Source organism: Gordonia hongkongensis, from assembly GCF_023078355.1.
GTDB lineage: Bacteria > Actinomycetota > Actinomycetes > Mycobacteriales > Mycobacteriaceae > Gordonia > Gordonia hongkongensis.
In genome coordinates this window covers 56,623-110,496 of sequence record NZ_CP095553.1, presented here as the reverse complement: position 1 = coordinate 110,496, position 53,874 = coordinate 56,623, and the positions used below count along the sequence as shown (strand labels likewise).

At 64.9% G+C, this 53,874-nt stretch carries 69 protein-coding genes and 1 pseudogene (2 of these 70 cut by a window edge); 28 read left to right on the top strand and 42 right to left on the bottom strand.

The genetic code is table 11. The features are described 5' to 3' along the window. On the bottom strand, positions 1-251 hold the 5' portion of the coding sequence (locus tag MVF96_RS24460) for a S8 family peptidase (RefSeq protein WP_247452284.1). 2,365 nt of this gene lie to the left of the window's left edge; the window shows 251 of its 2,616 coding nt (coding positions 1-251); its start codon is at positions 249-251; the stop codon falls past the left edge of the window. Further along, positions 248-1,204, bottom strand: a complete 957-nt coding sequence (locus MVF96_RS24455) for an AAA family ATPase (RefSeq protein WP_247452287.1) — start codon at positions 1,202-1,204, stop codon at positions 248-250. Before MVF96_RS24455 ends, MVF96_RS24460 begins: the two co-directional genes overlap by 4 nt. Positions 1,205-1,712: 508 nt before the next feature. Between MVF96_RS24455 and MVF96_RS24450 the strand changes: the two genes are divergently transcribed. The 4 genes from MVF96_RS24450 (at position 1,713) to MVF96_RS24435 (ending at position 4,989) form a co-directional block, all read left to right on the top strand. Continuing rightward, a complete protein-coding gene (locus MVF96_RS24450) occupies positions 1,713-2,177 on the top strand; it encodes a prevent-host-death protein (protein WP_247452283.1) in 465 nt (154 codons plus the stop codon). Between the two features lie 3 nt (positions 2,178-2,180). Beyond that, on the top strand, positions 2,181-2,528 hold the full coding sequence (locus tag MVF96_RS24445) for a hypothetical protein (protein ID WP_247452282.1): 348 nt from the start codon (positions 2,181-2,183) through the stop codon (positions 2,526-2,528). A 97-nt stretch (positions 2,529-2,625) separates the two neighbouring features. Beyond that, positions 2,626-3,087 (top strand): GNAT family N-acetyltransferase, encoded by a 462-nt coding sequence (locus MVF96_RS24440; RefSeq protein WP_247452281.1) that lies wholly within the window; start codon positions 2,626-2,628, stop codon positions 3,085-3,087. Between the two features lie 909 nt (positions 3,088-3,996). Continuing rightward, the gene (locus MVF96_RS24435; RefSeq protein ID WP_155225357.1) at positions 3,997-4,989 is read left to right on the top strand and encodes an IS481 family transposase; all 993 of its coding nucleotides are present in this window, start codon (positions 3,997-3,999) and stop codon (positions 4,987-4,989) included. 285 nt (positions 4,990-5,274) lie between these two features. Here MVF96_RS24435 and MVF96_RS24430 read toward each other — a convergent pair whose 3' ends face one another. The 3 genes from MVF96_RS24430 to MVF96_RS24420 form a co-directional block, all read right to left on the bottom strand. Continuing rightward, the gene (locus MVF96_RS24430; RefSeq protein ID WP_247452280.1) at positions 5,275-6,213 is read right to left on the bottom strand and encodes an AbiTii domain-containing protein; all 939 of its coding nucleotides are present in this window, start codon (positions 6,211-6,213) and stop codon (positions 5,275-5,277) included. Between the two features lie 355 nt (positions 6,214-6,568). Then, positions 6,569-6,934: a helix-turn-helix domain-containing protein gene (locus tag MVF96_RS24425; protein WP_247452279.1), complete on the bottom strand. Its 366-nt coding sequence runs from the start codon at positions 6,932-6,934 to the stop codon at positions 6,569-6,571. After that, a complete protein-coding gene (locus MVF96_RS24420; RefSeq protein WP_247452278.1) occupies positions 6,934-7,335 on the bottom strand; it encodes a hypothetical protein in 402 nt (133 codons plus the stop codon). Before MVF96_RS24420 ends, MVF96_RS24425 begins: the two co-directional genes overlap by 1 nt. Before the next feature lie 129 nt (positions 7,336-7,464). On the opposite strand from MVF96_RS24420, the gene MVF96_RS24415 reads away from it, so the two are divergent. Continuing rightward, positions 7,465-7,839: a hypothetical protein gene (locus tag MVF96_RS24415; protein ID WP_247452277.1), complete on the top strand. Its 375-nt coding sequence runs from the start codon at positions 7,465-7,467 to the stop codon at positions 7,837-7,839. Positions 7,840-8,463: 624 nt separating this feature from the next. Here MVF96_RS24415 and MVF96_RS24410 read toward each other — a convergent pair. The 3 genes from MVF96_RS24410 to MVF96_RS24400 form a co-directional block, all read right to left on the bottom strand. Further along, positions 8,464-9,927, bottom strand: coding sequence for a hypothetical protein (locus MVF96_RS24410; protein ID WP_247452276.1), 1,464 nt, complete (start codon positions 9,925-9,927; stop codon positions 8,464-8,466). 20 nt (positions 9,928-9,947) lie between these two features. After that, positions 9,948-10,343, bottom strand: coding sequence for a PLD nuclease N-terminal domain-containing protein (locus MVF96_RS24405; protein ID WP_247452275.1), 396 nt, complete (start codon positions 10,341-10,343; stop codon positions 9,948-9,950). 139 nt (positions 10,344-10,482) lie between these two features. Further along, positions 10,483-10,740, bottom strand: a complete 258-nt coding sequence (locus MVF96_RS24400; RefSeq protein WP_247452274.1) for a hypothetical protein — start codon at positions 10,738-10,740, stop codon at positions 10,483-10,485. Between the two features lie 101 nt (positions 10,741-10,841). Here MVF96_RS24400 and MVF96_RS24395 point away from each other — a divergent pair, with 101 nt between their 5' ends. Together MVF96_RS24395 and MVF96_RS24390 are read left to right on the top strand one after the other, a co-directional pair. Further along, positions 10,842-11,351 (top strand): hypothetical protein, encoded by a 510-nt coding sequence (locus tag MVF96_RS24395; RefSeq protein ID WP_247452273.1) that lies wholly within the window; start codon positions 10,842-10,844, stop codon positions 11,349-11,351. 308 nt (positions 11,352-11,659) lie between these two features. Then, complete coding sequence (locus tag MVF96_RS24390; protein WP_418930457.1) at positions 11,660-12,748, top strand: GmrSD restriction endonuclease domain-containing protein; 1,089 nt, start codon at positions 11,660-11,662, stop codon at positions 12,746-12,748. Between the two features lie 42 nt (positions 12,749-12,790). Here MVF96_RS24390 and MVF96_RS24800 read toward each other — a convergent pair whose 3' ends face one another. Beyond that, a complete protein-coding gene (locus tag MVF96_RS24800; RefSeq protein ID WP_472924657.1) occupies positions 12,791-13,003 on the bottom strand; it encodes a glycine zipper domain-containing protein in 213 nt (70 codons plus the stop codon). Positions 13,004-14,351: 1,348 nt separating this feature from the next. Between MVF96_RS24800 and MVF96_RS24385 the strand changes: the two genes are divergently transcribed. Next, positions 14,352-14,867, top strand: a complete 516-nt coding sequence (locus MVF96_RS24385) for a hypothetical protein (protein ID WP_247452272.1) — start codon at positions 14,352-14,354, stop codon at positions 14,865-14,867. A gap of 598 nt (positions 14,868-15,465) precedes the next feature. Here the strand turns inward: MVF96_RS24385 and MVF96_RS24380 are convergent. Further along, the gene (locus MVF96_RS24380) at positions 15,466-16,941 is read right to left on the bottom strand and encodes an LGFP repeat-containing protein (RefSeq protein WP_247452271.1); all 1,476 of its coding nucleotides are present in this window, start codon (positions 16,939-16,941) and stop codon (positions 15,466-15,468) included. A 395-nt stretch (positions 16,942-17,336) separates the two neighbouring features. Here MVF96_RS24380 and MVF96_RS24375 point away from each other — a divergent pair, with 395 nt between their 5' ends. The 4 genes from MVF96_RS24375 (at position 17,337) to MVF96_RS24360 (ending at position 19,933) form a co-directional block, all read left to right on the top strand. Further along, on the top strand, positions 17,337-18,008 hold the full coding sequence (locus tag MVF96_RS24375) for a hypothetical protein (RefSeq protein WP_247452270.1): 672 nt from the start codon (positions 17,337-17,339) through the stop codon (positions 18,006-18,008). 184 nt (positions 18,009-18,192) lie between these two features. Next, positions 18,193-18,609, top strand: coding sequence for a transposase (locus tag MVF96_RS24370; protein WP_247452269.1), 417 nt, complete (start codon positions 18,193-18,195; stop codon positions 18,607-18,609). Between the two features lie 218 nt (positions 18,610-18,827). After that, positions 18,828-19,766: a hypothetical protein gene (locus tag MVF96_RS24365; protein WP_247452268.1), complete on the top strand. Its 939-nt coding sequence runs from the start codon at positions 18,828-18,830 to the stop codon at positions 19,764-19,766. Positions 19,767-19,768: 2 nt separating this feature from the next. Further along, complete coding sequence (locus MVF96_RS24360; RefSeq protein WP_247452267.1) at positions 19,769-19,933, top strand: hypothetical protein; 165 nt, start codon at positions 19,769-19,771, stop codon at positions 19,931-19,933. A 281-nt stretch (positions 19,934-20,214) separates the two neighbouring features. On the opposite strand, the gene MVF96_RS24355 is transcribed toward MVF96_RS24360, so the two are convergent. Both MVF96_RS24355 and MVF96_RS24350 read right to left on the bottom strand, forming a co-directional pair. Further along, entirely contained in the window at positions 20,215-20,946 is a 732-nt protein-coding gene (locus tag MVF96_RS24355; RefSeq protein ID WP_247452266.1) for an NYN domain-containing protein, read from the bottom strand. Positions 20,947-21,051: 105 nt separating this feature from the next. Beyond that, a complete protein-coding gene (locus MVF96_RS24350; RefSeq protein ID WP_247452265.1) occupies positions 21,052-21,252 on the bottom strand; it encodes a hypothetical protein in 201 nt (66 codons plus the stop codon). A 294-nt stretch (positions 21,253-21,546) separates the two neighbouring features. On the opposite strand from MVF96_RS24350, the gene MVF96_RS24345 reads away from it, so the two are divergent. Further along, positions 21,547-22,461, top strand: a complete 915-nt coding sequence (locus MVF96_RS24345) for an RNA polymerase sigma factor (RefSeq protein WP_247452264.1) — start codon at positions 21,547-21,549, stop codon at positions 22,459-22,461. Beyond that, the gene (locus tag MVF96_RS24340; RefSeq protein WP_247452263.1) at positions 22,458-22,781 is read left to right on the top strand and encodes a hypothetical protein; all 324 of its coding nucleotides are present in this window, start codon (positions 22,458-22,460) and stop codon (positions 22,779-22,781) included. The genes MVF96_RS24345 and MVF96_RS24340 overlap by 4 nt, the downstream gene beginning before the upstream one ends. Positions 22,782-22,895: 114 nt before the next feature. Here MVF96_RS24340 and MVF96_RS24335 read toward each other — a convergent pair whose 3' ends face one another. Next, positions 22,896-23,108 carry a hypothetical protein gene (locus MVF96_RS24335; RefSeq protein WP_247452262.1) on the bottom strand — a complete coding sequence of 71 codons (213 nt, stop codon included), beginning with the start codon at positions 23,106-23,108 and terminating at the stop codon, positions 22,896-22,898. A 3-nt stretch (positions 23,109-23,111) separates the two neighbouring features. Then, on the bottom strand, positions 23,112-23,366 hold the full coding sequence (locus MVF96_RS24330; RefSeq protein ID WP_247452261.1) for a hypothetical protein: 255 nt from the start codon (positions 23,364-23,366) through the stop codon (positions 23,112-23,114). A 561-nt stretch (positions 23,367-23,927) separates the two neighbouring features. Here MVF96_RS24330 and MVF96_RS24325 point away from each other — a divergent pair. Further along, positions 23,928-25,181 (top strand): IS256 family transposase, encoded by a 1,254-nt coding sequence (locus MVF96_RS24325; protein ID WP_006360337.1) that lies wholly within the window; start codon positions 23,928-23,930, stop codon positions 25,179-25,181. A 254-nt stretch (positions 25,182-25,435) separates the two neighbouring features. On the opposite strand, the gene merB is transcribed toward MVF96_RS24325, so the two are convergent. After that, positions 25,436-26,080 carry an organomercurial lyase gene (gene merB / locus MVF96_RS24320; RefSeq protein ID WP_247452260.1) on the bottom strand — a complete coding sequence of 215 codons (645 nt, stop codon included), beginning with the start codon at positions 26,078-26,080 and terminating at the stop codon, positions 25,436-25,438. A 90-nt stretch (positions 26,081-26,170) separates the two neighbouring features. Here merB and MVF96_RS24315 point away from each other — a divergent pair, with 90 nt between their 5' ends. The 4 genes from MVF96_RS24315 to MVF96_RS24300 all read left to right on the top strand — a co-directional run bounded on the left by MVF96_RS24315 (position 26,171) and on the right by MVF96_RS24300 (position 28,827). Beyond that, positions 26,171-26,683: a TetR/AcrR family transcriptional regulator gene (locus MVF96_RS24315; RefSeq protein WP_247452259.1), complete on the top strand. Its 513-nt coding sequence runs from the start codon at positions 26,171-26,173 to the stop codon at positions 26,681-26,683. Next, positions 26,680-27,024, top strand: coding sequence for a DMT family transporter (locus MVF96_RS24310; protein ID WP_247452258.1), 345 nt, complete (start codon positions 26,680-26,682; stop codon positions 27,022-27,024). The genes MVF96_RS24315 and MVF96_RS24310 overlap by 4 nt, the downstream gene beginning before the upstream one ends. Then, the gene (locus MVF96_RS24305; protein ID WP_247452257.1) at positions 27,021-27,350 is read left to right on the top strand and encodes a DMT family transporter; all 330 of its coding nucleotides are present in this window, start codon (positions 27,021-27,023) and stop codon (positions 27,348-27,350) included. The genes MVF96_RS24310 and MVF96_RS24305 overlap by 4 nt, the downstream gene beginning before the upstream one ends. A 199-nt stretch (positions 27,351-27,549) precedes the next feature. Beyond that, positions 27,550-28,827, top strand: a complete 1,278-nt coding sequence (locus MVF96_RS24300) for an integrase core domain-containing protein (protein ID WP_472924656.1) — start codon at positions 27,550-27,552, stop codon at positions 28,825-28,827. Between the two features lie 208 nt (positions 28,828-29,035). On the opposite strand, the gene MVF96_RS24295 is transcribed toward MVF96_RS24300, so the two are convergent. Then, positions 29,036-29,773 (bottom strand): NBR1-Ig-like domain-containing protein, encoded by a 738-nt coding sequence (locus MVF96_RS24295; protein WP_247452256.1) that lies wholly within the window; start codon positions 29,771-29,773, stop codon positions 29,036-29,038. A gap of 165 nt (positions 29,774-29,938) precedes the next feature. Here MVF96_RS24295 and MVF96_RS24290 point away from each other — a divergent pair, with 165 nt between their 5' ends. The 3 genes and pseudogenes from MVF96_RS24290 to MVF96_RS24285 all read left to right on the top strand — a co-directional run bounded on the left by MVF96_RS24290 (position 29,939) and on the right by MVF96_RS24285 (position 31,541). Continuing rightward, entirely contained in the window at positions 29,939-30,358 is a 420-nt protein-coding gene (locus MVF96_RS24290) for a DUF2690 domain-containing protein (protein WP_247452255.1), read from the top strand. Between the two features lie 239 nt (positions 30,359-30,597). Next, positions 30,598-31,017: pseudogene (locus MVF96_RS24755) on the top strand (ATP-dependent DNA ligase); the annotation flags it as partial. 53 nt (positions 31,018-31,070) lie between these two features. After that, a complete protein-coding gene (locus tag MVF96_RS24285; protein ID WP_247452254.1) occupies positions 31,071-31,541 on the top strand; it encodes an ATP dependent DNA ligase in 471 nt (156 codons plus the stop codon). Positions 31,542-31,570: 29 nt separating this feature from the next. Here the strand turns inward: MVF96_RS24285 and MVF96_RS24280 are convergent, their stop codons facing one another. From MVF96_RS24280 to MVF96_RS24215, 16 genes are all read right to left on the bottom strand, one after another. Then, a complete protein-coding gene (locus MVF96_RS24280; RefSeq protein WP_247452253.1) occupies positions 31,571-31,780 on the bottom strand; it encodes a hypothetical protein in 210 nt (69 codons plus the stop codon). Between the two features lie 66 nt (positions 31,781-31,846). Then, positions 31,847-32,248 (bottom strand): WhiB family transcriptional regulator, encoded by a 402-nt coding sequence (locus MVF96_RS24275; protein WP_247452252.1) that lies wholly within the window; start codon positions 32,246-32,248, stop codon positions 31,847-31,849. Positions 32,249-32,258: 10 nt separating this feature from the next. Beyond that, on the bottom strand, positions 32,259-34,226 hold the full coding sequence (locus MVF96_RS24270; RefSeq protein ID WP_247452251.1) for a ribonuclease catalytic domain-containing protein: 1,968 nt from the start codon (positions 34,224-34,226) through the stop codon (positions 32,259-32,261). Positions 34,227-34,242: 16 nt separating this feature from the next. Then, complete coding sequence (locus MVF96_RS24265; RefSeq protein ID WP_247452250.1) at positions 34,243-34,704, bottom strand: hypothetical protein; 462 nt, start codon at positions 34,702-34,704, stop codon at positions 34,243-34,245. A gap of 36 nt (positions 34,705-34,740) precedes the next feature. Next, positions 34,741-35,307, bottom strand: coding sequence for a MerR family transcriptional regulator (locus MVF96_RS24260; protein ID WP_247452249.1), 567 nt, complete (start codon positions 35,305-35,307; stop codon positions 34,741-34,743). Between the two features lie 81 nt (positions 35,308-35,388). Further along, entirely contained in the window at positions 35,389-35,733 is a 345-nt protein-coding gene (locus tag MVF96_RS24255) for a hypothetical protein (RefSeq protein ID WP_247452248.1), read from the bottom strand. Between the two features lies 1 nt (position 35,734). After that, positions 35,735-36,511, bottom strand: a complete 777-nt coding sequence (locus MVF96_RS24250; protein WP_247452247.1) for a hypothetical protein — start codon at positions 36,509-36,511, stop codon at positions 35,735-35,737. Further along, the gene (locus MVF96_RS24245) at positions 36,511-38,169 is read right to left on the bottom strand and encodes a hypothetical protein (RefSeq protein ID WP_247452246.1); all 1,659 of its coding nucleotides are present in this window, start codon (positions 38,167-38,169) and stop codon (positions 36,511-36,513) included. The genes MVF96_RS24250 and MVF96_RS24245 overlap by 1 nt, the downstream gene beginning before the upstream one ends. A 100-nt stretch (positions 38,170-38,269) precedes the next feature. After that, on the bottom strand, positions 38,270-38,704 hold the full coding sequence (locus tag MVF96_RS24750; protein ID WP_396266578.1) for a ParB family protein: 435 nt from the start codon (positions 38,702-38,704) through the stop codon (positions 38,270-38,272). Beyond that, on the bottom strand, positions 38,701-39,462 hold the full coding sequence (locus tag MVF96_RS24240; RefSeq protein ID WP_272499370.1) for a ParA family protein: 762 nt from the start codon (positions 39,460-39,462) through the stop codon (positions 38,701-38,703). Before MVF96_RS24240 ends, MVF96_RS24750 begins: the two co-directional genes overlap by 4 nt. Next, the gene (locus tag MVF96_RS24515; RefSeq protein WP_272499356.1) at positions 39,405-39,617 is read right to left on the bottom strand and encodes a ParA family protein; all 213 of its coding nucleotides are present in this window, start codon (positions 39,615-39,617) and stop codon (positions 39,405-39,407) included. Before MVF96_RS24515 ends, MVF96_RS24240 begins: the two co-directional genes overlap by 58 nt. A 601-nt stretch (positions 39,618-40,218) precedes the next feature. Continuing rightward, complete coding sequence (locus MVF96_RS24235) at positions 40,219-40,470, bottom strand: redoxin NrdH (RefSeq protein ID WP_247452245.1); 252 nt, start codon at positions 40,468-40,470, stop codon at positions 40,219-40,221. A gap of 16 nt (positions 40,471-40,486) precedes the next feature. Further along, positions 40,487-43,099, bottom strand: coding sequence for a hypothetical protein (locus tag MVF96_RS24230; protein WP_247452244.1), 2,613 nt, complete (start codon positions 43,097-43,099; stop codon positions 40,487-40,489). Further along, complete coding sequence (locus MVF96_RS24225; RefSeq protein WP_247452243.1) at positions 43,096-43,284, bottom strand: hypothetical protein; 189 nt, start codon at positions 43,282-43,284, stop codon at positions 43,096-43,098. Before MVF96_RS24225 ends, MVF96_RS24230 begins: the two co-directional genes overlap by 4 nt. A 999-nt stretch (positions 43,285-44,283) precedes the next feature. Further along, positions 44,284-44,583 carry a WhiB family transcriptional regulator gene (locus MVF96_RS24220; protein ID WP_075863452.1) on the bottom strand — a complete coding sequence of 100 codons (300 nt, stop codon included), beginning with the start codon at positions 44,581-44,583 and terminating at the stop codon, positions 44,284-44,286. Further along, positions 44,580-44,969 carry a hypothetical protein gene (locus MVF96_RS24215; RefSeq protein WP_247452242.1) on the bottom strand — a complete coding sequence of 130 codons (390 nt, stop codon included), beginning with the start codon at positions 44,967-44,969 and terminating at the stop codon, positions 44,580-44,582. The genes MVF96_RS24220 and MVF96_RS24215 overlap by 4 nt, the downstream gene beginning before the upstream one ends. 528 nt (positions 44,970-45,497) lie before the next feature. On the opposite strand from MVF96_RS24215, the gene MVF96_RS24210 reads away from it, so the two are divergent. Genes MVF96_RS24210 through MVF96_RS24195 form a run of 4 tightly spaced genes read left to right on the top strand, consistent with a single transcriptional unit; the run spans position 45,498 to position 48,053 of the window. After that, positions 45,498-46,127, top strand: a complete 630-nt coding sequence (locus MVF96_RS24210; protein WP_247452241.1) for a hypothetical protein — start codon at positions 45,498-45,500, stop codon at positions 46,125-46,127. 26 nt (positions 46,128-46,153) lie between these two features. Next, positions 46,154-46,555 carry a hypothetical protein gene (locus MVF96_RS24205; RefSeq protein ID WP_247452240.1) on the top strand — a complete coding sequence of 134 codons (402 nt, stop codon included), beginning with the start codon at positions 46,154-46,156 and terminating at the stop codon, positions 46,553-46,555. Next, a complete protein-coding gene (locus MVF96_RS24200) occupies positions 46,539-47,093 on the top strand; it encodes an ImmA/IrrE family metallo-endopeptidase (protein WP_075863456.1) in 555 nt (184 codons plus the stop codon). The genes MVF96_RS24205 and MVF96_RS24200 overlap by 17 nt, the downstream gene beginning before the upstream one ends. Before the next feature lie 3 nt (positions 47,094-47,096). Beyond that, positions 47,097-48,053, top strand: a complete 957-nt coding sequence (locus MVF96_RS24195) for a hypothetical protein (protein WP_247452239.1) — start codon at positions 47,097-47,099, stop codon at positions 48,051-48,053. Positions 48,054-48,060: 7 nt separating this feature from the next. Here MVF96_RS24195 and MVF96_RS24190 read toward each other — a convergent pair whose 3' ends face one another. From MVF96_RS24190 to MVF96_RS24155, 8 genes are all read right to left on the bottom strand, one after another. Beyond that, positions 48,061-48,927 (bottom strand): SAM-dependent methyltransferase, encoded by an 867-nt coding sequence (locus tag MVF96_RS24190; RefSeq protein WP_075863458.1) that lies wholly within the window; start codon positions 48,925-48,927, stop codon positions 48,061-48,063. Continuing rightward, the gene (locus MVF96_RS24185) at positions 48,921-49,616 is read right to left on the bottom strand and encodes an MBL fold metallo-hydrolase (protein ID WP_247452238.1); all 696 of its coding nucleotides are present in this window, start codon (positions 49,614-49,616) and stop codon (positions 48,921-48,923) included. The genes MVF96_RS24190 and MVF96_RS24185 overlap by 7 nt, the downstream gene beginning before the upstream one ends. A 67-nt stretch (positions 49,617-49,683) precedes the next feature. After that, complete coding sequence (locus MVF96_RS24180) at positions 49,684-50,130, bottom strand: helix-turn-helix domain-containing protein (protein WP_075863460.1); 447 nt, start codon at positions 50,128-50,130, stop codon at positions 49,684-49,686. A gap of 133 nt (positions 50,131-50,263) precedes the next feature. Beyond that, positions 50,264-51,007 carry a hypothetical protein gene (locus MVF96_RS24175; protein ID WP_075863461.1) on the bottom strand — a complete coding sequence of 248 codons (744 nt, stop codon included), beginning with the start codon at positions 51,005-51,007 and terminating at the stop codon, positions 50,264-50,266. After that, on the bottom strand, positions 51,004-51,240 hold the full coding sequence (locus tag MVF96_RS24170; RefSeq protein WP_075863462.1) for a hypothetical protein: 237 nt from the start codon (positions 51,238-51,240) through the stop codon (positions 51,004-51,006). The genes MVF96_RS24175 and MVF96_RS24170 overlap by 4 nt, the downstream gene beginning before the upstream one ends. 1 nt (position 51,241) lies before the next feature. Further along, a complete protein-coding gene (locus MVF96_RS24165; protein WP_075863463.1) occupies positions 51,242-51,640 on the bottom strand; it encodes a hypothetical protein in 399 nt (132 codons plus the stop codon). A gap of 219 nt (positions 51,641-51,859) precedes the next feature. After that, positions 51,860-52,486, bottom strand: a complete 627-nt coding sequence (locus tag MVF96_RS24160) for a hypothetical protein (protein WP_247452237.1) — start codon at positions 52,484-52,486, stop codon at positions 51,860-51,862. A 22-nt stretch (positions 52,487-52,508) separates the two neighbouring features. Further along, positions 52,509-52,712: a hypothetical protein gene (locus MVF96_RS24155; RefSeq protein ID WP_075864031.1), complete on the bottom strand. Its 204-nt coding sequence runs from the start codon at positions 52,710-52,712 to the stop codon at positions 52,509-52,511. Positions 52,713-52,748: 36 nt separating this feature from the next. Here MVF96_RS24155 and MVF96_RS24510 point away from each other — a divergent pair, with 36 nt between their 5' ends. Then, positions 52,749-52,874 (top strand): hypothetical protein, encoded by a 126-nt coding sequence (locus MVF96_RS24510; protein WP_272499346.1) that lies wholly within the window; start codon positions 52,749-52,751, stop codon positions 52,872-52,874. 94 nt (positions 52,875-52,968) lie between these two features. After that, on the top strand, positions 52,969-53,172 hold the full coding sequence (locus tag MVF96_RS24150; RefSeq protein WP_247452236.1) for a helix-turn-helix transcriptional regulator: 204 nt from the start codon (positions 52,969-52,971) through the stop codon (positions 53,170-53,172). Positions 53,173-53,245: 73 nt separating this feature from the next. On the opposite strand, the gene MVF96_RS24145 is transcribed toward MVF96_RS24150, so the two are convergent. Together MVF96_RS24145 and MVF96_RS24140 are read right to left on the bottom strand one after the other, a co-directional pair. After that, positions 53,246-53,737, bottom strand: coding sequence for a hypothetical protein (locus MVF96_RS24145; RefSeq protein ID WP_247452235.1), 492 nt, complete (start codon positions 53,735-53,737; stop codon positions 53,246-53,248). A 34-nt stretch (positions 53,738-53,771) separates the two neighbouring features. Beyond that, positions 53,772-53,874, bottom strand: partial view of a hypothetical protein gene (locus MVF96_RS24140; RefSeq protein WP_247452234.1) — the 3' portion only. The gene runs 77 nt beyond the window's last position; the window shows 103 of its 180 coding nt (coding positions 78-180); its start codon lies beyond the right edge, outside the window; it ends in the stop codon at positions 53,772-53,774.

Sequence of the window (53,874 nt, the reverse complement as noted above, 5' to 3'; positions counted from 1 at the left end):
TCCTTGATGCTGCCGGCGAGGTCGAAGACGACCACCAGCGCTGGGTCGACCTCGTCGGGTGTGTCAGCGGAAAGACGTGCCCGCTCAGCGTTAAACGCTGCAGTCAGCGCACCGAACTGCGGCGTCAGCCGCTCCCCCTGCCGACCGGCGTTGGGTTTGGACACGCGCGGCATATTCGGTGTCCCTTGTTTAGGCCGGTCTAGCACCGTTGGCGACCCGAACGCCAGGAGCGGCCGGCGCTCCGCGGTCACCCCGCCGCCTGATCTCGCCTGTGCTCAAGACGTTCCTGAACGATCCGTCGTAGGTTGCTGTCGGGAAGTTCGAGCACGGCTCTACGGCGCACGTCCAACGCGAACTCCTCCAGTTCGGAGAAGCTTGCTCCCGCGAGCTTGTCCGCTAAGGTCCGGGGGGCGAATCCGAGGTCGCCGCCCAACCGAGCGGCGAGGCGTTCCAGGAAGCGGGTGGCCTGTGCACGACTCGGCGGTTCAAGTTCAGCGCGAATCTGGAAGCGTCGCCATGCCGCCCGGTCGAGAAGTTCGCTGTGGTTGGTCGCTCCCACCAACAACACATGCGGGGGAAGCTGGTCGATCTGGAGCAGCAGGGTCGAGACAACCCGTTTGATCTCCCCAGTCTCGTGCTCGTCGGATCGTTCCTTGGCGATGGTGTCGAGTTCGTCGAAGAACAGCACGCAGCGGCGGGTGCGGGCGAACTCGAAGGCGTTGTCGAGCCGTGCGGCGGTCTCGCCCAGGAAACTTGATACGACCCCTTCGTAACGGATGACGTAGAAGGGCAGCATCAGCTCCGAGGCAATGGCCTCGGCGACACTGGTCTTGCCGTTGCCCGGCGGGCCGGACAGCAGCAGTCGATTGCGGGGCTCAATCCCGTAGCTGCGCAGCAGCTCGGCGCGCTTCTGCTCCTCGATCAGCTCGGTGACGACCCTGTGCGGGACCGGAGCAAGTTCCAACTCGTCCAGGCGCCGATGAGGAACGATCTCCTGCACCAAGTCACGAATCGCTGCGGCGCGGTCATCACGCGGAACGGCCTGCCCGGTGGTGGTGATCAGCTCGGAAAGGCGGTCGGCGACGAGATGATGCTGGTTGGCTCGCTCCTCAGCGATCACCGCCTCGACGAGCACGCGGAAACGGTCGCGATCACCACGGCGCTCAGCCTCGACGAGATCGAGAAGCAGGTCCGCACGCGCCATCATCGGCCTCCCTCAATCATCGCCAACCCATGCTGTTGCTCGGCACCTTACCTGTGGTGATCTCTCAGCTATTGGACCGCGCCGAACTGGCTGCCCAGTGGAAAGGCTGGTCTGCTCACCGAGGGGTTATCTGGGCCAGTGACGACTCTCAGATACGTCTTCTGCGGCGCCGCGGCCTCGAGTGAATCCATCAGCGCCGCCTGCTCTTCACCGAGATCGGCCAGTCGCCTCCACAACGCGTCCACGCTTCGACCGAGCCGCTGTAGCCACGTCGGTGCACGGCCTGCCAAGGCCGCCGCCTCAAGCAAGGCTCACTGAGACCCATCCAGGTCCGCGGCACGCCACAACTGGTCGCGGATGCTCTTCTCGGTCACGAGAACAATGATCGCAGGAGCGATCGGCACAGACCTCCGAGCTCTCGCTGTCGCTACGATTGCGTACCCCACGTCGCCCCTAAGTTCGAACATCGCAGTAGACTTCCGAACACGTTCCGAATACGATGGCGGGCATGACACAGACCGCCGTGCGCACCTCCAAGCGTCACTCCTCTGACCTGAGTAAGCGCCCCGCTGAGGTGTTCGCCGAGGCCGAGGATCACCCCGTGACGGTGACCCGCCGCGACGGCGAGAACCTCGTGCTCATGTCGCAGCGCGAAGCCGATGGCCGCACCCGCCTGCTTGAGTTCGCCGCCCAGCTCATCGGCGTGGCCGTCGACGACGACGGTCCACTCGCCCAGCGGATGACCCGAGTGTTTCCCTGGATGCTCGCCCTGTCCCCCCGCGACCGCGACACCTGCGCCCACAACCTCGTCGACGCCGCACGGGCATCGTTTTCCACCGGCCAACCCCACCTAGCCCTGGCCGAGCTGACCTCGTGGCGCGAAACCGCAACCGCCATCGCCGCCGGCCTCGGCCACACCGACCTCGACTGGCTCGACGCAGCCGACACCACCACCCTGGTCGAGCGTCCCTAACCGATGGCCGGCAAGAAGGGCGAACTCGTACCCCGACCGACGAAGAAGACCGAGTACGAGATCCGCTTCGCCACCACCCATGCGCGCAAAGGATGGCGGGATCTCTCCGCGACCATCCGCAACGCACTCGCTGACACGTGGGACTTCCTCACCCACACACCCCTGACTACAACGCCCACGAACTACCCGCTGCGCGGCGATCTCGCCACCATCACCCGCGACACCACGACCCATGAACGCTGGCAGCACAAACCGACGGTCAAAGGTACAGCCCGGATCTGGTTTTACGTCGACGACCGCACCGTGTACCTCGAGCAGGTCCACACCAGCCACCCCAACGAAACGAAATGAGCCCAGATGAGCGAGGACCGACCGGCGAACATCGCCGGTCACCGAGAGTTCGACCGGTACTACTCCCAAGTGCCGTTCGAGATCCAGGACTGACCCCATGACACTCAACCTCGTTGAGCTACGTCGAGGCCCGGCCAACCGCAACATCTGGTTGCCTCCCTTTGACTTCCAAGTTACCTATGAGAACGACCGATGGTGGGATGAGCCGCGATATCGAGACGACGACCCCTGGTTCGTACAAGTACTCGAGGACGGCGCCGAAGTTGCGCGCGTGGAATTCGACGACCCCGGTGGCATCAACCTCCAGTACGAGAACGTGCCACCACTCGGACCCGAGCGATTAGAGATCCAGTTCTTCGAAGTAGCCACGCCCGCCCGCCACCGCGGTATCGGAGCCCGAGTGGTGCAGGCGCTATATGAGCTGCACACCGATCGACGGTTGTTCGCATACTCCGAAGAGGCCCACGGATTTTGGGCATCGCTTGGCTGGGACCGGTTTAGTCACCCTGAAGGCGACCGGTACTACCGACCGCTATTCATCCAGCCGCCAACTATCTAGCCCCGCCCGATACTCAACTCATGTCCACTCCCCTTAATCGTCGCTCTCGCCGGGATGCCATCACAGCCGCAGGTGAAGCCGTCCTCGTCGAGGACGAGGACGGCACAGAGACACCGGTCACCGCCCTCACTGTGGAGCGCTGGCCAGCCGACCTACGGGCTAGCAGCACTTTCGTGTGCGCGGGCTGCAAAGTCCGAGTTCGTCCGTGGAATATCCACTCCACCCGACGCACGCCGACATTCACGGCCTCACCTGATCCCCATGCCCCGGATTGCCGCCGCGGCGCAGACACCCACAACGACGATGGCTCCGCGCGCGACGCGCGATCTGAGGTCCAGGGCCGCGACATAGCAGTTCCCGTATCCCTAGTCATACCTCGAGACTCCGTCCGCGCCGGCTCCACCGACGACGCAAACCCAGACCAGCCAGCGCCCAGCACGCGGTCACGAAGCCGTGCAGGGTCACCCACGCGGACGCTCGCCCCAGGCGGGCGAAGCGATCACGCTCGCGCCCTCGGACGCGTCGTTGATGCGTGGATGCACTTGGCAAACCGAGAGACACGGCGCCGACACCCACTCGAGCTGCCCGGCGTTGACACCGACAACTACTCCTACGGCTTCAAACGACTCGACGCCTGGAACGGCCCCATCGCCTCGTCCCCACCGCGGGTCTTCTACGCCCAGCTCCGCTTCGCCGCGGCCCCCCTCGAAAGCGGCAACCTGCTTACCGTCACCCTGCAACCCACCCAACCCATCCACCAACTCAAGACCTCACCCCGTCTAGCTGTACTGCCCAGGCAGGTTGGTTGAGGGATTGCGACGACACGCGGTAGTGGGTCGTTGAACAGCGAAGGTCTCCCGTCGTGAAGTGGAGCTGCTACGACACACACTTCACAACCGGGAGACCTTCGTGGTTCACGCTAACGCACCTTTGACCCCCAAGGGCCGACTACTGCTGGCCCGTCGCATCGTCGATGACGGCTGGCCCATCGTCAGGGCAGCCGAACACTTCAACGTTTCGTGGCCGACCGCCAAACGCTGGGCCACTCGCTATGTCGAGATGGGCCCAGAGGGCATGTACGACCGCTCGAGTCGTCCTCATCGCAGTCCGAACCGCACCCCCGAGCCGATCAAACGCAAGATCGTGGCCCTGCGGTGGCGTCAGCGCCTCTCACCCCAGGCGATCGGCTCCCGACTGTCGATGCCGGCCTCGACCGTGCACGCGGTGCTGGTCCGATGCCGGCTCAACCGGCTCTCCCACATCGACATCCGCACTGGGGAAGTGATCCGCCGCTACGAGCACCCTCATCCGGGCTCGATGATCCACGTCGACGTCAAGAAACTCGGCAACATCCCCGTCGGTGGCGGCTGGCGGTTCGTCGGACGCGCCAAAGGACGCAAGAATCGGCAGGCCACGCCGGGAACCCGCCGGAGCAAGCACCACAACGAACTACTCGGACATGCCTTCGTGCACACCGTCATCGACGATCACTCTCGCGTCGCCTATGCCGAGATCCATGACGACGAAACCGCTGTCACCGCAGCCGGAGTCCTTCAGCGAGCCGTGGGCTGGTTCGCGGCCCGCGGCGTCACTGTCGAACGAGTCTTGTCCGACAACGGTGGCTGCTACCGCTCAGCGTTGTGGAAGCGCACCTGCACCGAGCTCGGAGTCACGGCGAAGTACACACGCCCCTACCGGCCGCAAACCAACGGCAAGATCGAACGGTTCCACCGGACCATGGCCGCCGAATGGGCTTTCGCCCGGCACTACCGGTCCGAACAAGCCCGACGCGCAGCGTTGCCAGGATGGTTGCACACCTACAATCACCACCGGCAACACTCCGCCATCGGCCGGAACGTTCCCTTCAGCCGCTTGACCAACGTCCCTGGGCAGTACATCTAGCCCACCTGATCATCGACCGCACCAACTGGTCACGCGGCCGCCGATCCGCCCTGCGTCGAGAACTTGATTGGGCCTACCCCGCCAGCCGCCAGCTATGGACAGAGCGCCGACACGGCGTCACCGTCTTCTTCCTCGGCCACCAAAATGACACTGACACATCCCAATACACCACAGCCGACCAGCGGCTGATCTACATGACCGACGACACGATCACCTACTGAAACGCGAAATACCTCGCGCGTCTGAGACTGATGCCGCAGGCCGCGAATCAATCGATGTGAGTGGCTAGGTCAGCCCGGCTGCTAGCGCCGCCTTTACTAGCTCGGCAACGCTGGTTGTCACTGCCGCGGTACCGAGACTTTCAGCAAGACGCGCCAACAGTCTGCCGCGTCGGCGCGCATTGTCCGGGTTCACCTCTTCGCCGGAAAGGGACTCTTCGAAATCGTCGACGGCCTGCTCGATCGTGGCACGATCATCAACGTCATCAATCTCGCTGAGAACCTCGCGCAGTTGCCCGAACTGCTTAGCCAGCTCAGCAGGCATGGCAGTCACATTCTGTGTCTGCTGTGATTGATGACCAGCACCAATGACTCCCGAGTTGGACCCATTCACGTGAATCTCATTGTGATCACCGCCGTACATGTGGAACTTCACCGAACTGTCGACCTTTCGTCTCTCAGGTACGTTGTCGAACTCAAGATCAGATGTAAGATCTGCTACCAGCTCGACGAGCAAGTTGCGTACCCGCCCAACGATCCCCGCGATCTGGGCGTTGGCAACTACGAAGTAGATCCGTTCCACCATCGGCCCTTGACGGGAACTCCACAACACCGCAAGTGCTGTCAAGGCTTCATGGGTGAAGGACAAACCCGAGGCACCGGTCGCCATCGCCTCCAATTCGTCGACCGGCTGGCGCAAGTCCAGGGACGACGGCAACATCTCCCGAAGATCCTCGGGTATGACCCATCTGCTGATCATCTGGTTGCGAGCAATCTGAAACCCACCAACCGAGTCGGCGAACAACGGCGGATCGCTGATCGACCGGTAGGCAGGCAACCGGTCCTGTGGACCGTATCCGTGGAGTTCTCGGTGCGCCCACGCCCGCAACTCATGCGAACCGCTTCGCTGCCCCAGCATCAAGCACAACCGCAGCAACGCAGGCACCGTCTGCTCCTCTTCAAGAACCCGGTCCCGCAACGCGCGCAGCAACTCCTCATTTTCCACACTCGAACCGTATATCGCAGCCGGTCGGGCTGGAGGTCGGTGTGCACGCCACAAGTAAGGATCGGTGGCTCGGATGTATCAGCAGGTTGAGGTGACCGGCCGTTGGGGCGCAGCACGTTGAGGTGGTGCCTAACGGACCCGCATTACCGTGATGCTGGCGGTCCAACCGAGCCCGCGGCTGGCGTACGTGCTGCAACAGCCACCTCGACGTCCGAGTGGTCCGGGAGCGGGGCCACTCGTGATGCTCCGTAAGAGCTTCTGGTCCACCACCCGCTTTCGCTGAGGCGTCGTCTTCCACAGAAATCGAGCGACCTCATCAGCTACCGACCCACCACTCCTCGACCGGCCACGGCCCTCATGCCCCATCCGCGAGTTGCGCAGGCAGCGCGACCTCGACGGTGCGGTCACCGAGTCGGGCGGTGATGGTGACGTCGGTGGCGCCGGCGGCGGCCAGGTAGTTGGCCAGTGTCGACAGCAACAGGTCATCGCGCGCCTCCAGCCCCGACACGGCGGCCTGTTTGATGCCCATGCGCTGGGCCAGTTCGGTCTGGGTCAGCTGCGCAGCGCGGCGGATCGCCGCCAACCCCATCGCATGCGCCCGGTCGGCCTGGGCCATCTCGCCGCGGATCGTCTCCACCCGCGCCGCGGTATCGGGGTCGGCCAACAGCTCCGCGATCCGCTCATTGCCGCGCCGGAACGTGGCCCGCTTATCCTCGCTCATCAACCCTCACCTCTCTCAGTCTCGGTTTGCCGTTTCCACGCCTCGATCGCCGCATCCGCGCGCGGTCCGACGCTGTCGTAGAACACATCACCCATGCGCGCCTTGTCCCCCGAAAACAAGGCCACCACCACGTGCTCGTCGTCGGGGAACCACACGATCAGCCGCACCGCCACGCCCTCGCGGTACGGGTGCGACACCCGCCACACCACATACCGCTTCGACTGCCGCACCCGCTTGAGCGTCGCCGATTCCACCACCGGCGGCTCCTCAAGATCGGCGAGCACCTGCAACTCCGCCAGCAACAGATCCAACCGCAACCGATCCACGGCATTGCCCGCCGCAGCCGACTCCTCAAGCCGGGACAGGAAGTCGTCGAACTCGCTCGACCAATCGATCAACACACCGCAGATATTACTCGAAAGCAATATCGCTCGCAAGCGATACTCTATGGGGAGTGTGACCACGCGCGCCTGGGGCCGCGAGCGACGTGCTTTCAGTAGCGACCACATCGTGGCCGCTACCGTGGACGAGTGGCAGCACGCTGGCACCTCGTTCTCGCCGCAACGGCGGTGTTCGTGCTCTCTGGCTGCGGCGACTTCGTGAGCAACGACCTGGGCCCGCGTGATATCGACGAGGACCGGGCGCGATCTGCGTTGTCGGAGTCGCGAATCGCCGTGCCGGAAGGGTCAACGTTTGTCGCGGGCGTCGAGTCTCCGCCGGGCTTTGTGGGTAGTAGCTCGTGGTACCTCCGTTTCGACGCACCCACCGCCACACCGGCGGCCGTCGCCGAGCTGAATGCGGCCAACGGCTTCGGAAGCATCCACCGGATCGCGTGCGGGAGTCCGTTGCTCACCAGCGACTCCCTACAGAAGATCGGCCTACAGTGCGCTCGAAGCGGTCAGTGAACAGGATCGCGAGCTCGGTGGTACATCTGCGACCTCGGTTGCGGCGGATCAGGTTTGGGTGGCGTTGAGGTAGATCGTTCGGGGGTCTCGTACTGGATCCCAGGTGGCAGTGAGGTAGTTAGTGGACTGCCATCGCGTGGACCTGACCAGTGTCGAGCTCGGCGCCGGCCCGTGGCGGTCCTGGGTTTTGATATCGAAGTAGTCCCGGGTGATCGGAGTGGGTGGGGGAAATCCTGACCGGTCGAGTAACTGGACCAGCCTGTCAGCAGACGGTGTAACGATGACCAGATATGCACTCGAGTCGGGGAACGAGCTGAACACCTCGCCGTAGACGACATCGTCCACCGTCGAGGAGGACCAGTCCGATTTCCTCGGCCAAACTTGTTGCGTCCTTAGCTGACTCGTAGGTATGCGGGGTCATCCCCCGGTCGATCCACTCGAACAGCACCCATCTCAGACCAGCGAGGCCCGCCATGGCGCCGACGACAACAATCAGTTCTGCGGCCACGCCTTTCCACCAGCGGAAACGACGGGCGGCCTGGCCGTGACGAGACTGCCGAACAGCTGGCTTGACGAGTGTGTTTCCGCGTGTGAATACGGTCCGTTGGTCCGTTTGTCGGCGCTTCATGGGGCGTACCGGGTAATTGAGCGGGATATGAAGTCTGCGGTGTAGTCTATGAGAAGCAGATACGGTCCGGTGACTTGCCATTGGGCGGTGTCGGTGGGTGCTGGTATCCGCCACGTTTGGTTCCCTGTTTCGGCGTCGTATGCGCTAAGGATCGGGATGTTCGGCCGGTGGTTGGCCGTCGGTTCGCCGTCGAATAGCAGTCGTGTGCCGTCGAATCCGAGATAGCGCTGCCCATAGCCGATAGTCGGCTGGCCTCGCTGTTCGCCGGTTTGTGCGTCGAACACCGTCCACGTCCCTGTGAATCCTTGGGCGTAGTCGTCGGACTCGATCGCCACGTACCGGTCATCGAGCAGTTCCAGCGAGTGCTTCGACATGCCGGTGTCCCAGCGCATCACGCGATCTCGGATTGACGCGACCCCAACGGCGGACCCCGATGACACCGCGATCTCGTCGCCGTCAACCGCCGTGACTCGCTCGAAGCCCACGGGGACCACCCGCCAGCCTGCGAGTCCACCAGTTCTCACACCGTCGGCGTCGAAGAACTCGAGCCGGTAGTCCCCCGGCTCTGAGCGGCTCGTCACGAACCCGGAGGGGTGCAGGACCGCCGCGTCGGGTGGTGTGCCGCTCTCACTGTCGGTGCGAGAGAAGACCCGCGTGCCGGTGTCCAGTCGGTAGATGGTGAAACCGCCGCGCGTCGAGTCGGTCACGGCGAACAGGTTGCCGGCATCGGAGACGACCGCGCGGTCCTGATTGACCGGCGGTTGGATCGACCAGTCCTGGTGCCCCTGCGAGTCGAACTTGGTGATCGTCATCTGCCGATCGGGCGGATCGTCTACGACCTCGAGGCGATACTCGACTTTCGGTGGGTCGCCGTGGGATAGCTCTTCGGGGATCACGACGTTGTCTACGTCGTTCGTCTCGATGAGGAAGCCGTCCACGACACCCGTGAGGGTCGTCACGGAACCGGCGGTTCGGATGAGCGCGGCGGCTTCTTCCGCGCCGGTTCGTGGATCAATGAACGACACCCGGGTAGCGACGGCGCCGTCTACGCGGACGCGTCGGGTGCAGGCCAGCTGACCGTCGCCGCTCACTGCACACCAGTCGTCCCAGCCGATCCGAGGTGTGCCCCACAGCGGTCGCCCGGTGTCGGGGTCCAGGGCCTGGAGCGCGCTGGGTTTGCCGATCGTGGTCTGGGTGGCCTGGACGATCACCACGTCGTCGTCCGCGGCCGGCACCACGACACCCGCGTCGCGGAACTCGTTGCCGTACAACGATCCCGCATCCACTGTCCACCGCGCTTCCGGCGCTATGGGCATCGGCTCAAGGATCGGGGCGGCGGAGGGGGTGCGTTCCGCCTCCTCGTCGCCACCAGTCACCACGGTCACGATCCCGAACACCAGCACCGCGGTCGTCAACAGAGCGAACAACACCAGCGCTTCGCGACGACCGCGATCTGCCATGCGCATCACCTTCCTGGCCTTCATGTCGAGGCCGGCGGCGGGCCTGTGTCGTCAGGGCGGTCAGACCGGTCCGCGGCTCGTTGCTGCTCGCGGGCGGTCTGTCGTTGTTGCTCGGCGCGATCGCGCAACTGCTGCAGGAACTCTCGGTCTGCCTCGGGGTCCTGCGGGATGTAGCGGCTGGGGTGGTCGTACTCCGGGAACTCGCTGGCCGCACCCGGATGTTGCCGTCGCGGTCGTTCATCACCTATAGGGCGCCCGACCGCCAGCCACACCAGCGCACCGACCAACGGCAGCATCACCACCAGGATTACCCAGGCGAACTTGGGCAGCCCACGTACGGCGGCGTCGTCGGTGGTGATGATGTCGATCAGCACGATCACCAGGATCACCAGGTACATCAGCCCGAGGTACGGCACCGCTTTCCTCCTACCGCCAGCTACTACCCCATCACCTCGTGCGCTGGGGCGCGAACGATCACCCTAACGCAAACACCTTCCGCGACAGCGCAAGTCAATAGTCGGCGACCATTCGCGTTTCGGCTGCGGCGCGACACCGTCAGTACAGATCGTCCTCCAGCTCAGCAGAGCGGTGTGCTCGCCGGGTAAGGGCAACGATGAACGCAGCGAGCGTCAGCCCGCCGGCCAGCCACACCGGCCATACCGGAATCGACCACCACAGATACGCCGCCGCTAACGCGACGGTGAGGGCGGCCAGCACCATCGTCGCTCGCGTCCCCACACTCCAACCAGACCGGGCGACGCCGCCCTGCGAATTTGTGGGCGTTTCGTCGTTCGGTGCGTTATTTGTTGCCATTGCTGCTCCCCGATTAGCTGCGCCGTCAACACATTCACTACATTGTTTGCAATGCGCACTTTACCAACGCGTCCGGACTGTTATCGGTCATAGTTGCAGGCATGTCACGGCAACGGCAATTGGTTTTGGTCAGTGCTCGGATCACCGGCCACGTCATGTGGTGGGTCTTCGTAGTCTCCGCCCTCTTCGCCGGTGGAATCACCTGGTGGGGCACGTATTCGACGATCGGCGCGGCATTCGCCGAAGGACAAGCCGGGTGGACTGCCTACACTCCCACGACTGGCGCGGTCTACGTCGACCTCATCGGTGGCAGCCCCGGCATTCACACGTGGTGGCAGAACCCCGGTTTCTACGCGCTCGTAGCGTTTGTCGTTGTCGTCGGTGCTGCGCTCGTTGACGCGATCGCCGCCAGACGCCTCGTCGCCGGGATCGTCACCGTCGTGGTGCCGTTTGTGGCGTTGGGGTTGTTCGTGCTGGCCACCCCCGGAATCATCAATGGGGTCGAGCTGCGCAGCATCCTCTCTATGGCTCTCGTCCTCGCCGGGGTGGCGGTACGAGAAGTGTGGATGCGCGCAGGCGCACCGACAGCAGATGCTGAGTCTCATGAATGATGGACGGGCCCCGCGGACCGTCGAGGTGTCGCAGCCGGGGTAGTGGTGATCGAACCAGCGCCGACACCGTGGCCGCCCGCCCATCTCGGTTCGGGCCGGGTTATCAACGCCGTTCCGGGCAATGACTTCGGGGGTGTCATTCCCGAATCCGGCTCCGTTACCGCGAGTACAACCAGGGGGCATCGAGGCAATCGCGGGACGGGTTTGTCCGGTTCGGTAACGATGTCCGAGTGGGTTGCTATAGGTAGTTGACATTCGATCGGCCATCACGCGCCGGTCGCCGTTTGTGTGAAAGGCTCTCCCGCTCAATGGCTATGCCCCCGCTCCCCCCTGCCGTCTCCTCGTCGGACTCGCCATCTGTCCCTTCACCTCGCAGGACTCGCTCGCGGGTTCTGATCGGGAGCTACGCGGCTGTGCTGGCCTTGGCGCTCGGGGCGTGCGGGACGACCCACACGACCACCGAGCCGGTCGCCGACACCTCGGCCCTGCCTGTGACGACGTCGGCCGCGACGGCGTCGGAGGTGGTGTCGCTGCCCACCGCGACGCCGGTCGTCACGGTGTCGGCGGCACCGGCCGCGAACAAAGCACTGGCCACGCTGGACACCCTCAAGGTGAAGGGGCGCGCACCCAAGACCGGGTATGACCGAGCTCTGTTCGGGCAAGCCTGGACCGATGACGTGAACGTCGACAGCGGCCACAACGGCTGCGACACCCGCAACGACATCCTGCGCCGCGACCTCACCAACATCGCGCTCAAGCCCGGCTCGAACGGCTGCACCGTGCAGTCCGGAACCCTCGCCGACCCCTACACCAGCACCACCATCCCGTTCGTGCGTGGCCAACAAACTTCCTCGGCGGTACAGATCGACCACGTCGTCGCCCTGTCGGATGCATGGCAGAAAGGCGCCCAGCAGCTCTCCGCCGCCCAGCGAACAGACTTCGCCAACGATCCGCGCAACCTGCAAGCCACCGACGGCCCCACCAACCAGCAGAAAGGCGACGGCGACGCCGCGACCTGGCTACCGCCCAACCGCTCCTACCGCTGCACCTACGTCGCCCGTCAGGTCGAGGTCAAAGCCGCCTACCAGCTGTGGGTGACCCAGGCCGAGAAGGACGCCATCACCCGCGTCCTCGGTAACTGCGGCGCCGCGGTGCCGGCACCGACGACCCGCCAGGTCCCCAACACCCGCACCTCGACGGCGACACCGATCCCGGAACCGACCTACACCCCGCCGACGACCACCTACACCCCGCCACCCGCGGCTGAGGCACCGTCGTCGGTCTACTACGCCAACTGCTCGGCAGTCCGCGCCGCGGGCGCAGCCCCGATCTACGCCGGCCAACCCGGATACAGCCGCAAACTCGACCGCGACGGCGACGGCGTCGCCTGCGAATAGCGTCCTGAGATGCGACCTGCGAACGTATCTATGCTGCTGGGTTCAGGTGTCGCGGCTGTCGGGGTTCGATGACTGGCCGTCGGGTCGCGATGTCTTTCGTGCCGCGTAGACAAGTCCGAACGCGATACCTACCGCTGGGCCGACCGCGATCCCTAACGCCAGATTGCCGACCAGCACACCGAATGTAATGCCCAGTGGCACGGCGATCGCAAGACCCACCCCGATTGCAGTGGCCTCCCGTGCACTGTCGCTCACTCGGCGCGCTGGAGTAGTTGGGTATGCAAGTCAGCCATGTTGGTGCCGTAGACGAGGTTGGCGAAGTGGATTGCGCCGGTAGCTGCCTCGAGAGGGTCGTCGCTGCCGGCGATGTCGATGGACAGGACCGCATAGGCGGCTCGGTGGAGGTGGTGGGTGTTGGCATAGTGCCGGTTCTCGGTGAGGCCTCTGTCGACGTTGTGGGGAGCTTCGGCGTAGTGGAACTGCGGATCGGGGGTGGGTGGGATCGGCAGCAGCTTTCACTGATCGGTAATGCTCGTCGGCGTCGGGCGGTCTGATGCCCTGGGTGACCAGGGGAATGGCTGTTGTCACCCACGGCTGGTCGCCGATACCTGCTGCGACGCAGGCTTGTTGCGCTGTCCACACGGCTAGTTCGCGCTGGCGGGCGGCGGGGAGGTTGACTACTTTCTCGGCCAGCTGCGGGTTGGCTGTGTAGACATAGAACGCGCCTGTGTACCAGTTGATCGCTTGCGCGGTGGGGTCTTGCATCTGCATGGGAGTGAAGACCGGCAGGTCCACGATCGGTTGGGCAAACTCGATGTCCGAGAGGTCCTCGACGACGATGCCCGTGTCCCGAGGCTCCTCAGTGGCGTCGGTTTCGGGGGTTGTCCCTCGGGACCGGGCCAGAGCTTGGGAGGTTGAAGGTTCTCACCGGTGTCGGGCCACAGTCGGATGCGCCAGGAGTCGCCTGGCGTGGTGGACCCCGGCCACCCCTGTGCCACGAAGTCTTTGCCGCTGACCTCGGCGATGTAGTCACCGGGGTCGAGATCGTAGGTGAGGGGCTCGGTGGTGGGCGATTCCAGCGTCAGGGTGCCGTCCTCGTCGATGGTGAGGTGGTCCTCGCTGACCTGTTGCCAGTCGTCGCGGTCGCCCCGAGGCCTGCGTTCCCACCTCTGCACGTCGATGACCATGTCGAAGTTGTTCTGATGCGGCGACAGGACCACGATCAACCCGTCTGTGCCCACATTCGCACTCGGTAGCTCGCGTTGAGCCCGCTCCAGAAGTGCCATCTCATCGACATCGAACCGCGCGTTGCCACGCAACAAGAATTGGCCGTAATCCATGGCCAGACGGAACTGTTCGGTGTGCAGGGGCTCCATCGTCCTACTCCTACCCTACGTCCGCCGTCGCTGCTCCGAATCCGGCGTCGATCTGCGCAACCGCGTGATCGCGAGCCATTCAAAAGTCGCGGTAGGTGTACGCCACGCGCTGATGCTGACACGCTCGACGGTCTCGCTGCTGTCCCCCTGCTCGGCGCATAGAGTCGGGTGGTTGTTCCAACAGCGGCTTCGGTACTCGTCGCGCGCACTTCTATCAGAGAAGAGGGATGACCCGTTTCGGTCGAGTTCGTTCACGTGTGGTGGCCCTGGCGGTGGTGCTGTGTGTCGGGATGCTGGCCCCGGCTTGCGGGTTTCAGGAACCGCCGTACCGCAAGAGCATCGACGCCGACGACGCTGCTGATCGCGTCGCAGGCAAAGGGGTGCACGTGCCCGACGGCTTCACGTTTTCCAAGGGCTTCGTGTGGCCGATAAATTCGGTTGGCACCTCGGCATTCGCCATCCGGTACGACGGGCCTGCCGATCAGTTCCGGACGTTGCGGGCCGCCGACGTCGGTCGCGACTTGATCGAGTTCGAGGATCTGCCGTGCGCATCCATCCCCTCACCTGGAGCCAGCGAAGAGCTCGTCGAGCTGGGATTGGTCTGTCCCGCCAGCGGTGGCGCGAGGATCACTCGGACCCAGCGACTGCACGGGGGCCAATCTCTGGATCTTGGTACCCATGCCGTCGTTCTGAACCTCTCCCCGTCGCACACCCAGTTGTTCGTTCTGTACGCGGGGACGTAGCCGAGCCACAGGCGCACAGTCCGGCGACTCGGCTACTGACTTGCTAGCGCAGGCCTTCCCACGCGATCTGGCTGCCGCGTCCGAAGACCTGGAAACTTGTTGATTCCAAGCTCTGACCCTCCTGCCGCTCATCGACTCGGCCTCGATGAGCGCTGTCAGCACGGGCCGGAAAAAGGGAGACCGGTGGTGCGACCTCCTGGGCCATGAACGAGATTGATCCCGGTGCATCATGCGCCGGGATCAATCTCGTTCACCTCGCGATCAGTTGACCTCTTACGGAACGGGGATGCCAGCCTCACGTGGTATCCATCGCTTGCGTGTCCAGAAGGCAATCGCGCCGAGGAACGGTAGCGCTGTGACAATCACAGCCCAGATCGCTCCCCGCAGCCTTCCTGTTGGTTCAGCGGCGACGGACCATAAGGCGATGGGCCACATCACCAGCCAGATGCACACCACACCAGCGCCAACCGCGTAGAGGACTGTGTCTGTGACGAGTCCGTCCATCGTGCAGGTGTTGGCGGTCGCGCAGTCGGCGAGGCCCGCCCCTGCGACCAGCTGCTGTGTACCACTCATCCTTCAACGGTACTGTCTGTCGCCGTCAGCGCTGCCCCTCCCACGGAATCTTGGATGCCGAGCCCCAGCTGAGGAAGGGCTTGGCAACACCGCGGGTCATGCCGGTGTAGCCGACATTGTTGCCTCCGTCAGCCAGGTCATCGGGGTCTTCGATCCAATCGAAGTCGTACACATCTACGACGTGGGCCTGCTGCAGCAGCTTGATGCGGTGCTTACCCGGTTGTCCTGGGTAGGCCACAACCACGGTGGTGCAGCTCAGAGAAAAGTGTCCCAAGGAGTAGTTGAGGTCCCCCGAACCTACGGTGACTGTCCAGTCGGTGAACCCGGACACCTTTGCTGGTTGACCAGTCTGGTCCGCGCGCGCGATCGCAGCCGCTACCGTTCGGTCTCGGTTGTTGGCACGGATCTGGACCGGCGACGGGTACTTGACCCCTTCCGGTCGACTGTCATCGTTCATCCATGCATCGAGCAGTGCGTCGTCAGTGATATGAAAATCGGCACCTGTGTTCTCGTAGTAGTGGTCCCAGAGCGCTTTCGCCGTGGTGTACCCGTGACTGGAGAACCACTGCCCGATCGCCAAGGCCAAGAGCCTGTTTGATTGCTTCAGTTCGCCCGTGGGGTCGGCGATGATGTCGTACTCGCTCAGGTCGACGGGCGGGTAGGCGTTCTTCAACTGCGTTTCCCAGCCGTAGATCTGTTCATCGTCAGCGACGTTCTTGCGTATGCCCTGGAGGAACCCATCCCCAAACAGGCTGATGGTCCCGTTCTGGAACTCCTGCCTCGTACCGTTCTGATCGGTGACGGCTGCTGCGATCGGGTAGCCGTACTGACCCGCTTCATACCCGTAGAACGCCCAGAAAGCGTAGACAGCACCGCTGACCGCGTGCGCACCTGTGTTGGGGTGCCAGTAGATCGCCCCGCCCTGGAAGGTGGTGAAGCGGCCCTTGCCGTCGGGGGCGACGATCTCATCCGAGGTCGGGAACTTCAGGACACCCGTCTGGGCGCCGAGGGCCTTCCACTTGTCATAGATCAGGCCCTGGATCGAGTGCGCTCCGGTGGCCGGCGACCAGTAGATGTGGCCGCCCTGGAACTCCTGGCGGCGGCTGATGCCGTCGGACAGCACGATCTCGTCGGTCTTCGGGTACTTCAGGAAACCGGTTTCGTAGCCGTGGTCACCCCACTTGAACAGGAACTCGTGCGCCACCGGATGCGCGCCGGTGGCTGCCGACCAGTAGATGTTGCCGCCGATGAATTCCGATCGTTTGCCGGTGTTGCCCGGGTTGGTCAGCTCGTTGCTCTTGGGAAACAGCAGGAAGCTCGTCGGTCCTCCCATCTGGTTGTACTTGTCGCGGATCGCCCCGCACACCTGGAACGTCGTGGGCGGGTAGATCTGGCAGCCCGCCGCGACCGCGGCAGTGGTTGCGAAGGCCTGCACGGCCGGCGCGGCGTCCTCGAGGGTGGTGGCCGCGGCCGTGGCCTCAGACGTGGTGTTGTCCTGCATTACGAATACTCCTTGCGAATGGTTAAACCCGTCGCCGTTTGGTGGCGGCGGATGCTCGACGAGGTGACGAGCTAACGACAGGTTGACACCCGCCACCGACAATTACGCATCACTCCAGGCCACACCATGAATTGACACACAAATACGCCAACCGGTGCCACAGAATGCGTTGTGGACACCCGTCCTCCACACAACATCGCAGATCACACAGGACTTTTCATCCCGCCAACAGTGCACCTGTCGGCAGGTTGCGCTACACCTGAGATCAGCTTTACCCCAATTTGTTTGCGGACGAGAGCGGTCAAGTCAGGGTGACGAAGCGCCACCGACCGACCGACGCGTCCTCTACCACCCGACGATCAACCCCGAAATCATCAGAAATGGAGTAGAAGATAATGGCCGACACATTGTTTGCTGATATTTCCGAATGGCAGCCACCTATCGATGACAGCTATCCCTATAAATGGTTATCGATCCGATCGAATGACGGCACATATCGTGACCGGAATTTCGCTCACAATTGGGATACTGCGCGGTCGTGGCTCGACTCGGGCCGGTTGCGTGGGCTCATCGTCTACTGCGTGTACCGGCGCAACTGGCGAGACGTGCTGGCCACCCATCGCCAGATGCAGGGCGAGAACCGTCCCGACGTCGTGTCGATGGTCGACGTGGAATCGTGGGGTGGACAGATCGCCGGCGACAACAGCGATCCGATCAACCGGCTTGTCTGGGGCATCAGCGACTGGCGCGGCCCCCATATCCACGGTCGTCCGCGGCGCGTGATCGGCTACCTCAACCCGCACGACGCCCATATCTGGCCCACCCGCCCCCCGATCGGGTTCGTCGTCCCCTCCTACGGCTCACGGCCGAGGTTTACCGCCACCACCCGCGATCTGGCCGCACAGATGATCGCCCACCAATACACCGACGGCCAGGGCTACGGCAACGGCCTGCCCGAGGGCTACGGCACGGTCCGCTGCGACATGAACGCCGCCAACGGCTACGACCCCGAACAGCTACGCGCCGCCACCGGAATCGAACACGCGGCACGATCACCCGCCCGATAAATCGCAGGCCGCACCCGGCCCTGGCTCGACCCGCCCGGTTTTGTCACCCCCACCTCCTACGGTTCGTACATATGTTCGATACGTCAGGGAGGTGGCATGCGTCCACTGGTCGCTGGCTTCGACAACCGGGCGGGTCACCACTGGGCGGCCCCCGCCGCAGGGACCACCGTGGAGGTCACCGTTGATGCACGCCGATAACAGCGCCCACCTGCGCGCGGCCGCGCGCCGCCGTCACGCCGCCACCCGCCGCCGTGCCCTCGCAGCCCTCGACACCCAACCTGCGCCCACGACTGTCGCAGGACTCGCCCGCGCCGCCGGCGTCGCACGCTCATGGATCTACACCCAACCCGACATCCTCGCCCGCATCAGGGCAGCCCCAATCGAATCTGCGGCACAGAAGCCCACCGCACTCGACGCGGCCACCCCACCCACAGGTAGCCGACACCGTCCGAACCCCAATCTCGCCGCCGAGAACGCCCGGCTACGCCACCAACTCGCCGCCGCACACCGCCAACTACACGCCGCGCAGCACCGTCCAATAGGCCCGCATTGGCCTGACCGCGCCGAGCAGACCTCAATGCCCAGTTTCCGGAAGCGCTGACTCGTCACCTGGACGTTGCCGTTGTCGCCGAGAGGCCATCCAGCGGGCACGCCCCTGAGTCCAGCGGAAGTCGTCGCCTCGCCAGTCCGGGAGCCAGTCAAGATCGACACCGGCGGGAATGCGTGCCCCGCCTAAGCGGCAGCGCAGCGGAGATTCGTTCGCACGGAGATGATTACCTGCGAACTTCCCAGCCTCCGGGGTAGAGCATCATGATCCACATGACACGCACCGACGAGACTTGGCACCGACTGCGGGAGTGGACGACTGGGCAGCCTCCGTCCGAGCGTCTGGCAGCGCTGGTCTTGGATACCGAGGGCTACGAGAGCATCGATCCCTCGCACCCCTTGGGCGGTCCGGACGGTGGAGCCGATGCGCTCGTCAAGAAGAACGGCCAGAAATGGATCATGGCGGTCTACTTCCCCCGGGGACAGCAGACGATCGCCGACATCACATCCAAGCTCTCCGCGGACATCACCTCGGCCAAGAAGAAGGAGGAACACCTGACCGGCCTGGTGTTCGTCACGAACCAAGAACTGCGACAGGCCGAACGCAGAGATCTCGGCCTCCTCGGCGACGGCATCGACATCGACCTGATCCACCTGGAGCGGCTAACAACCATCCTCGACCGCCCCCACATGGCCCAGGTCCGGGAACAGTTTCTGGACATCAAAGTAGGCCCCCGGCCGATCCTCGTGTCGGTTGAGATTCAGGGCACCGCGCGCGCCTTCGATCGCGCCGACGAGGTGCGGGACGCGCTCGTCGAGATCCACGAGAAACAGGTGCATGAAAGCAACGAGAAGAACAAACAACACGCGAGCGAGCCCCGTTCCTTCATGCCACGCAGTGCCTTCGCAGCGATGGGTTACTCGGAGCCGGACCGCACGGTGCTCAGCACCGACCAGCTCGCCGCGAAGGTGACACGCTTCCGTGAACGACTGGCGGCCCGTTGGCCCTCCTGCCAGGACTATCTCGCCCGCATCGCCTGGCCAGCGGTCCACTTCACCGTCACCAACTGCGAAGAGTTGTTTCTGACCGACGTCGAGGTGATCCAGTCGACTGGCGACACAACGAGTCCGGTGATCTGGAAGTCACAATCAACCTTCCCAGGCTTCGGCCCCACCCCCCAGCGCGCCAGGAATACGACGATGTCGTCGTAATCGTGGACGACCCAGACCGCGAGTCGGTCACCGTGACCTACACCGTGACCGCCGAGGGCTACGGAACCGTATTCGAGGGCGATGCCACCGAACTACCAGTCGAGCGGATCGACATGTTCGACTCGCTCAAAGCCGCGATCGCCGCGGCACACCCTGACGAGGACTGACCAGCTGCTCACCGCACCGAGCCGATGGTGCCGTGCTCGTGTTGGACGCCAGGCCGCAGGCCCATCAACGACTATCGCGGGAGCCTGACCCCGCGGCCGCGCGCTCTTCCCGGCGGCGCTGCACCCCAGGACTCGCACAATGTCCGTACACCGGATCGCCCTCTGGGCAAAAGTAAACCCGCCCCCAGAGGGGACGGGCGGTATGGCGATATTGTGCCCCAGACTCGTCAGGTTGCGCAAGTTTACGCAGCCTCGAGGGGCGGCAATTCCTTCGTCCGGTCTCACCACGGAGCGGGTTTGCGAATTGTCCCGACCGGGTCGGGCAGCTGGGCGGCGAATAGATCGGCCGGCTGGAGTTGGTACCACCAGTGATTACCCACGCCGTCGGCCGGGGCGCCGCTCAGACCGCCGGCGGTGTAGTTCTTCGTCGGGTTGACCAGACCAACCGGTACCAGACCGCGGACATGGGCGATCGGGAACTTCAGGTCGCTGTCGTTGCTGATCACCACCACCGCATCAACCGCACCGCTCATCACATCAATGAGCAAATGCGATGCCACGTTGACATCAGAGCCTTTCTCCTCCCGGCGGGCCACCGAGACGAAGAACTGGGCATCCGGCTCATCACCGCCCTGACCGTTCTTGATCATCACCGGCCACCCCGGGCGGGCCACCACCGGCCGGCCCTTCCGGTCCTTGGTCGCCAACGGCGCCACCGCGGTACGCGAGACGTAGTTGCCGTGCTCGATCACATCCACCGCTCCCGACGCCACCAGCGCCCGCAGATAGATCTCCTGCTCCTGGGCTCCAACCGCATTGTCACGGCCACTGATGCGGGCCGTGCAGTAGACCACCCGCTCCACCATCGGGTCATCCCACCCCGACCGCGCAGCAATCACCGCCGCTGACAACGCACGCAGGTCCAGCCACCGCCACCCCGTCGGCGTCCCGACGCATTGGAACTTGCTGCCGTAGTACAGGTTGAACCCATCGATGTAGACACCCACACGCATCGACCCATGATCGCTCACAGCCTCACCCCCACAAACACACCCCGGCCCGCACACTGCCCGGCAGTGTGCGGGCCGGACAGGGAGCACGCATAGGCGACGGCCCCGTCACCGGATGACCTTGTTCAGTGCGATCAGTGACGCGCCGAACGCGGCGCCGCCGGCCAGGACAGCCGCAGCCGGGTCGCGGGAACTCAGGTAGGTCAAGCCGCCCGCCGCGGCGCCGATGAGTACCGCGACCAAGATGATCACGGTGGCACGCACGGTCAGCAGCGTCGGCTCGGTCGACGGGTGTTCAGACTGTGTCATCGGTGGTGATCCTCCTCAACGTCGTATCGGGGCCGCAGCCCCCTGTACGGGCTGCTAGGTCATCGCGGCCCCATCAACCCACGCATTTGCGCAGGTAAAGCGGGCCGAAAAGAAATTTGAGAAAATCCGTGGGTTGGCATCCACGCCCCGACATAGAAGGTGGCGATTGCGTTTTTTGATCGACGCCCCCGGAGCTTGCGGAGGGGGTTGAGATCGAAAAGCGCAACCGGGACCTTCTGGAACAGAGGGCTCGGAACAACGACGACGACGAAACCGGATGGAGGTGAGTGCGGGGTGGACTCTGACACCGACCACGAGTTCGACCTACAACCCGCACGTGCCTGCAACGACGCTGCCCACCCACCCGAGGACACAGACCTCACGGCCTCGGCGATCGACGAGCAAGCAGACCAGGCGCTACCCCAGCTCACCGAAGACGACATCACCGAGGGAGTGCACGCGCGCGACCACGCCGACGTCGACGAGTCTCGCGAACTGCTCCTACGCCACGCCAAGGACGCACACATGTTCTCCGCGGTCCACGCCTCAGGGTTCGTCGGCCGCAACTGGGACCTGCTGAGCAACGAGCTGTCCCGCTACGGGCTGGCCGTGACCACCGCATGGCTGCGCTCAGGGCACATCTTCGCCCTCTCCGCGAACAAGGGCCGAGGGGTGTCCCCCACCGACACCGAACGCGAACAGCTCCGCGACCGCAACTCCGACACCGCCGAGGAAGTCGCGCAGATGGTGGTCATGCGAGCCGTTCTCCTCTTCCGCGCGCAGGCACTCAAAGGCCGCGGATGGAAACCCGATGGCGGCGCGGCGATCACCACCTACTTCATGGGTGCCTGCGTCCTGGCTTTCGCCAGCGAGTACCGACGGTTCCAGACCGAGTGGAAACGCTGGACCATCGACCGCGGGTACCCGCCCGACAATCTGGACCCCAACACCTCACACCACCGCCTGGCCACATCGATCGGCAACCCCGCCAGCATCGTCGACACCGACACCCTCGCACGCGAGATGAACACCCTCAGCGAGACCGACCGGACCATCGTCTGGCTCGCCGACAACGGATACGACCAGGACGAAATCGCCGAGATCTGCAACCTCTCCTCGCGACGCGCCGTTGAAGGCAGGCTCTACCGCCTACGCAAGCAACATCGCGACCGCCGGCGCACCTGGCAACAAGGAGGCACCACGACATGACCACCAACGACGACCACACCGCCAACGAGTTCGCCCAACTCCTCGAACAATCCTCCCTAGGCACCGCCGGAGCACGCGCACTGCGCGCCCGCATCGACCCCGCCACGCCCTACATCCACCGCATCCACGAGGTCCACCAACTCGCCCGGCGCGGCCTCACCACCACACAGATCGCCCACAAACTCGACCTCCCACCACGCGTAGTCGCACTCCTGACCACCCGACACATCACCACCAACGAACACCCCGACACCCAGCTCCCACTCGCGATGTTCCGACTCTTCGGCTCACGATGCCCCGACGACCCCGACGAGTGGTGACACAGATGCGCGGAAATCTGTGACAGGGCACCGGATCGACCCCGATGACGGCCGCACGGAGGCGACCCCACAGCTAAGTCCCCGAAACTGCCACGTCGCGATCCACTGACACGGCTAAGTCGTAGCCCCCCTGAGGACCTCGACGTGGGCGTCGGTTTCGCTTGCGTATGCCGTAGCTTCTACGCGCTCAGCGTCGGTGAATGCGCGAATCTGCGCTGGCCGGCCGGGCGGGCGAACGATGAGAGTGAGGTCGGTGATGTCCACACGACTACGCTTCGGCGCTCGGCGGTCGCTGATCCCGCCGGCAGATTCGATGTTCTCGGTCATGGCTCATCCCTCGTCGTCGACTGTTCTGCGGGGCGGATCGCGCCGGCGGCGACCGTCAGCGGGGATCGAGGCGTGCGATTGCTCGTTGGCGCTGGACACGCGCACCGATACCACTGCCCACCATCTGCCCTGGCTGGTCTGAAGCCAGGCGTGCTGCCAGCCCTGCATGCGTTGCTCGAGGCGCGCGCCGCCGGTCCGGACCCGCAGCGGCACAATGTTGACAGGGGTGAACCCGCCGGCCATGCCCGTCGCGGTCATGTCGACCCATACCGGGCGCGGCGGGTCGAACACCCGCAGCGTCCGCCTGTCATCTCGCAGGACATCGGTGACAGTTCTACATCAAGACATCGGTGACAGTGTTGGGGGTGTAGGTGGTGACACTTCGCCTTGTGGCGGCGCTAGTCAGAGGGCTAACCGTGGGACGTTTGCACGGATGGGTGACAGTCGGGGTGTCGTGCCGCGTTTCCTCCGAGTTGGCCGAACGCACTCGCGTGGCTTGGCATCGGAGGTGCGGTTCTACGATTGCGTCAGGCCTGCTGACTCTGGAGCGCACGCTGGCGAGTACCAGTACCTATGACGATTCGGCCGTCGAGTGTGGCTCGCGTTCATCACTTCCGCCTGGCCTCGGGGGATGAGTCTCGGCAGCTTTCGGGATCTCCTGAGAGTCTGACCGACCGGCGGTCGGATAGTAGTGCCCCATAGAGTGGTGTAACTCGGTGGCCGAGATCGTGTCTGACGCTGTGTTGTTGACCGATGCAAAGCGGCCACCGCGTGATCCTTCGAGTCAAGCTTCCACAGAATCCTCGAGGAGTCATCGCGATGACCGCACCCCATATTGTCGACCCTGCCGGCCTACTCGGCCAAGCCCTCGCAGACGCGTCACCGGATCTGATGCGCGAACTGCTACAGACTATGATCAACGCCCTGCTCTCGGCGGATGCCGACGCCGTGTGCGGTGCCGAATGGAACGCACGATCTGCCGAACGCACCAACCGCCGCAACGGCTACCGTCACCGCCCCCTCGACACCCGGGTCGGCACCGTCGACGTCGCCATTCCGAAGCTACGCTCGGGCAGCTACTTTCCCGAGTGGCTCCTCGAACGTCGCAAGCGGGCCGAGTCAGCGCTGATCACCGTCGTGGCCGACTGCTACCTGGCCGGTGTATCGACCCGCCGGATGGACAAACTGGTCAAGACACTCGGCATCGACTCACTGTCGAAGTCGCAGGTCTCACGCATGGCCGAAGACCTCGACGAGCAGGTCGCCGCATTCCGGCACCGCCGCCTCGACGAAGCCGGACCGTTCACCTTCGTCACCGCCGACGCGTTGACGATCAAAGTTCGTGAGAACAAGCAGGTCGTCAAGGCCGTCGTGCTGCTGGCGACCGGCGTCAATGGCGACGGCCACCGCGAGGTGTTGGGCATGCAGGTGGCCACCAGTGAGACCAAGGCATCGTGGAACACCTTCTTCGCCGACCTGGTGGCCCGCGGCCTGGGCGGGGTGCGCTTGGTGACCTCCGATGCTCATGCCGGGCTCATCGAGGCGATCGCAGCGAACCTGCCCGGCGCGGTATGGCAGCGCTGCCGCACCCACTACGCCGCCAACCTCATGGCAGTGTGCCCCAAGTCCATGTGGCCGGCGGTAAAAGCGATGCTGCACAGCGTGTATGACCAGCCCACCGCCACCGCGGTGCACGAGCAGTTCGACCGGCTCCTCGAATACACCGACGGCCGATTGCCCGAGGTCGCCGACCACCTCGGCGACGCCCGCGAGGACCTGCTCGCCTTCACCGGGTTCCCCGACGACGTGTGGCGCCAGATCTGGTCTAACAACCCCACCGAACGGCTCAACCGCGAGATCCGCCGCCGCACCGACGTTGTGGGCATCTTCCCCAACCGCGACGCAATCATCCGCCTCATCGGCGCCGTCCTGGCCGAACAGACCGACGAATGGGCCGAAGGCCGCCGCTATCTCGGACTCGAAGTCCTCAGCCGCTGCCGACTTACCCTGACCACCGACACCCCAACACCGACGGAGGCGACCACCGATCCACTGATGCAACTACCCGCCTGACCCCCCGAAGGATCAGAAACGAGTTACACCACTACTCGGGGCTTGACCCGGTCGGATACATCACACTCACGCTCACGCACTAGCGCCCAGTTGAGACCGATGACATTGATATGAGGCTTGTTGCCTGGCCAATCTGGAAGTACCGAGGTCGGACTCCCAGATTGGTTGTTACTCAGCAACCCATTTCGACGTTGGCGCTGAGAAGTCCAGACGTATTGCCCTGGCTAATATTTCGGGCGACGACAGTCTTCGCGTCAGAACATGTCTGCGAGTGCTTTTGTTCCGGTCCAGAGTTCGGCGATCGGTGCGCATGCTACGTCAGGATCGGCTGCGGCTGCGGCCTCTGCTTTCTCTCGGTCGGCGTAGATGTTAACGCGGTTGCAGTAGATGACGCGGATATCTCCGCCGTGGGCGGGAGCGAGGGTGAACCACGCCTCGGGATGGGAGAGGTCATCGAACCCGGTCGGGATGACGGTGAAGGTGATGGTGTCTCCCGATGCCGGACAGACAGTCGACGATGGCGCGAAGGTGCCCAGGATGATCGGAAACATCACGATGTCGCAGACGCACCAGTTGTAGAACCGGCGACCGTAGATCTCGGAGATGTGCACCGCCGAACGCTCATCGCAGATCAGGGAGATCCCCGCACCCACGATGTCGCCGGCAGCGTTGGTTTCGAGGTGGTAGTCACGGTCCTCGAAGTAGCGGATCATGCCCGTGTCCCGGTCGGCCTCGGGCAGCATATCGTCGGCCACCGCCGTCGGCAGAGGGCCGTGTTCCATCAGGTAGTTTGCGATCTTGGCGCCCTCGCGAATGAGTTCCTGACCGGCAGGTGTGCGCCACTTCCGCAGTAGCGCCTGATCAACATCGTGGTACTTCGCCTTCTGTGCCGGGGTCATCGTCATAAGTGATCGCCTTTACTGTGAGCGCGGCGGGGATCTGGTCGGCCGCTCTTGCAAAACCCTACCATACGTATGGTAGGGTCCGGGGTGGCCACGAAACCGGAGATACTGGATGCGGCGCTGGCGGTGTTGCGGCGCGGTGACGCGTTGACCATTGATGCGGTGGCGCGGCCGGCTGGTCTGACCAAGCCGGGGGTGGTGCACCACTTTGCCACCAAGGAGGTGTTGACGGTCGCGGTCCTCGATCACCTGCTGGACAGGTGGATTCGCGAGCTGACACATCGAGCGGGAGAGCAAGCGAGCGCCGCGGACAGGCTGCGCGCGTACGTCGAATACACCCTCCTGGGCGATATGGATCCCGCTGATCTCGCACTGCTGGCAGAGCCTCGCCTGCGCGACAAACTGTCCGCGCGGTGGGCGCAGCGCATGAATCCGTGGTTCGGAGAAACCGACGATCCCCAGATCGTCGCGGCCAGACTCGTCGCCGACGGGGCATGGATAGACAGATGTCTGGGCATGCTCGAGCTGTCGAGAGCGCAGCGCCTGTCCGTCGTCGAAGTGGTATTCACGCTGATCGACCAGGAGGGGTCGCACACATGAAGTGGTCATTTCTCGCTGTCGCTATTGCCTTGGAAGTCACCGGGTCGCTGTCGTTGAAGGGCGCCCTGGACACACCAGGGTTGTACGCCCTGGTAGCAGCGGGCTACATCGGTTCTTTCCTTGCCCTGTTCGGGTCACTGCGCAACGGCATGAAACTGGGTGTCGGCTACGGAATCTGGGGCGCAAGTGGAGTCGCGTTGACCGCAGTGATGTCTCTCGTCGTGTTCGACGAGCCGATCACCATCGTCATGGGCCTGGGCATCGTCGTGGTGATGGCCGGTGTACTGCTCGTCGAAGTCGGCTCGCAGATCGCTCAAAAGAACGCGGAGGTCACCCAGTGAACGCACTTGCTCTCGTAGCACTCGTCTGCGCAATCCTCGGTGAAGTGGGGGCCACCATCTCCCTGCGTATGGCTACCACCGGCAGCAGAAAGTGGTGGGTCGCGGTCGCCAGCGGTTACATCTTCGCGTTCGCCATGCTCTCGATTGTTCTGGCCGAAGGAGTCGCACTCGGTGTCGCATACGGTATCTGGGCCGCCGCTGGGGTCGCGATCACCGCGGTACTGAGCCGTGTCTTCTTCAAAGAGCCACTGACCTGGATCATGAGTGTCGGTCTCGTCCTCATCGTCGGCGGCGTACTGCTCATCGAACTTGGCGCAGCACACTGACTGACTAGGAACCTGCGGCGAACGCCCGGCGTTGTTCGCGCACACAGCAGTCATTTGTGGTGACAGCCGGGACCGCATCCCCTGCCGCGCGCTCGGTTCTTGCGCTCCTAGGGATATCCCGCGACCCCCTGTTGCAGGGGTAGCAATCAGACCGGCACCCCCGTCTTCGATTCACACGACGACACTCAACGCTCAGGCAGTGCCTGTTAATGAACCCATTGACCCTGTCGTGCGCCTGGCGATCTCGCAGTGGCCTGATGATGCACCGCGCGGGGCGGTCTCGACGTTCTGCGCCGAACACGGGATATCCCGAAAGTCGTTCTACAAGTTGCGTAAACGAGCGAAAGAAGAGGGGCCCTCGGCGGTCCTCGAACCTCGTACTCGCCGCCCGAAGTCGAGCCCGTCAGCGTTGAGCGATGACGTCAAGTTACAGGCGGTGGCCGTGCGTGCCGCCCTGGAGGCGTCGGGTCTGGATCACGGACCGATCAGCGTGCACGACAAGATGCAGTCGATGGGGCTGGTGCAGGTGCCCTCGACGGCCTCGCTGGCGCGGATCTTCCGCGAGGCCGGTGTCGCGCGGCACGAGCCGAGGAAGAAACCGCGTTCGGCGTGGCGGCGGTTCGTCTACCCGGCGCCGAATGCGTGCTGGCAACTCGATGGCACCGATTACGTTCTCACCGGTGGCCGCAGATGCGTCATCCTGCAGCTCATCGACGATCACTCGCGCTACGCCGTGGGCTCGCACGTGGCCGCAGGCGAAACCGCTGACGCCGCGATCGCCGTGTTCGACAAAGCCGTAGCTGCCCACGGAGTACCCCAACGGCTGCTCACCGACAACGGGCCCGCGCTCAACCCCTCGCGCCGCGGCCGCCTCGGCCAACTCGTCGCACACGTCCGCGCGCTCGGGGTAGAAACGATCACCGGCAAGCCCTACAAGCCCACCACGCAGGGCAAGAACGAACGTTTCCACCAGACGCTGTTCCGCTACCTGGATAAGCAACCGTTGGCCGACACCCTGGCCGAGCTGCAAGCCCAGGTCGATTCGTTCGATCACATCTACAACACCCAGCGACCTCATCAAGGCCTGCCGGGGCGGGTCACACCGCTGACCGCCTGGCAAGCAACAGCGAAAGTCGACGCGCCGCACCCGATCGCCGGTGCACTGCTGTTCGATCGGCCGACCCCGCGACCGCGGCCCGCGCCCCGGCCACCCACCGATCTGCCCGAGGGTGTCCTGGTCAGGACCGTCAGCACCTCGGGCACTATCAGCGTGGACACAGTGACCTACATGGTCGACGTGGACTACGCCTTCGACCAGGTCCTCGTCGCCGCCGACGACAGCACGATCGTCATCGCCAGCACCGACGGCGAAGTCCTTGTCGAACATCCCCGACCGGCTCCCGGAGTCAGCTACGTCGGCAACCGCCGACCTCGCGGCCCGCGTCCCACGAAGACCAGACCGTCACCGAAGTCCTGATGCACCAAGTGTCACCGATGTCCTGACGCAGAACTGTCACCGATGTCCCGATACATCACACCCGCAGCGTCCGCCGATCAGACCACTAATCGAACACCTATTCGAGTCTAGATGTAGGATCGAAGGCACGGGCGCGGACGTCGGGTGAGGAACGGAGGGAAGCCGCCGACCTGGCCGGGGTTCGCGCCCTTTCGCGTCGCCGGGTGAGCTACCGAGGTGTGCGGCCCTCGACAACGGTGATGGCCAGTCGGATGCCGTCGGGGTTGAGGTCGGGGTAGTAGAGGTGGCCGTGGGCGTCGGTCATCTTGAAGTGCGCGATCGAGGTTCCGGGCAGCAGGTGGGCCTTGCAGTGCACGGCGATATCGACGGTCTCGCCCGGCTCGGTGTGCGGGATCGGCGACAGCGCGGGGGTGCTGACCTGGCCGGCTGATCCCAGGGAGCCCAGCCGTTTGAGGTAGCGGTCTTCCCAGGCCACGGTGCCGGCGTTGCGCAGCCGCCAGACCTTGACGAACCGTTCGCCCGGTGCCATGAGCGTGCCGTCGGGCACGGTGACGTCGTCGACCCATTCCGACACGTCGCCGGGGATCGGGCGCGGTTCCGTCGGTGGCGGCGTCTCGGGGGCCTGGGCGGGTGAGCGCGGTGGCCGATTGGAGCGATCTTCGGCGACGACATCGGCGAGGAACCCCGCCAGGATGCCGTCGCCGTGCAGGACGGTGTCGAAGGTGGCGACGAGTTCCGGGCTGGGCCGGAACTTGCCCAGCTCGGTCTGGCTGATCGTGGTGCTCGAGCACTCCGCCTGCTGAGCGAGTTCGGTCTGCGACAGACGGTTGACGCGCCGCAGATAGCGCAGGTGGGCGCCCAGACGTGCCAACGGCGTCTCGGGGGCCGGTAACGGTGTTTCCGGACGGCCACGGCGCCCGCCCGCCGGTCGTTGTGCAGCGTTCATCGTGGCGTCTCCCCCGTACCCCGGGCCAACGGTTCTGGCCCCCGATTATTTTGGTTGTCGCGCTGAAAATAGGTGGTCGGTCATCGTGGTCTCACGAGCAACCTGATCGGTGAAACTGGTTCACCGCGTGGAGTTCTCGAAGAGATGAAGAATACCGTGAAACTCATGACGCGCGCAGGGTTGGCGGCAATCACCGCGGCCGCAGGAGTAGCGGTGGCCACCGGTGTCGCCGCACCGGCGCAGGCCTACCCCAGCGGTGACCCGTCGGCGACAGGGTGCGCCAACGGGGCCTCGACAATCTGGAAGAACACCTACCTCGGTGCCGGCACCGTCGAGGTCCGCTACAGCCCCGGCTGCGGCACCAACTGGGTGAGGGTCAGCGGGGCCACCAACCGGCAGAGCGTGGCCGGGATCTACTCGTCCTACTCCGGGTGGCAGTGGTCGCCGTCGTACTCCAAGAGCCCCAGCCAGTACTGGACGCCGATGGTCTACGCGCCCGGATCGACGTGCGTGACCTTCCGGGTGAAGATGCAGAACGGCAACGGCATCGGCATCACCGACACCGGCAACAAGCAACTCTGCTGACACCGGCCCGCGCCCCGGAATACCCGGGGTGCGGGCACCGTTGAGCTGGGTGACGGTGGCGGGCTCATTGCCCCGGGCCTCACCCCTTTTCGCCGCTGCGAGCGGCCGTTCGCCGAGAGGCGCACTGACCGGCACCGTCCATCATCAACACGCTGAGGCCGTTCATCCCGAGCACGGGGTGGGCGGCCTCAGTCGTCGAACGGGCACACCCCTGGGGAGGTGATGAACAGGTGGCTGGGATGGCGCCGATGCTGGCCTCGCCAGGTCCGGCCCCGACGGGTTCGGGATGGTCTTGGGGGGCCATATGGGACGGGCAACGCGGTGTCGCGCGCATTGCTGACGCCGAGGTGTTGCTGCTGAGCCGCAGCCTGAGTCCGATCACTTCGACCTACCCCGAGATCGTCGCGGCCCTGCGCACCGCGACCGGTGGGCGTGATGTCGTTGTCGACGGCGAGATCGTGGCCCTCGATGGCGGGAGGCCGTCGTTTGCGCGGCTGCAACGGCGCATGCACACCCCGCGGCCCCGACGTCCGTTGTTGGCCGAGGTGTCGGCGGCGTTGTATGTGTCCGATCTGCTTGAGGTCGACGGCCAGGACACCGCCCCGCTGACCTACCTCGAGCGGCGGCAGTTGCTGGGTGAGGTCGTCAACAGCGCTGGTGCGGTGCAGGTAACCCTTACTGGCCGGGCGCGGACCCGGCGGCGATGGTCGCGATGGCCGCCGAGTTCGGTCTGGAAGGTGTGGTCGCCAAGCGCAGCTCCTCGGTCTATCGGCGGGGCCTTCGCTCTCCGTCGTGGGTCAAGGTCCCGCTACGGGCCAGTGCGGAGGTCATCGTGTGCGGCTGGACGGGCAGCCCGACCACGGTGCGCTCGCTGCTCCTGGGCGCCCTGAGCCCGTCGGGCGAGCTGGTCTATCTCGGTGATGTCGGCACCGGCTTCACCCAGCGCCAGCGCCGTGAGGCCGCGGTGATGCTCACCGAGATCACGGCCGCCGACCATCCGTTCACTGCCGGCACCATCCCGGACAGGACCGGCAGTGCTCACCTGCGGTGGGTGACGCCGATGCTGGTGGGCACCATCGAGTACCGCGAGTTCCATCGCCGTGTGCGCCATCCGTCGTGGAAGGGCTTCCGCGCCGACAAGACCCCCGGCGAGGTGGTGTGGCCAGAGCTCGACGCCTTGTGATGTCGCACAACCGATTCGCGCCGCGACGTTCAGCGGGGGAAGGGTCGGCCGTGTTCGTCGAGATGAGGGGTCAGGGTCACCCAGATCATCGGATTGTCGGAGTCTGGTAGCAACGGTGTCGCCACCGCGGTGATGGTGACAAGGTCTGCTCCGCACCGTTCGCAGAGTTGGTGCTCGTCGGAGGCAACGATGGTCGCGCAGGTGTGGCAATACCGGGCTGGCACTTCATAGTCGGTCATCTCTGTACCTGCCTCGGTTTCTGGCGCGTAAACCGGCCACGAGTCGCGCCAGAGCCGTCATTGCTTTTACCGGTCGCTGGCCGGGTGGGCGATGGTGCGTAGCTGCTCGATCGCGGTTTCACGGACGGCTTTCTGGCTGGCTGAGGCGGGTGGGGAGATGTAGATCCCGGCCCAGATGCCGGTGAGGTGGGCGGTGTCGTCGAGGGCGACGCGGGCGCATCCTTGTCGGATCGGGCAGTGGCGGCAGGCGGCCATCTCGGCGTGCCCGGCACCCTGCCGGGCGGTGGACAGCCGATCGGGGAACCAGGCGTCGGGGTTGCGGGTGCAGGCCGGGATGGCGTCGGCGGGTAGGTGGCGGGCTGGGGACTCCACCAGCGCCCAGGTCGGTCCTTGGGTGGCCGCGCGCCGATGACGGCTGGGATACAGCGGCGCGGTGTGGATATCGCCGGGGATGACCGGTGTGCTCATGCCGGTGTGCTCATGCCCCGCCAGCGTGGTGGTGCGCAGTGGTGGCGGCCACCGCTGGTGGGTTGTCGAACAGGCCGGTGACTGCGGCGTGGGCGGCAGCAGTCTTGGCCGCCTTGATCGTCGATGCGGCCGCGGTAGCGCGGACGGGTCCGGCAGTGAGGGTGACGGTGAACATCCGCTGATGGGGTGGGCCCTCGGGGTGGGTGCCGACATGCAGCTCGCCGGCGCCGATCGAGGCGGCGAGGGTGGTCAGCCAGCCGACCGGGTTTCTCAGGGCGTTAGCGCGGCGGCGCTTACGCCGGGAGTCGTCGTCGCCGCCGAGCGCGGCATGCAGTGCGAACGCATCCCAGGTTCCCTCGCCCGGCACGGAGACTGTCGGGACAGCCGGCTCGGCATGGGTGGCGACCGCCGTCGGCGCCGGCACGGACTCGCCCTCGGGTTCCGGCTCCGGTGTGGGTGGTGGCGTGGTGGGGTCGGCGCTCGGGGTGTGGTGGCCGATGATGTCGAGCAGGTCCCACAGGGCGGCGTGTTCGGTGGCCTTCTTGACCGGGCCGGTGTGCCAACGGGTGGTCATGTCCTCGAGGTGGGCGCGGGTGGCGAAGGTGCGTTGGTGGGGTGGGCCGGTGATGTCGGTGTCGAGGGTGGGGGTGACGATCTGTCCGCCGTCGATCTGCTGGAGTGCCGAGATCGCCGACGGCGCCAGGTACGCGTGCTCGGCACGTAACTGTGCGGTGAGGTTGGCGCGCAGAGTCTTCCAGTCAGGGTGATCGGTGGTGTAGAGCACCGCGACGTGCCCCGCGTGTAACCGGCCGGCTGTGGCGCGTTCGGTGAGTTCGGTGGCCACCGATGCCGGTGGTGCGGCTTGGGTGCCCAGGCGTAGCACGCGCAAGAACTCGCGGTCGTTCATGTGCGACAGGTCGCCGGCGGCGATCGCTGCTTCGTTCGCTCGGCGGGTGCGGGCTTTCTGCGCTGCCTCGGAGTCGGCGTCACGTTCGGCGGTGAGCGCGGCCAGGGCGTCGGCGATGGTGGCCAACTGTTCTGCGGTGTAGGGCAACTGGGTGTCGTCGAGGTGGGCCAGGAGTTGGCGTTGGGTGACCAGGTCGGCGTAGCGGCGCAACGGCGAGGTCGCGTGCGTGTATGCCGGGACCTGCAATCCGATGTGCCCGCGGACGGTCGCGCCGTAGGTGGCTTTGGAGATCGCGGTGTTGAGCTGGCCTTGCAACGCCGCCAGTTCGGCGGTGGTGGTGACCGTGGACAGCGCGGCGGCCAGATCCGCGAGCCGGTCGACATCAGCGGGTGCGACGGGATTGCGGAGGTGATTGCGGAACAGGATCGGCAGCTCGGCATCGATGGCGTACTGCGCCACAACCGTATTCACGGCGATCATCAACTCCGCAACGATCACATACGCCGCGGCGTTGTGGCCCTCCGGTAAGGCCAGCAGCCGGCCGTCTTCACCTGAGACCAGCCCGCGGGTCAGGTCGTAGACCACGAACGCCCCCGCTGCGCGCCGCCGACCGGTCAACACCTGCGCCAGCTGCGCGGACGCCGACAACTGCCCGTGGTGGGCGTGCTCGGGGTTGTCGAGGATCGTGGTGACCTGATCGTGAGTGATCGCCACACACGACCCGGCCAACAGGACTTCACGGCCGAGGTCGGCCAGAGTCACGTCGCCGTCGGCGGACACCCGCAGGCGGATGGCCAGAGCGTCCCGATCCTGGGTGGCCGACAGCGTTGCGGCGTGCTCGAGCTGCGCTCCGAGCATCGGCACCGTGCCCGTGGCGCGGTAGCGAGTTTCCACCCGGGTCGCGGCGGTGCGGTCTACCGGCGACCCGGCCGGTACCAGATCGGCCACGTTGGCCACCAACACCGTCACATCCCATCCCGTGGCGGTGGGGGTGACAGTGAACGCGTCATCACGATCCCGGGTGGTCGACGCGTCGATCATCAACGCGCACTGCGTGGCAGTGGTGGTCATCTGGTCACTCGTGTGGCTATCGGCCCGGACTGCGGCCTTGGTGGATGGCGTGGGTGTTGTAGGTGTGGAAGTGCTCGGCGATCTGCTGGGAGACGGCGGGGTCGGCAGCGTCGGAGGGCGGGAGCTTGGTCACCATGTCGATCACCAGATGGTGTTGGCGGTTCACGGCGTCGGGGTCGGTCTCTGCGGCCATGGCCGCGGTTGCCTGCGGCAGCCAGTGGGACGGGTGTTGCACACCCGCTCCCCCACGGCGCGCACGGGTTGTGACACACCACTGCGCCAGCAGCTCGCGGGAAGTCTCGTCTTCGGACGCCGCATGCACCGCAGCACTGCGCTCTCGCGACACACTCATGTCCGCTGTGGCGTCGAGAAATCCTCGTGCGGTGAGGATGTCGGCGAGTTCGGCATTGGCGACCTCGTCGCCGCGGGAATGCCACCACAGCGTCATCATGTAGACGCCCACTGGCTTCGACAGCACGTCAACCACTACACAGACCTCCAGTTGCTTCGTTGATCAGACTGCTTCGGACACGGCTGCATTGCATCGCTGCGCGAGGTCGTCGACGGCCGCCGCTGCGGTGGGGGTGGCGTCTTCGGCGGGGAATTGGTGCACGGTGCCGGCCAGATCGGTCAGGGCGTGGCCAACGGCGATGGCGAAGACACCTTGCCCGCCGTGGAGCAGGTCGATGATCTCAGCATCGGAGGTGGCCTCGTAGACGGTGGTGCCGTCGCTAATCAGGGTCGTTTGCGCGAGGTCGGTGGTACCGCGGTCGGCGAGGAACTCGACCGCGGTGCGGATGTTGCGCAACGAGATCCCGGCGTCGAGGAGTCGTTTGACAATCTTGAGCGCGAGGATGTCGCGGAAGCTGTAGAGACGCTGCGACCCGGACCCGGCGGCGGCCTGCACGCTCGGTGTGACCAGCCCGGTGCGGGCCCAGTAGTCGAGCTGGCGGTAGGTGACGCCGACGATCTCCAGCACCGCCGGCACCCGGTAACCCGAGTTCGGGGTGTCGACAGTGGCCACGGTGAACAGCTCGGGGGCCAGCTCGTCAAACGAGCCCTGGCCTACGTCGTGTGCCATCGACTGGTGTCCCTTCGGTGGTGGCGATCATGGATCTCGGGTTCATAACAGCGTATCGGGCCTCAGGCGGCCGCGGCTGAATCACAGGCACTGTTGCGCGATCGCGCGCTGCTGGGCGGCCTGAGGACCGCTCAGGGCGCGGGAGCGGGCGACTGCGTGCCGGCCGCGGTGGGTGCGGAACTGTTCGGCGAGGTCGGGGTTGGTGGTGGCCAGGAGTGCGTAGAACCGGTCAACCTCGACGCCACGGGTGTAGCTGGCGGTAGGCGGGCCGACCGAACCGGCGGCATGGAAGGCGGCTTTGACCGCCGAGGACTCCCCTATCGCCAGGGCCTGGCCACGTGCGTGTTCGACCCTGTCGACCAGTTCTACGAGACAGTCGAGGGTCAGTAGCAGATCTGGGCTCGTCGGTCTGGTTGCGTCCGTCATGTCAGTTCCAGTCGATGCGGAAGTCGCGGACGCCGTCGAAGTGAAATCCGGTGTCGTCGTCGAAGTCGTCGAAGGCGGCGAAGTTGACCGAGGCATGTTCCTCGAGGATGGCCGCGACGCGGGCGTGGTCGTCACGAGCCAACGCGTCGCCGAGGGCAGCGATCTGCTGGCGGCTCATCTGGGTGTGGTCGAGGCCCCGGGGGCCGCCAAAGTCGAAGGATTTGGCCATCCGGTAGTCGTAGTTGCCGCCGTCGGTGCGGGCGTGGACGTCGGCGGTGAAGTGGATGGTCGGTCGCATTCGGGAGACGTCGACGCCGCTGTCGACGAGGCGCTGCGCCACCTGTGCGTCGACGAGGCGACCCTGAGCGTCGGGGCGCAAGCTCTTGGTGCGCCCGGCCCGCCAGTCGTAGACGGCACTCGGTGAGCGGCCGAGTTGTCGTGCGGCTCCGTCAACACCGCCCATGCGGGTGATCTCGGCGCGGCGAGCGACGAGGTCGGCGGTGCGGTCATCGGGGATGCGCCCCTGTTGTTTCCAGCGGCGGAAGGTGCGCCGCGAGGGTGGGCGGCGGCCGGCGTCCTGGGCGGCTTTACAGGCGGCGTCGTAGCCGATAGTGCCGAGGTGGTCGGTAGGGGTGCGCTCCCCCACCAGACCCGCATCGGCGCTCGCGAGATCAGCCGCGGTGCCGGCTGCGACGGAGACCTGCCGGCCGGCGGCCGCGGTGGTGGTGGCGGTGGGTTCGTCGCGGCGTTCGCGACGGCGCGGCCGGAACTGGGCCATCAGCTCACCACCTCCGCGGTGGTGGCCGTGTCATTCTCGGGTGTGAGATCGGTTGTGGCGGAGTCGTCGTCGTCTGGTTGGCCGGAGGCAGTGTAGGCGGTGTTGATCGCCTTGCGAACCTCCGTGGGTGTAGTTGCTGAGAGCAGAGCGAGGATGACGTCGTCGTCGAGCGGGCGCCGCTTCTCGATCACGAACTTGCCAAGGTAGGTCAGTTCGTCGGCGAGATCGGCACCCGCGGGTGCGAGGTAGGTCCAAGCGTCAGTGAGGCCTTTGATGGGCCAAATGTTGTGTTCGCGTGCGAGTTTCATAGCTTTGGCGCGGGAGCGGTGGCGGGCGTGAGCCTTGATGGCCGCAGCCCAGATCGGCTGGTAGTGGTGGCGCATGTGGGAATCCCAGTTGCGGTCACCGGCGATGCGACCGAGGTAGCCCTTGTAGATGTCGGTGACCATCGACTTGAGGATTGGGTCATCGGCCTCCACAGCGGCTTTGCGGGCGGCAGCAAGCAGTTCCTTCCACCGCTTGAGCACCTGCCCCTGGTCGGTGGTGGTCCAGGCCTCGGAGATCGCCAGATCCGCGATGTCGAGGCCCGCTCCCCCATCCGGCATGGGCGCAGTCAGGCTGATGATCGTCTCGGTAGTCACCCACGTCGTCACGGGCCGGTCGGTGCGCATCCGCGGATGCGGCAGGGGCAGCTTGTCCGGCAGAGCGAGGGTGTCGGCGGCCGGCAGCGTGATCTGCCAGACACCGAACGGCAGAGGGCTACTGGTGTGGGCGAGTTCCTCGGCGCCGGTGCTGTGGTGGACGAGTTCGCCGTATCCCAGGTTGATCATGCCGGCACTGGCCAGATACGAGGCGCGTTGGTCGATCGTCACCAGCTCATCGGCGGCGTCGAGTTCCTCGGTGTCGATCCAGTCACGCGACCACACGATCACCGGTTCAAGCTCGTCGGCGTCGGTTATATCGATGGGCGGCAACGGAACTGGCGCATCGACGATGATGCCACGACCGGTCTTGCGGCGGTCCCGGAAGACCCGGTCGAGGATCACCGCCCCGGTACGTGCCGGGGTGATCCCAGGCAGGACACCGAGATTGTCGACATGCCAGCACAACCGTCGGGCCAACTCACGGGCGGTGTCCATCTCATCCTCGAAATCGATGAGCGTGCCTGCGGTTTCCGAGCCAAGGATGCCCATCCGGTCATGGTTAATGCGTGCAGTCCACGCCCAGCCCTCGAGGATCACATCGACCATCAGCTTGCGGTTCCCGGCCGTGTGAGACAGGTGCAGGCGATAACCGATCTCCTCCCCCGGCTGGTACAGATGCCATCCGTCCTCACCCTGCGGCGTCAGGAAGGGGCCGAGTAGCTCTCGGGTGGCGTCATCCAGGCGCGCGATCACGTCGGTCTTCATCCGGCCTTCGCGCAGCTCCTCATCGGAGTAATCCGCCTCGTCACCCGGATCGACATCGTCCGGGCCCCAGCCGAGCTGTGCGCACGCGGCGTCGATCACCCACACCTGCGCCGGCAACCCCGCCGGGGACAACGGCTGCCGGCGCTGACGCCACTCCAACACCTGCAGGAGCTTGTCGACCGAATCCACCGGCTTGTCCACCAACACGATCCCCGACGGGGACAGCACCTTCGTGGAGGTGACGATCATCGCGTGATTGTCAGCGCTGGTGGCTCGTCCGGTCACGGCGCTCGACCCACCTTTCACTGCTTGGCGTTATTGCTGTCATTGACGTTTCAGAACTGGCTACTTAGGTCTCCAGGGGTCGACCTGCGGCTAGCGGCCCGTCAGGGCCTCCGAAGGCGTCGCCGTGGTTGTGCGCGGCTTCTCGTCGCCGTGTTTCGGCGGCCACAGCTTTGTCAACGAAGTCTGACCACGATCGGTCCCCTTCCAGGTGCTGTGTGGCGCGGAATGCGCGGCGGGCTCGTGTGAGGTTGGGTTTACGGAAGTAGATCGTCGACCGCGTTGTGAGTTCTTCCTGCGGTTCGGACCGCTCCGCAGGGGCAGTAGGTGCAGCCTGAGTGGTTGCCGGCGCTCGGTTCTGCGGACCAGTTGCCGTCACCCGGGGTTGTTGCTCGCGGTTCTTCTTCCGTAGGCGGCGAAGGTCCCCTCCAGCAGGTTCGGCCGCCTTGGTAGGACGGCTGGGTAGGCCTGAGATGATGCGATCCGGAGTCTCCTCGGTCATGCTGTTTCGGCCTCGCTTTCTGCGGCAGTCACACGTTGCACCAGTTCCTGGGCGACAGCCATTAGGTCGTCGGCAACAGATGACGATGACTGGGGGGCCAGAGACTGGGGTTTGGCTTCGCCGCGGCGAATCTCATACCACTTCGGCCCTGTGCGTACCACGTTGTCCAGCTCGTGAACCAGCAGTCCACGGGCCCGGGTTGCCTCTGCGGTGGCTTCGGAGTGCCGCACCGCCGCTTCGAAGACGACAGCGTCGTCGTCGAAGGCCTCAGAAATCGCTGTCCGGGCGCGCTTCTTGACTGTGGTGGCCGACGTGCTGACGCCGGCCAGCACGACGCCCAGTAGGTCGAGATCGGGATTGATGTCGAGGACCGACTCGAGTCGTTTCGCGACTGCGTACAGGCCTTTCAGGCTTGAGGCGTCGGTCTTTGTGGGCACCAACGCCCAGCTAGCGGCGGCGACAGCCGCTGTTTGAAGGGTTTCATCGCCGGGCGGGCAGTCGATGAGCACAAGGTCGTATTCACTGGTCAGTGGGCTGAGAATGGAGGCTAGCGCGAGCTTCGCCCCCACCGCATCACGGCTCGCCCTGGCGACCAGCGCGGCGGTCGCTTCCTCCAACTTCGTGCCTCCGGGAAGGACGTCGAGGTTAGGGCGAACGTCTTTGACGACCTCTATGTCGCCTCCGACGATGAGGCCTCGCGCTAGGGCCGCCCCCTCGTCATCGGTAGATGTTTCCGTGTAGCCAAGGTCTTCGGCCAGGTTTCCCTGTGGGTCGAGGTCCCCAGGAGCACGTGATACCCGCTGTGAGCCAAGAGGCCGCCGATGTTAGCTGTGAGGGTGGTCTTGAGGACTCCCCCTTTGCCGTTGATCACGGCTACCACTCTGTCTCGATGAATTGCCTCAGACGCTGCCATGGTGTGCGTGCCTCTCCGTGCCTGTCGTTCGGATCATGTGGTCATAGACGTTAATAGCAGCATTGACTGTTTAACTGCCGAAACCGCTAAAGCTGTCATAGGAGCCGTTCCCGCTATTAGCGGTATGAGCACTATTATCACCAACCACACCTACGCTGTCAATACCCTTAATGCCATCATTACAGTCATAGGTGACACCCGCCTGCCCGCCATTATGCGCCGACCGCCTGCATCTTCCTCGACAGCCAGCGCTGCCACCGCAAGGCGGGTTAGGCAGTAATACTGCTATTGATGTCGTTAGTCGCCGCGTCAAGAGGGGGGAACGCGAGGCCGTCTCCTGGTGACCCCATTGGTTGCCGACAGTCAATCCCCTATGTCCTGCGTCGCTAGGGCTGCTAATACCGTTATTACCCTCATTGACTGCGTTAGCAGCGTTGCTGCCAAACGCACCGCCAGCCGAAGCTGACCGACTGTCCATGTTCTGATGCAGGAGCCCCCAGTGGCCACGATCGACGATTGCCCGGACAGACGCCGGGCGGCGTGAGCCAGCGGCCCTAGCCCGGTCGCCTGATCTGCGGGAACTGTCATGGTCTAACCGTGCTCATGAGGCAACTGACGACAACGATGCCTCTTTCGCCAGTGCCTTGATGTGGTCGGGCCGGAAGCCGGACCAGTGCTTGTCGCCGGCGATGACGACGGGGGCTTGGAGGTAGCCGAGGGCCATGATGTGGTCGCGGGCTGCGGGGTCTTGGGTGATGTCGACGATTTCGTAGTCCAGGCCTTGTTTGTCGAGGGCTTTGTAGGTGGCGTTGCACTGGACGCATGCGGGTTTGGTGTAGACGGTGATGGTCATCGGTGCGCTCTCTCTTCTAGGGGTGGGCGGGTTGGACGCCGGCGGCGGCGAAGGGGTCTGTGGTGTGGGTGACGTGGGTGCGGGCGGGGCCGGTGGGGGAGCAGCGGATCGGGGTGTAGAGGTGTGCGTCGCCGCGGAGGTGGAGGTCTGCGGTGGGTGCGAGTTCGGGTGCTGCGATGAGGACGCGGGTGTGGTCATTGGCGCTGATGACCGGTTCGGGGTCCCAGGCGATGATGCTGGTCTGATCGGTGCCGGCTGCTCGAGCGCGGTCGCAGAGTTGCAGTTGGCTGTGGTGGTGTCCGGTGAGGGTGGCGGCGTCGAATCCTGTTGCGGTGGCCCGGCCGTAGGTGTGGACGGTGGTGGTGCCGTGGGCTTCGACGTGGGCGGTGTCGGTGGCGTGGACGGCGCCGCTGATGACCAGGACGGCTGCGCAGCCGGTGATACGGACCTGGATGCCCTCGGGGATGTCGCCAAGGTTGATCAGCCCCTCTTGGGGTGGGTCGAGCACGGTGCGGCGTATTTCGATCCGGCGCCGCCCGGCCTGTAGGAATCGGGCGAATATTGTTGCGTCAGTGGCACATACCCATGGCGCCGGTGCCGCGGTGCGGGAAACGCCGGTACGTCGACGGCGTTGCTGCGGTGGCTGATGGTCTCGGTGTGGGGTGGTCGGTGGCATGCGCGGGGTGTCCTTTCGCGACGGTGGTGGTGTTCTGCGTTGTGGGGTGAGCGCGTCGGCGATTCGGCTGGTGAGCGCGGTGCGTGCTGCACGCACGAGTTGCCGGGCCCCTGTGGCTGGCCGCTCGGCCGCCGTTGGTGCGTCGGGGGGCGTCGTAGGGGGTGCGAGATCGGGGTAGGTGGTGGTGATGTCGTCGCAGACGCGACGCAGCTCATGCAGCGCTGACAGCGCCCGACGTCGTTGTTCCTGGTCAGGGGCGTGCCAGGCGCGACGCTCGGCGGCTGTGACCGCGGCTGCGGCAGCTGCGCGCTCGGTGACGCCGAGGGCGGTGGCGGCGTCATCGAGGGTCAGGGAGGTGCGGGTCCAGGCGGTGCCCCGGCCGCGGCCCACCCGGGTAATCAGGCCCGCCTCCGTTAGGCGGTGGAGCACCGCGAGGGCTCCGAAGGTTCGGTCGCCGGGAGCCAGGCCGCTGTGGGCGGCCAGGGTGGCGGTCACAGTGGGGGTGGGGGAGTTGAGCGCTTGGTAGAGCTGGCGGCAGCGTTGCCCGAGGATGGACCAGACGGGGTGGAGGGGGAGTGTGCTGGTTAGGGGTGTCCTGTCATGTGGCACACCCCCTGGGTAAAGGTCTGTGGTCTCTGTTCCGGGGTGGCGCAGGGTGTAGTGGTGAGCGTCGGTGGCGTCGTTGTCATACCCGGATCTCTGAACACGATCGAGAACTCCTTTGGTGGTGAGTTCGCGGAGGTAGCGCGCTGCTGTGGGGGCTGTGATGCCGCCGTGGAGCCACTGGGAGAGGTCGCGGCATGAGATGGGTCGGGAGTGCAGTCCGCGGCCGTCGGTGAAGCGGTGGTGGACGATTGCGCAGAGAGCGGCTTCCAGGTGGGGGTGATTGATCCAGCGGCGGGCGCGGGTGAGCCACTGGTCGCACAGATCCTGGTCGGCCGGGTCGACAGGGCCGCGGAAGTTGGACCACCGGTCGAGCTGGGCCTGGAAGAACGTGTGTCCGCGGTCGGCGCGGCTGCGGTACTTGGCGAACACGGGCAGGTCGAAGAACTCTTGGGCGGATTGCCAGTCGCGGATGTTGGCATCCCACAGTGCGCCGAACGCGGCCACTGCCGCCTCCGAGCGTTCACCAACCTCCGGTCGCGCCTCCAGCGCAGCCCGCTGGGTGGGCGTGAACTCTTTGTGCGGCCGCCACTGCCCGGGTGCGGCGGCCACCGCGTTGACGCTGGGTTGGGTAGGCGAGAGCGGGGGCGTGTAGGTCACCGTCACGCTAGCCAAGGCCGCGGCCGTCTGTGTGAGCGCCTCGGCAGGGGACAGAACCGGGGTGTGGCCGGATTCCACGCCTGCGTGGGCGTGGAGTGCGTCGTCGTCGAGGGAGAGTGGGACGCACCGCCCGCCAGCGGCTTTCAATGACGCTGAGCCAGGGAGGCGTACACCGCGACCGCCAGCGATCACATCGACTGCCCGTGTATCCAGCCCAGCCCACGACCGCACCGCGACGATCGCCTCAGTGAATGCCGTCCATCCGTGGCTGGTGGGAAACGCCCACGCCGCATGGCAGGAGTCGGCGGACCCAGACGCGGCTCGATAGACCAAGACCCCGCCGGCGATATCGGCGGCCTCGCGCAACGGCGGCAGGATCTGTTCGGCGCAGCCGTCGAGGTCGACCACCACCAGATCCGGTCGCAACGGAGCGACCAGCGCCGCGGTCTCGGCGCGGTCATCGAGGACGGCGTACATGTCCTCCAGCGACCCGGCAGCGACCGGCACCGGTTCGTTGTCGACCGCCGAGCGGTCGAGCACCCGCACCACAGCACCGTCGACGGTCAGCAGTCGGCTCTGCGCCGCCCACGCAGACGGCATCAACCGTTGTGGCTCAGCATGTTCCGGACTGCGTGACGGTGCCGATCCATCAGTGCTGGCGACAGCCGGCACGGGCAGAGTGGCGGTCATCGCCGGGCACCTGTGTCTGCGGCCGCGAGTGTTCCCACCACGAGGTGGCCATCCACCCGATGGCGATACAGATCGGCGACACCGGTCTCCACCAGCTCGAGCACGGCGTCGATCACAGTCACCGGCGGTGCGTCGACCGCCGCGATCAGCTGGGCCAGGCTCAGCGTGTGGCAACGCACCAGCATCGACACAGCCGCCTGACGCGCACGCGTGAGCGCCGCAGGTGTGGTGTGTGCGCCCCCGTCCAGTCGAGCTGAACGGTTACTCCCGAACGTCGCCGCGAACGCTGATACGGCTATGTGCGGGGTATCGAAGACAACGCTGGTAGGGGCGTTCGCCCCGACGGTCACCGCAACGGTGGTCGGAGCGTTCCCACACAGACCTCACCCAACGCTCCAACGAGCGTTGTGACCAGCGGTGATGTCTGCGCGGGAGATGTGAAAGAGGCGACACGGCAACGGTGGTTGCCCGTGCCGAGGGTGTGCTTTACCATCAGAAGTGCCTGAGGCGGCAATTCCTTCCTTTTAGGGAGGCTCCCGGGGTCTAGCGCTAACTAGATTCCGAACCAGTTCTCGGGGTGAAGCGAAGCGGCTAACTTCGCTCCCCACTCGAAAATCCGTGTACTCCCCTTCGGGGGGACCGGTGTCTCCATCGCTGTGTAGTTATTTCGTTCGCTGATGTCCTACGGCGGCTCCCATTCCGCCCCGCTACGGGCAAAACGACTGCTAAGCAAGACATTCGCGTGCTGTCGGCTACATGACAGAGGCCTCCTCGCTAGGTGTAGACATGGGTCCAAGCGTGATCGTTTCACGTTCGTGACCTTCGACGATGGAGGCGCGCCACGGGTTGCCAACCTCGGCACGGGCGATGGGCGAGTCATGCGGCGGCTCCTGGGGTTGGCTTGCCAGATGGTGCGCTCTCGCGTCTGGGCGGGCGTCGCCGCAGATACGCCAGGAGTGCGTGGACAGGGATACGTTCGCCGTCGTCGCCGTAGGCGTCAGCTGCCCAGATCAGTCCGCGGGGCGCGACACCGCTGTCTGCGAGGTCTTGACGGCATGGCTGTAGGGCCGGGCAACGCAGGCATGCCACCAGGGACTGATGGGCTGATGCGGGGGAGTGGATGAGAACGTCGAGGTCCCACTGCTCGGGTTGTCGGGCGCATGGTGTCGGCTGTTTGCTGATCATCAGCTCGCCTTCGCCCCGGCCACGATGACGGAATCACGGGCGCGGGTGTTGATACCGCCCCATACGCCGTATCGCTCACCAGCATCCGCGGCCCACTGCGCGCAGGCGGTCTTGACTGGACATGCCTGGCACACCAGGGTGGCAGCGGCAGTCGACTGTCCTTTGTTGGGGAAGAAGATATCGGGATCGGTCTGCGCGCAGATAGCATCGCCAATCCAGTCACGCGGCGAGGGATCGGTATCGAGAATCTCCGCTGCGAGGTCTGCCCAGCCGCCGACGCGGCGGTGATCGGCGTTCACGCCACTACCGCCTCATCAGAGTTGGCGACGAAGCGTGCAGCCGCCACTGTCGCCGCGCCTTCGGCCCACGCCAGGGGTGCGGTCAACGTGGTGCCGTCTCCGACAATTACGGTGCCCGTCTCGGGTCGGACGGCAACGTAGCTGCCGGGAAAGAAGAAGTAGAGATATCCGGGGTCTCCCCAAGCGGGTGTTGCCGGTGCCGGCAGAACCACCACATCAGCCTGCTCGGCCTCGGTGAGTTGACTGGCGCTGCGGAACCCTGCCCACCAAGCCGCAGCGAGCAATGCCACTCCCGTGGCGAACGCGCTGTCAGCGGACAGCTCCTGGCCCCGAGGAGTGTGCACAGTCCCAGCTACCGCCAGAACCATGTGCGGGAACTCTGCCACGGTGAGTGGAGTAGGCCAGTCAAGCGTCCCTGGCTGTGGTGCTGGCGCTGCAACCGAGAGCACGGCTAACGATGCAGTAGCGCTGTCGAATCTGTGTTGGGTCATGTGAGTGGCCCCCAAGGCGTGTGATGGATCGATCTGGTGGTGTCGCTTCGAGTGCGACGTGAAAAAGTTTTCTGCGTGGCGTCTAAATTGCCTGACTGGGCGGACGTGCCTGGAGTTTCGTGCCCTTATCACCCACTTGTGTCGCCCTAGTGTCCAGTAGTCAGCAACTCTGGTCCATGCGGGCATCACACTAAGGCACTTTTTCTCAGTGCACAACCGTTACACGCACGGCGCAGCGTGGGTCATATACACTACAAAACTATGGAAAGTGTGGATCTTACGTGGCTTATGAGGCTTCATCCTCGTTTTCATGACACGCTTCCGCCTGTGGGGGCCACACAGTGGTTAGGTCAATCCGATACGGTTCCACTTATGGCGGATGGGCCACAGGTGCCACAGGAATTGCAGAGACTGGCGAGTGCGGTGAGTGAACGCCGACGCACGTTGGGCTTGACGCGTCTACAGGTGCACGAAAACGGCGGGCCGGCCGATACCACCTTGGCGCGTATCGAGGCCCCTACGCCTGATACCGCGCCGCCCCGCCCCACGACCCTTCAGAAGATCGACAAAGGTCTGCGGTGGCCGGAAGGAACAGCGGCGAGCACCCTCCATGCTGGTACCTCGGCGGCGCGGCGCGAAGAGGTGTCCCGGCCGAGCCTGGAGAACAGCCTGTCGTTCGCGACCGTAGCGATGCCAGTCGACCTTATTCACGACGTGGTACGCGCAGCTGATCGTCTGCTCTCTGAACAGCCCGAATCCGAATTCAGCTCCGGCCTCCGCCACGCTGTTCAGCGACTGACCGCGGTCTACGTCACCGAGGTGCTCGAACGCGTGGGCGGCCCAGGCTCAGAGATACCGCCAGCGATCGGAGTGACCTTCCGGCCTCACCTGACCGCCCCGCTAGCCGAAGACCACGGCACGCGAATCGAGCAGCTGTATCGACGCTGGCTGGCAGGGCTCGTTTTGCCAAGCGATGCGCACCACCTCGTGCCGAGTTTCGAGGCCCGATTGGCTGCAAAACGCAAAGATATAATGCTCCGCACGACGAACTAACGACATTCCTCGAGGAGTGATCCCCTGTGAACGCACCGATGAGCTTTGCCGACCGGCTGCACCTCTTGATCCAGCTAGCGGTGGCGAACAAGACCTTGGCAGATGATTCCGCCAAGGTCTTGGCCAATCGGCTAGGCGAGCACCTTGGCGAGGCTATGGCCCCCAGAACCGTCCAGTCGTGGCTCGACGGACGACAAACCCCGAGCGAGGTGCATCGACAAGCTCTCGCCGAAGTCCTGGGGTGGGGCGAACCCGACTCGGTGGACATCATGATCTCTGACGACGTCGAGAAGTACGGACCAATTGCACTCCAGGCAAGGACCGTGTGGAGTCTTGCGGCGAATGAGACAGGACTCGTCGCGCTGAGAGCTTCTAGCAAGCCACTATCTCCGGAGGCGATGGACAGTCTTGGTGACCTCGCTTCGTGACGATCCCAATTACCGCGCCGCGTACGACGTTGTCGAATCGCTGCCATTCTTCCGTCCCTGGACCATCGAGTCGCTGGTAGCGAAGGTCTCTCTGAGCCGAGGGAGGCCGATCGCTCTGCGCCGCCTGCCTGATGATCTGGCCAAGCACTGTTCGGCCGCCTGGTTCCCGAAGCCTCACGCCGACTATGTCTATATCCGCGACCAGCTGACCGACGTCCAGCGCGAGATCTCAATTTCGCACGAGCTGGGGCACATCCTGCTGGCTCATACCCTGACCGACGACGAGCGTGCCGACTATCTCAAAGAGATCTTTCCGCGCGTCCCCAGGGAAGTCCTCAAATTGCACGTCGCATCAATGCAGTGCTCACCGCTGGCCAGATGCAACTACGAGCACCCGTTCGAGCAACAGGCTGAATGGTTTGCCCGGCTGCTCATCTCCAAAGCGGATCAATACCGGGACGTGCTTGTCCCTGACCACGCCACGCCCACCCAACGCAGGATGCTTGTTCAGGCCTCCCGGGTCTTCGGCTGGCAGTAGACGATGGCACTCGTCGTCACGATCGCGTTGTGCGGTTCTCTGCTGCTGCTGGTCCTCTACCGCATGTGCAATGTCCCGCCGAACGCTTCGCCAAGCTGGTGGGCATTCACCCAGGTGGCTGCGCTCATCGCCCTTGCGAAGCTTGCTCGCACACCCGAAATCGCCGACAGCTTCGGCGAAACGGTGCTCTATGCCCTCACTGGGCAGCACAATCTCATGACCCTGGTGGGTATGACGTTGGGAGCCTTGGTGTCTGTGCCGGCCGTGGTGTTCATGCTCAGCCTCACCGGCTACCAGCCGTCCTGGCGACGCGGGTTGCTGGCGGAGTTGGCAATTATCGTCGCGATGGTGGCCACGTTCTTGTGGTCACCGATTCCACGAAGCGGGCCGACTTCCTACATCACCGACGGCATTCCCCAACCGTGGTCCATGTCGACCTGGGCGTACTGGAGCATCTTCCTCGGTGTCATCGCCACAGCAGCGGTCGTCAACCTGGTTCTGGCCCTCAATGCCTTGACCATCGTTCCGCTGACAGGCCCGTTCGGCCTCACACTGCTCGGTTGGGCCGCCACCGCAGCTTCGGCAGCCCTCTACATCGGCAACAAGATGCTCAATCTCATCGTCGAGAACGCCTCCGATGGCAACACCCGCAACTGGTACCTCGATCACGCACCATCGATATCACTCGCCTTGGTACTTCTCATCGTCGTGTCGGCTGGAGCGACCTTGCTGGTTTATCCGGTGAACCAACTTCCACGCCGGTATCGCCGGTATCGCACACTGCGTCGCTCGGCTGCGCAGTGGGAGCGCGCGCGACACTCAAATCCACAATTCGCCCTTCCAGGAGTCGCGATCCCGAGTAGCAACCGACTTCACCTCTGGAGAGCAGCCAAAGACCCTCTGACGGCTTACAACTTGCAGGTGGAACTGAGCGACATCGCTGACGCCACGCGGGTGTGAGTAGACCTCACCGGTCGGCTCGGATGAGCCAGGTGACCTCAGCGCCAGCGCGCTCCGGCTCTCCGTAATCGATGCTGCGGCCCAAACTCTCAGCTACTCGCGCGATGGTCGTAGCGTCGGTTGTCCATCCGTAGTCGCCAAGCCAGCTCGCTGGGTCTTCGACGACGGATTGAAAGCCATACCCCGATTGTGTTGCTGTTGAGTTCATCTCGCGGGTCTGTGCATCTGATCTCGATCCTGGCCCGAAGTGGGCCACCAAGAGTGTGCTGCCCGACGCGCTCAATCCGCTGACGGTAGAGAGGACCGAGGAAGTCTCGGCATCGCTGAGGTAGAACAGAATGCCCTCAGCTACCCAGATCGTCGGTTCCGCTCGATCGAAGCCGGCCTTGACAAGTTGGTCAGACCAGCCGGGTTCAGTGATTGAAGCGGTGACCTGCCGCCAGGTCGCGGCAAGCTCGATCGATGGTTCCTCGGCGAAGACCGTCGATTTGAACATGGAAATCTGTGGGAGATCGATCTCGAAGACTGTGGTGCCCGCGGGGAATGAAAGTCGAGTCACACGACTGTCGAGACCAGCAGCCAAGATGACCACCTGACGAGGCTGGACGGCGCTGTACAACACGCTCCCGATCTGTTCATCGAGCCACCAAGTACGCACGACGTTCGACTCAAAGAGCCGTTGACCAGTCATTTCAGAGAGGCTTACTGCGCCCATCTCAAGACCTGACGCGGCCACCAGGTGCGCCGCGGCGAGATCAGTTACGAGTGGATTCTCGGACTCGAGCTCCAGGGCGCGCATCTTGGCGGTCAGCACTGCCGTTGCGCTGATGCCCTCTGTCCAGTCACCAGCGGCCGACCCCGCAGCGTTCACCATCCTCGGGACCGCCAGTCCTCGAGGTGAGGTCGCTCGTCACCAAGAGTGGTGTCGTCACCATGGCCGGGGTAGACAATCGCGTTGTCGGGATATCGATCGAATACCTGCGTGGTGACGTCGGCAAAGAGACTCGCGAAAGCCGCAGCGTCGGCGGTCTTACCGAGGCCCCCAGGGAACAACGAATCGCCGGTGAAGAGGTGACTCTGCCCCGACGCGTCGGTGAAAGCCAAGATGATGGAGCCGGGCGTATGACCGCGCGCCTCGATCACTGTTACAGGGGGCAACTCGCCAATTCGTATGGTGTCACCTGAGGCAACTGTGCGATCGGGAGTGACCGGCAGCTCGGAGGCCGCAGCTCTCGACGCAGCCGTCGCACAGGAGAGCGCTTTGACGACGTCCGGCAACGCCCACCAGTGGTCGATGTGCTCATGAGTGGTTGCTACAAGCTCCAGTCCGGCGGGACACTCCTGGCGTACCAGCTCGACGATTCGCTCGGCGTCATTGGCGGCATCAATCAGCAACGCCTTTCCCGTAGCTGCGCATTGCAGCAGGTACACGTTGTTGTCTGCGCCGCCCACCGACATTTTGATGATCCGGCCGCCAGCTATCTGACGCACTAACGGGTTCTGATCAGGAGTGACGTGGCCCCCGGCTGTGTACTCGGAGACAGGGATCGACGAAGAAGTCATGCCTCTATGGTGCAACAACAGGATCGTTCCACGGCGACGACGTCGCCGTTCCCCGAACCAGCGCGCCTCACTCGACGTCGCCGAACCGTAGCTTGCGTCCGCGCTTCCACGCCGCGGTGATCTGGTTCTCCGTGACGCCATACGCTTCGGCGAGCGCTGAGCGGATGTGTTCGGGAATGGGGGAGATGTAGGTTTCAGCGTTGTACAACGGGGTGGTGCCGATTCCGGCGTTGTTGGCGGCATCCTCGCCCCGCAGGCCCCGCCATTGCCGCAGCTGGCGCAGCGTGGGCTGGTTACGTGGGGTGTTCGTCAGGTCAGCGGGATGAATGCTGAGAGCCTCAGCTAGACGCAGCGCATTGACCTCGGAGGGCACGCTGCGGCCGACCTCCCAACTACGGGCGGTGCCGAGCGTCACTTGGCACCGCACAGCGATATCAGCGCGGGTCAATCCCGACCGTTCGCGGAGCAGCTTCAGTCGTGCCGGCTCAAAGTCTTCCAAACCGCCAGTGGACATATGCGAACGATATAAGACACGTCCCGATGCGCAGTGCATCACCGTCCGTTCCGAAACTGTGCAATGAGCTTGTTGAAGGAGTGAGCAGCGCCACCGACGTCAGATGCGGCAGCGAGTGTGAGGTTGGCTTACGTCAACGCATCTCAACGAAAAGGTCGAGCTGTTGTCCGGCGTATCCGTCGGTGTGGCAACTGCATTCGCACGTGTAGTGGTCAGCGGGAACAACGATGCGAGCCGAGGTGGTCTCGGTGTAGCGCGACCACCCTGGCCGGAAGGTGGCGACGTATCCGCGGGGGCCGTGCTGGCGGCGCGCGGCGGCGTGACGCACGCTGACGTAGCTCGGCCGAGCGTGGCCATGCCAGCAGCCCACGTGACCGGCGTCAGCGCAGTGCGGTGAGAGTGCCGGCGGTTGGGTGCAGGGCAGGGTAGTGAACCATTCGCCGCGGGCGTCCTCGAGTTCGGTCTGAGCGTGCAGGTCGATGGCTTCCAGCGCGATCGAGGTGAGGGCGGTCAGGTTGCGGCTGCGGGTGGCCCAGGCATGTTGTGCGCGCTCACGCAGCTCGGCGGGCAGTGCGTCGGCCCACCGGCGCAGGCGCGTCAGGGTGATCGACACTTCGCGGTGTGGTGGTTCGAACCGAAGGCGTGAGGGTTGTCCGGCGTGGAGGCCGGTGGTGAATCGGTCGGTCACCTCGTAGTGCGCCCAGGTGCCGGTGAACCGTTGACCGGTCACCTCGTAGTTGCGGCCGAACCCTCCCCCGCTTCTGCGCGACTCGCGTAGACGACGGCACTCCTCGCCCGGGTTGGCGATGACCGGGGCGATGACGTGGACCCACTCGCGCAGCAGGTCTCGCTCATCGGCTGACAGCCTGGCAGTCACCGAGCACTCCTGACGGCTGCCGGTCGGGAGGCGGTGGCCGCCGCCTGCGGATCGTCGTCACTGATCGCCGCCGGATTGATCGCGGTGTCGGCGTCGAAGCCAGACACGCTGCGGTCATAGGCTTTCCCGGCCGGGCAGGTGGCCATGTGCAGACGTCGACCGGTGTCGGGCAGGACACGGTCGACGAAGCATCGGTGGTCGCAGTAGCGGCAGTAGGCACCGGGCATGGTCAAGTCACTCCTCGTGGTGGGTGCCGGGGCCTGTGGTCGGTTCCCAGGAGCCGGCGTCTTGGTAGTCGCTGTCGTCGAGGTCCCACCATTGGCCGGTGCGGGGGTCGAAGACGGTGTCGTGGAGGCAGTCCGGGCAGCGGTGCACGACCAGCCGGGCGTGAATGTGGCGGTCGCGCAGACGGCCCCGGCCGATGGGGATGACGTTGGGGCCGTAGGCGATGGTGCGGGTGCCGTAGCAGGTGAACGGCCTGGTCGCCGAACCACAATTGCCGCATCCCTGTGTGCGTGGTGGCGGACAGAGGGTCACCGCGGGCATCGGTTGCCAGGGTGACCAGTCGACCGGGTCACCGTCCCAGCGTGGCGGTAAGTCGTGGGCGCGCAGGTTCAGGCTCAACTGGGTCACCGTCGATCACCGCCCCCGCACCGTGCGGCTGTGGCGGCTCAGCTCAAGGTAGTAGGCGCAGTCCTCGCAGAACCCGGCGTCGGGGTCGAGGCAACAGCGTTCACAGTGTCGGTCCTCGCGGTGGCAGTCACAGTCACAATCGACGCCCAGTTGGGTAGGCGCAGTGGCGGTCAGGGTCATGCTCATGGTGTCCTCCCTAGGAGTCACCGGTCGGAGTGGTCACTGCACGGCCTCCTGCGGGTCGAGGACGACGAGTGTGGGCGCGACGGCGCCGGTCAGCAGCAGGCGCGCGCCGTACAGGTGCCCACGGATCGCGGGGTGGGCGGTGGCGCGGATCTGCTGGTTGATCGAGGCGGCGATGAGGTCGCGGACCTCGACGTCGGGTAGCCCGTCGACGCCGCCGTAGTTGCGGGGATCGCAGTAGTTGAGGTGGCGGGCGACCGCGGCGTGCACGGTGCGCTGTTCGGCGTCGACGTCGCGATTGGATGCCAGGACGCGCCGCTGGTGTTGGGCGATGAGCATGCGCAGCTCGGCCCGTGCGGTCGGCACGTACTCGAAATCGTCTTCGCTGGGGTGCGCGTCGACATCGAGCTCGCTGGAATCGACCTCTCGCGCGGCGGTGGCCGCCAGGTGGCGGATCGCCGCGGCGAAAAGCCCGCAGGGCGCGGGGATCTGATTGACAGCGGCGATCTCGTCGCAGGCCAGGGAGAACTCGATCGACTCGAACACCCGCGGGTTCAAATGCCCGATGACGGTGAAGGTGGTGCGCACAGCTGGGTGCTCGGCGAGCTGGGCCACCGTCCAGGTGGCCGGGTCGCCGGCGGGGTGTGCGGGGTGAATGCTCATCAGCTCGTCCTCGAGGTGGGGGTTATCCGGCGGTGCGGTAGCCGGTGTAGATCTCGGCGATGATGCGGTCCAGGGCGGCGCAGTCGTGTGGAGAGAGCGCGGCGAGGATGCCCGAGTCGGTGTGCGCGGTGAGAACCGCGGTACCGATCACCGCCCGCGGTGTGCCGACTCCGGCCGTGGCGATCTGGGAGGCCACATCGTTGTAACCGATTCCACCGACAGTCACCCTGGATAGGGGTTCGAACAGTGTCCACAGGTCCAGGTGATCCGCGAGGTGGGTGAGGGGCAGCGGATTGAGCGGCCCGCCAACGACTTCCCGCAACGCCTGCTCGGGATCAGAAGATGGCAACTCGACGTACTCGGCGTCACCGCGATCAGTGAGAACTAAGGCCTTCATCGTCATTCCCCTCTGTTGACCCGCAGCCGAACAATACCTCCTTTAGGGGTCAATGTGTAGCCTAAAGGAGGTATTGTTTCTAGACGTGTACCGCTACCTGTCGCTGTCGGAATTTGCCGATCGCGCAGGGCTGTCCGTGGCGACCATGAAGAGTTACTTGCGCAAAGGACTCCTGCCCGACCCTGACGCGCTGGTCGGACGAAACCGGGGCTGGAAGGCTGAGACGGTCGACTACTGGATCCACAACAGGCTCGGCCGCGGCGCCCGCACTGATCTTCGCCCACGCTGAACGAGGTTCTGAGAAATCTGATCATGGGTACGGTGCTTTCTCCGGCCGAACCTGTTGTGTCCGTTGATGTGTACTACGAGACGAACAGCGTGTACTGGACGGGCTTCTGCGGGACCGCGGGGGTGGCGAAACCGATGCCGTGCAGCCCTGCTCCGGTGCGCAGGACCTGCGTGACGGGTTTGCCGCCGCGGGGGCCGGCGCTGACCGGTGCGCTCCAGTGGTAGCGGGCGGGAATGGTCCAGTTGGCGAAGACACGGGTGGTGCAGACCGGGTTGCGGGCCCAGCCTGGGCCGTCGCCGGTGAATCGTCCGGGGCGGTAGGTGACGAACAGCTTCCCGGGCTGGCGGGGATCGGTCTTGGCGCTGACGTGGATCGTGCCGCGGCAGTTCGCGTGGTTGCCGAAGGTCCAGATCTCATCACCGTAGGCCGACAGCCGCGGCGCTTCGGTCGGGCGGGCGGTCGCGGCACCCGCCCCGATGGCCAGTGCAGTGGCCAGCACGCTCAGTAACAGCACGGCCGTCAGCAATGTTTGGGTACGGAATGTTGAAGTGTGGCCGGTGATCATTGTCGGAGCGGTCCTTTCAATCGAGTCAAAGTGATCAGAAATCGCGGTTCTCGCGAGCTGGCGCAGGATCGCGGACCGCGGCGGCGAGATGGTCGGTGACGTAGTCGAGGCCGCCGGTCCACTCCATCCACCACTGA

Bases quoted from the DNA above. Each gene is read 5' to 3' on its own strand.
- MVF96_RS24455 (WP_247452287.1), bottom strand. From the start codon at position 1,204: ATGGCGCGTGCGGACCTGCTTCTCGATCTCGTCGAGGCTGAGCGCCGT.
- MVF96_RS24450 (WP_247452283.1), top strand. From the start codon at position 1,713: ATGACACAGACCGCCGTGCGCACCTCCAAGCGTCACTCCTCTGACCTG.
- MVF96_RS24445 (WP_247452282.1), top strand. From the start codon at position 2,181: ATGGCCGGCAAGAAGGGCGAACTCGTACCCCGACCGACGAAGAAGACC.
- MVF96_RS24440 (WP_247452281.1), top strand. From the start codon at position 2,626: ATGACACTCAACCTCGTTGAGCTACGTCGAGGCCCGGCCAACCGCAAC.
- MVF96_RS24425 (WP_247452279.1), bottom strand. From the start codon at position 6,934: ATGAGCGAGGATAAGCGGGCCACGTTCCGGCGCGGCAATGAGCGGATC.
- MVF96_RS24410 (WP_247452276.1), bottom strand. From the start codon at position 9,927: ATGGCAGATCGCGGTCGTCGCGAAGCGCTGGTGTTGTTCGCTCTGTTG.
- MVF96_RS24400 (WP_247452274.1), bottom strand. From the start codon at position 10,740: ATGGCAACAAATAACGCACCGAACGACGAAACGCCCACAAATTCGCAG.
- MVF96_RS24395 (WP_247452273.1), top strand. From the start codon at position 10,842: ATGTCACGGCAACGGCAATTGGTTTTGGTCAGTGCTCGGATCACCGGC.
- MVF96_RS24390 (WP_418930457.1), top strand. From the start codon at position 11,660: ATGGCTATGCCCCCGCTCCCCCCTGCCGTCTCCTCGTCGGACTCGCCA.
- MVF96_RS24385 (WP_247452272.1), top strand. From the start codon at position 14,352: ATGACCCGTTTCGGTCGAGTTCGTTCACGTGTGGTGGCCCTGGCGGTG.
- MVF96_RS24380 (WP_247452271.1), bottom strand. From the start codon at position 16,941: ATGCAGGACAACACCACGTCTGAGGCCACGGCCGCGGCCACCACCCTC.
- MVF96_RS24375 (WP_247452270.1), top strand. From the start codon at position 17,337: ATGGCCGACACATTGTTTGCTGATATTTCCGAATGGCAGCCACCTATC.
- MVF96_RS24370 (WP_247452269.1), top strand. From the start codon at position 18,193: ATGCACGCCGATAACAGCGCCCACCTGCGCGCGGCCGCGCGCCGCCGT.
- MVF96_RS24365 (WP_247452268.1), top strand. From the start codon at position 18,828: ATGACACGCACCGACGAGACTTGGCACCGACTGCGGGAGTGGACGACT.
- MVF96_RS24355 (WP_247452266.1), bottom strand. From the start codon at position 20,946: ATGCGTGTGGGTGTCTACATCGATGGGTTCAACCTGTACTACGGCAGC.
- MVF96_RS24350 (WP_247452265.1), bottom strand. From the start codon at position 21,252: ATGACACAGTCTGAACACCCGTCGACCGAGCCGACGCTGCTGACCGTG.
- MVF96_RS24340 (WP_247452263.1), top strand. From the start codon at position 22,458: ATGACCACCAACGACGACCACACCGCCAACGAGTTCGCCCAACTCCTC.
- MVF96_RS24335 (WP_247452262.1), bottom strand. From the start codon at position 23,108: ATGACCGAGAACATCGAATCTGCCGGCGGGATCAGCGACCGCCGAGCG.
- MVF96_RS24330 (WP_247452261.1), bottom strand. From the start codon at position 23,366: ATGACCGCGACGGGCATGGCCGGCGGGTTCACCCCTGTCAACATTGTG.
- MVF96_RS24325 (WP_006360337.1), top strand. From the start codon at position 23,928: ATGACCGCACCCCATATTGTCGACCCTGCCGGCCTACTCGGCCAAGCC.
- merB (WP_247452260.1), bottom strand. From the start codon at position 26,080: ATGACCCCGGCACAGAAGGCGAAGTACCACGATGTTGATCAGGCGCTA.
- MVF96_RS24310 (WP_247452258.1), top strand. From the start codon at position 26,680: ATGAAGTGGTCATTTCTCGCTGTCGCTATTGCCTTGGAAGTCACCGGG.
- MVF96_RS24295 (WP_247452256.1), bottom strand. From the start codon at position 29,773: ATGAACGCTGCACAACGACCGGCGGGCGGGCGCCGTGGCCGTCCGGAA.
- MVF96_RS24290 (WP_247452255.1), top strand. From the start codon at position 29,939: ATGACGCGCGCAGGGTTGGCGGCAATCACCGCGGCCGCAGGAGTAGCG.
- MVF96_RS24285 (WP_247452254.1), top strand. From the start codon at position 31,071: ATGGCCGCCGAGTTCGGTCTGGAAGGTGTGGTCGCCAAGCGCAGCTCC.
- MVF96_RS24280 (WP_247452253.1), bottom strand. From the start codon at position 31,780: ATGACCGACTATGAAGTGCCAGCCCGGTATTGCCACACCTGCGCGACC.
- MVF96_RS24275 (WP_247452252.1), bottom strand. From the start codon at position 32,248: ATGAGCACACCGGTCATCCCCGGCGATATCCACACCGCGCCGCTGTAT.
- MVF96_RS24270 (WP_247452251.1), bottom strand. From the start codon at position 34,226: ATGACCACCACTGCCACGCAGTGCGCGTTGATGATCGACGCGTCGACC.
- MVF96_RS24260 (WP_247452249.1), bottom strand. From the start codon at position 35,307: ATGGCACACGACGTAGGCCAGGGCTCGTTTGACGAGCTGGCCCCCGAG.
- MVF96_RS24255 (WP_247452248.1), bottom strand. From the start codon at position 35,733: ATGACGGACGCAACCAGACCGACGAGCCCAGATCTGCTACTGACCCTC.
- MVF96_RS24250 (WP_247452247.1), bottom strand. From the start codon at position 36,511: ATGGCCCAGTTCCGGCCGCGCCGTCGCGAACGCCGCGACGAACCCACC.
- MVF96_RS24245 (WP_247452246.1), bottom strand. From the start codon at position 38,169: ATGATCGTCACCTCCACGAAGGTGCTGTCCCCGTCGGGGATCGTGTTG.
- MVF96_RS24750 (WP_396266578.1), bottom strand. From the start codon at position 38,704: ATGACCGAGGAGACTCCGGATCGCATCATCTCAGGCCTACCCAGCCGT.
- MVF96_RS24515 (WP_272499356.1), bottom strand. From the start codon at position 39,617: ATGGCAGCGTCTGAGGCAATTCATCGAGACAGAGTGGTAGCCGTGATC.
- MVF96_RS24235 (WP_247452245.1), bottom strand. From the start codon at position 40,470: ATGACCATCACCGTCTACACCAAACCCGCATGCGTCCAGTGCAACGCC.
- MVF96_RS24230 (WP_247452244.1), bottom strand. From the start codon at position 43,099: ATGACCGCCACTCTGCCCGTGCCGGCTGTCGCCAGCACTGATGGATCG.
- MVF96_RS24225 (WP_247452243.1), bottom strand. From the start codon at position 43,284: ATGCTGGTGCGTTGCCACACGCTGAGCCTGGCCCAGCTGATCGCGGCG.
- MVF96_RS24195 (WP_247452239.1), top strand. From the start codon at position 47,097: ATGGCACTCGTCGTCACGATCGCGTTGTGCGGTTCTCTGCTGCTGCTG.
- MVF96_RS24190 (WP_075863458.1), bottom strand. From the start codon at position 48,927: ATGGTGAACGCTGCGGGGTCGGCCGCTGGTGACTGGACAGAGGGCATC.
- MVF96_RS24185 (WP_247452238.1), bottom strand. From the start codon at position 49,616: ATGACTTCTTCGTCGATCCCTGTCTCCGAGTACACAGCCGGGGGCCAC.
- MVF96_RS24180 (WP_075863460.1), bottom strand. From the start codon at position 50,130: ATGTCCACTGGCGGTTTGGAAGACTTTGAGCCGGCACGACTGAAGCTG.
- MVF96_RS24160 (WP_247452237.1), bottom strand. From the start codon at position 52,486: ATGAGCATTCACCCCGCACACCCCGCCGGCGACCCGGCCACCTGGACG.
- MVF96_RS24145 (WP_247452235.1), bottom strand. From the start codon at position 53,737: ATGATCACCGGCCACACTTCAACATTCCGTACCCAAACATTGCTGACG.